Annotated in this window: 63 protein-coding genes, 1 pseudogene and 2 other annotated features (2 of these 66 running past the window's edge); of the genes and pseudogenes, 23 read left to right on the top strand and 41 right to left on the bottom strand. The window is 35.9% G+C overall.

All coding sequences use genetic code 11. The features are described from left to right. On the top strand, positions 1–601 hold the 3' portion of the coding sequence (locus MKO96_RS18925; RefSeq protein ID WP_087982862.1) for a phosphatase PAP2 family protein. It extends 47 nt beyond the left edge of the window; the window shows 601 of its 648 coding nt (coding positions 48–648); its start codon lies beyond the left edge, outside the window; the stop codon is at positions 599–601. A 55-nt stretch (positions 602–656) separates the two neighbouring features. Here the strand turns inward: MKO96_RS18925 and MKO96_RS18920 are convergent, their stop codons facing one another. The 12 genes and pseudogenes from MKO96_RS18920 to MKO96_RS18865 form a co-directional block, all read right to left on the bottom strand. After that, a complete protein-coding gene (locus MKO96_RS18920) occupies positions 657–1670 on the bottom strand; it encodes a PTS sugar transporter subunit IIC (RefSeq protein WP_000666176.1) in 1014 nt (337 codons plus the stop codon). A 22-nt stretch (positions 1671–1692) separates the two neighbouring features. Continuing rightward, a complete protein-coding gene (locus MKO96_RS18915) occupies positions 1693–2643 on the bottom strand; it encodes an L-lactate dehydrogenase (protein ID WP_048566625.1) in 951 nt (316 codons plus the stop codon). Between the two features lie 245 nt (positions 2644–2888). Next, entirely contained in the window at positions 2889–3137 is a 249-nt protein-coding gene (locus MKO96_RS18910; protein WP_001002991.1) for a spore coat protein, read from the bottom strand. A gap of 13 nt (positions 3138–3150) precedes the next feature. Next, positions 3151–3336: a hypothetical protein gene (locus MKO96_RS18905; RefSeq protein ID WP_001180555.1), complete on the bottom strand. Its 186-nt coding sequence runs from the start codon at positions 3334–3336 to the stop codon at positions 3151–3153. A gap of 143 nt (positions 3337–3479) precedes the next feature. Then, a pseudogene (locus tag MKO96_RS18900) lies at positions 3480–4194 on the bottom strand (CPBP family intramembrane glutamic endopeptidase). A gap of 420 nt (positions 4195–4614) precedes the next feature. Next, entirely contained in the window at positions 4615–4902 is a 288-nt protein-coding gene (locus tag MKO96_RS18895) for a DUF2178 domain-containing protein (RefSeq protein ID WP_016085685.1), read from the bottom strand. After that, complete coding sequence (locus MKO96_RS18890) at positions 4899–5126, bottom strand: helix-turn-helix transcriptional regulator (RefSeq protein WP_240588346.1); 228 nt, start codon at positions 5124–5126, stop codon at positions 4899–4901. Before MKO96_RS18890 ends, MKO96_RS18895 begins: the two co-directional genes overlap by 4 nt. A gap of 184 nt (positions 5127–5310) precedes the next feature. Further along, positions 5311–5868 carry a TetR/AcrR family transcriptional regulator gene (locus tag MKO96_RS18885; RefSeq protein WP_240588345.1) on the bottom strand — a complete coding sequence of 186 codons (558 nt, stop codon included), beginning with the start codon at positions 5866–5868 and terminating at the stop codon, positions 5311–5313. 3 nt (positions 5869–5871) lie between these two features. Further along, on the bottom strand, positions 5872–6594 hold the full coding sequence (locus tag MKO96_RS18880) for an MBL fold metallo-hydrolase (RefSeq protein WP_240588344.1): 723 nt from the start codon (positions 6592–6594) through the stop codon (positions 5872–5874). Between the two features lie 140 nt (positions 6595–6734). After that, positions 6735–8519, bottom strand: a complete 1785-nt coding sequence (locus MKO96_RS18875; protein ID WP_000416287.1) for an acyl-CoA dehydrogenase family protein — start codon at positions 8517–8519, stop codon at positions 6735–6737. Between the two features lie 168 nt (positions 8520–8687). Next, entirely contained in the window at positions 8688–9860 is a 1173-nt protein-coding gene (locus MKO96_RS18870; protein ID WP_001206340.1) for an acetyl-CoA C-acetyltransferase, read from the bottom strand. Positions 9861–9881: 21 nt separating this feature from the next. Continuing rightward, a complete protein-coding gene (locus MKO96_RS18865; protein ID WP_088060076.1) occupies positions 9882–12263 on the bottom strand; it encodes a 3-hydroxyacyl-CoA dehydrogenase/enoyl-CoA hydratase family protein in 2382 nt (793 codons plus the stop codon). Between the two features lie 237 nt (positions 12264–12500). Between MKO96_RS18865 and MKO96_RS18860 the strand changes: the two genes are divergently transcribed. Next, on the top strand, positions 12501–12647 hold the full coding sequence (locus MKO96_RS18860) for a YuzL family protein (protein WP_001096343.1): 147 nt from the start codon (positions 12501–12503) through the stop codon (positions 12645–12647). Positions 12648–12744: 97 nt separating this feature from the next. Then, complete coding sequence (locus tag MKO96_RS18855; RefSeq protein WP_240588343.1) at positions 12745–13584, top strand: D-alanyl-D-alanine carboxypeptidase family protein; 840 nt, start codon at positions 12745–12747, stop codon at positions 13582–13584. Positions 13585–13606: 22 nt separating this feature from the next. On the opposite strand, the gene MKO96_RS18850 is transcribed toward MKO96_RS18855, so the two are convergent. The 4 genes from MKO96_RS18850 to MKO96_RS18835 form a co-directional block, all read right to left on the bottom strand. Further along, a complete protein-coding gene (locus MKO96_RS18850) occupies positions 13607–14524 on the bottom strand; it encodes a proline dehydrogenase family protein (RefSeq protein WP_000436767.1) in 918 nt (305 codons plus the stop codon). Positions 14525–14834: 310 nt separating this feature from the next. Beyond that, positions 14835–15080 carry a YusU family protein gene (locus tag MKO96_RS18845; RefSeq protein WP_063222157.1) on the bottom strand — a complete coding sequence of 82 codons (246 nt, stop codon included), beginning with the start codon at positions 15078–15080 and terminating at the stop codon, positions 14835–14837. Positions 15081–15128: 48 nt separating this feature from the next. Continuing rightward, positions 15129–15431: an MTH1187 family thiamine-binding protein gene (locus MKO96_RS18840; RefSeq protein ID WP_001018862.1), complete on the bottom strand. Its 303-nt coding sequence runs from the start codon at positions 15429–15431 to the stop codon at positions 15129–15131. A 77-nt stretch (positions 15432–15508) separates the two neighbouring features. Further along, on the bottom strand, positions 15509–17509 hold the full coding sequence (locus MKO96_RS18835; RefSeq protein ID WP_240588342.1) for a methyl-accepting chemotaxis protein: 2001 nt from the start codon (positions 17507–17509) through the stop codon (positions 15509–15511). A gap of 188 nt (positions 17510–17697) precedes the next feature. Between MKO96_RS18835 and MKO96_RS18830 the strand changes: the two genes are divergently transcribed. Continuing rightward, positions 17698–18456: a TrmB family transcriptional regulator gene (locus MKO96_RS18830; protein ID WP_240588341.1), complete on the top strand. Its 759-nt coding sequence runs from the start codon at positions 17698–17700 to the stop codon at positions 18454–18456. A gap of 27 nt (positions 18457–18483) precedes the next feature. On the opposite strand, the gene MKO96_RS18825 is transcribed toward MKO96_RS18830, so the two are convergent. The 3 genes from MKO96_RS18825 to MKO96_RS18815 all read right to left on the bottom strand — a co-directional run bounded on the left by MKO96_RS18825 (position 18484) and on the right by MKO96_RS18815 (position 21504). Continuing rightward, on the bottom strand, positions 18484–18666 hold the full coding sequence (locus MKO96_RS18825; RefSeq protein ID WP_087982904.1) for a hypothetical protein: 183 nt from the start codon (positions 18664–18666) through the stop codon (positions 18484–18486). 78 nt (positions 18667–18744) lie between these two features. Next, entirely contained in the window at positions 18745–19929 is a 1185-nt protein-coding gene (locus MKO96_RS18820) for an MFS transporter (protein WP_240588340.1), read from the bottom strand. A 261-nt stretch (positions 19930–20190) separates the two neighbouring features. Further along, on the bottom strand, positions 20191–21504 hold the full coding sequence (locus MKO96_RS18815; protein ID WP_087982908.1) for an APC family permease: 1314 nt from the start codon (positions 21502–21504) through the stop codon (positions 20191–20193). 65 nt (positions 21505–21569) lie between these two features. Continuing rightward, positions 21570–21806, bottom strand: a binding site (T-box leader). A 166-nt stretch (positions 21807–21972) separates the two neighbouring features. Here MKO96_RS18815 and MKO96_RS18810 point away from each other — a divergent pair. After that, positions 21973–22200, top strand: coding sequence for a hypothetical protein (locus MKO96_RS18810; RefSeq protein WP_137053887.1), 228 nt, complete (start codon positions 21973–21975; stop codon positions 22198–22200). An 81-nt stretch (positions 22201–22281) separates the two neighbouring features. Here MKO96_RS18810 and MKO96_RS18805 read toward each other — a convergent pair whose 3' ends face one another. The 3 genes from MKO96_RS18805 to MKO96_RS18795 all read right to left on the bottom strand — a co-directional run bounded on the left by MKO96_RS18805 (position 22282) and on the right by MKO96_RS18795 (position 24310). Further along, entirely contained in the window at positions 22282–23085 is an 804-nt protein-coding gene (locus MKO96_RS18805; protein WP_240588339.1) for a hypothetical protein, read from the bottom strand. Positions 23086–23214: 129 nt separating this feature from the next. Next, a complete protein-coding gene (locus MKO96_RS18800; protein WP_087982918.1) occupies positions 23215–23997 on the bottom strand; it encodes a membrane protein insertase YidC in 783 nt (260 codons plus the stop codon). 28 nt (positions 23998–24025) lie between these two features. Then, entirely contained in the window at positions 24026–24310 is a 285-nt protein-coding gene (locus MKO96_RS18795) for a hypothetical protein (protein ID WP_087982921.1), read from the bottom strand. A 276-nt stretch (positions 24311–24586) separates the two neighbouring features. Here MKO96_RS18795 and MKO96_RS18790 point away from each other — a divergent pair, with 276 nt between their 5' ends. After that, complete coding sequence (locus MKO96_RS18790) at positions 24587–25480, top strand: YitT family protein (protein ID WP_076541754.1); 894 nt, start codon at positions 24587–24589, stop codon at positions 25478–25480. 262 nt (positions 25481–25742) lie between these two features. Here the strand turns inward: MKO96_RS18790 and MKO96_RS18785 are convergent, their stop codons facing one another. Then, complete coding sequence (locus tag MKO96_RS18785) at positions 25743–26264, bottom strand: GNAT family N-acetyltransferase (RefSeq protein WP_240588338.1); 522 nt, start codon at positions 26262–26264, stop codon at positions 25743–25745. 462 nt (positions 26265–26726) lie between these two features. Between MKO96_RS18785 and MKO96_RS18780 the strand changes: the two genes are divergently transcribed. Then, positions 26727–27113, top strand: a complete 387-nt coding sequence (locus MKO96_RS18780; RefSeq protein ID WP_001077775.1) for a DUF3938 domain-containing protein — start codon at positions 26727–26729, stop codon at positions 27111–27113. A gap of 258 nt (positions 27114–27371) precedes the next feature. On the opposite strand, the gene MKO96_RS18775 is transcribed toward MKO96_RS18780, so the two are convergent. From MKO96_RS18775 to MKO96_RS18760, 4 genes are all read right to left on the bottom strand, one after another. Next, positions 27372–27512 carry a DUF3985 family protein gene (locus MKO96_RS18775; RefSeq protein ID WP_000404783.1) on the bottom strand — a complete coding sequence of 47 codons (141 nt, stop codon included), beginning with the start codon at positions 27510–27512 and terminating at the stop codon, positions 27372–27374. 96 nt (positions 27513–27608) lie between these two features. After that, positions 27609–28661, bottom strand: a complete 1053-nt coding sequence (locus MKO96_RS18770) for a site-2 protease family protein (protein WP_240588388.1) — start codon at positions 28659–28661, stop codon at positions 27609–27611. A gap of 42 nt (positions 28662–28703) precedes the next feature. Continuing rightward, entirely contained in the window at positions 28704–29411 is a 708-nt protein-coding gene (locus MKO96_RS18765) for a DUF3169 family protein (protein ID WP_240588337.1), read from the bottom strand. Further along, positions 29401–29622, bottom strand: coding sequence for a helix-turn-helix transcriptional regulator (locus tag MKO96_RS18760; protein WP_016085663.1), 222 nt, complete (start codon positions 29620–29622; stop codon positions 29401–29403). Before MKO96_RS18760 ends, MKO96_RS18765 begins: the two co-directional genes overlap by 11 nt. A 164-nt stretch (positions 29623–29786) precedes the next feature. Here MKO96_RS18760 and MKO96_RS18755 point away from each other — a divergent pair, with 164 nt between their 5' ends. After that, positions 29787–30584 carry a hypothetical protein gene (locus MKO96_RS18755; RefSeq protein ID WP_240588336.1) on the top strand — a complete coding sequence of 266 codons (798 nt, stop codon included), beginning with the start codon at positions 29787–29789 and terminating at the stop codon, positions 30582–30584. 56 nt (positions 30585–30640) lie between these two features. Here MKO96_RS18755 and MKO96_RS18750 read toward each other — a convergent pair whose 3' ends face one another. Next, entirely contained in the window at positions 30641–31255 is a 615-nt protein-coding gene (locus MKO96_RS18750) for a DedA family protein (RefSeq protein ID WP_046955638.1), read from the bottom strand. 414 nt (positions 31256–31669) lie between these two features. Between MKO96_RS18750 and MKO96_RS18745 the strand changes: the two genes are divergently transcribed. From MKO96_RS18745 to MKO96_RS18720, 6 genes are all read left to right on the top strand, one after another. Then, a complete protein-coding gene (locus tag MKO96_RS18745) occupies positions 31670–32113 on the top strand; it encodes a DUF3978 family protein (RefSeq protein WP_087982931.1) in 444 nt (147 codons plus the stop codon). A 30-nt stretch (positions 32114–32143) separates the two neighbouring features. Next, positions 32144–32605, top strand: a complete 462-nt coding sequence (locus MKO96_RS18740) for a L,D-transpeptidase (protein WP_000735052.1) — start codon at positions 32144–32146, stop codon at positions 32603–32605. 364 nt (positions 32606–32969) lie between these two features. Further along, the gene (locus MKO96_RS18735; protein WP_000148838.1) at positions 32970–33635 is read left to right on the top strand and encodes a response regulator transcription factor; all 666 of its coding nucleotides are present in this window, start codon (positions 32970–32972) and stop codon (positions 33633–33635) included. Next, on the top strand, positions 33613–35055 hold the full coding sequence (locus MKO96_RS18730) for a sensor histidine kinase (protein ID WP_240588335.1): 1443 nt from the start codon (positions 33613–33615) through the stop codon (positions 35053–35055). The genes MKO96_RS18735 and MKO96_RS18730 overlap by 23 nt, the downstream gene beginning before the upstream one ends. Positions 35056–35195: 140 nt before the next feature. Further along, the gene (locus tag MKO96_RS18725; RefSeq protein WP_240588334.1) at positions 35196–36098 is read left to right on the top strand and encodes an EamA family transporter; all 903 of its coding nucleotides are present in this window, start codon (positions 35196–35198) and stop codon (positions 36096–36098) included. Positions 36099–36170: 72 nt separating this feature from the next. Then, on the top strand, positions 36171–36425 hold the full coding sequence (locus MKO96_RS18720) for a hypothetical protein (RefSeq protein ID WP_240588333.1): 255 nt from the start codon (positions 36171–36173) through the stop codon (positions 36423–36425). A 41-nt stretch (positions 36426–36466) separates the two neighbouring features. Here the strand turns inward: MKO96_RS18720 and metG are convergent, their stop codons facing one another. After that, positions 36467–38101: a methionine--tRNA ligase gene (gene metG, locus MKO96_RS18715; protein ID WP_240588332.1), complete on the bottom strand. Its 1635-nt coding sequence runs from the start codon at positions 38099–38101 to the stop codon at positions 36467–36469. Positions 38102–38152: 51 nt separating this feature from the next. Further along, positions 38153–38423: a binding site (T-box leader), on the bottom strand. A 114-nt stretch (positions 38424–38537) separates the two neighbouring features. Between metG and MKO96_RS18710 the strand changes: the two genes are divergently transcribed. The 4 genes from MKO96_RS18710 to MKO96_RS18695 all read left to right on the top strand — a co-directional run bounded on the left by MKO96_RS18710 (position 38538) and on the right by MKO96_RS18695 (position 43814). After that, on the top strand, positions 38538–39356 hold the full coding sequence (locus MKO96_RS18710; protein ID WP_240588331.1) for a class I SAM-dependent methyltransferase: 819 nt from the start codon (positions 38538–38540) through the stop codon (positions 39354–39356). Positions 39357–39767: 411 nt separating this feature from the next. Continuing rightward, positions 39768–41462 carry a methyl-accepting chemotaxis protein gene (locus MKO96_RS18705; protein ID WP_240588330.1) on the top strand — a complete coding sequence of 565 codons (1695 nt, stop codon included), beginning with the start codon at positions 39768–39770 and terminating at the stop codon, positions 41460–41462. Between the two features lie 225 nt (positions 41463–41687). Further along, positions 41688–43379: a methyl-accepting chemotaxis protein gene (locus tag MKO96_RS18700; protein ID WP_240588329.1), complete on the top strand. Its 1692-nt coding sequence runs from the start codon at positions 41688–41690 to the stop codon at positions 43377–43379. A gap of 117 nt (positions 43380–43496) precedes the next feature. Further along, on the top strand, positions 43497–43814 hold the full coding sequence (locus tag MKO96_RS18695; RefSeq protein WP_000082523.1) for a metal-sulfur cluster assembly factor: 318 nt from the start codon (positions 43497–43499) through the stop codon (positions 43812–43814). Positions 43815–43856: 42 nt separating this feature from the next. Here MKO96_RS18695 and nprB read toward each other — a convergent pair whose 3' ends face one another. The 7 genes from nprB to MKO96_RS18660 all read right to left on the bottom strand — a co-directional run bounded on the left by nprB (position 43857) and on the right by MKO96_RS18660 (position 49879). After that, positions 43857–45506, bottom strand: coding sequence for a neutral protease NprB (gene nprB / locus MKO96_RS18690; RefSeq protein ID WP_240588328.1), 1650 nt, complete (start codon positions 45504–45506; stop codon positions 43857–43859). A 159-nt stretch (positions 45507–45665) separates the two neighbouring features. Next, positions 45666–46361 carry a pirin family protein gene (locus tag MKO96_RS18685; RefSeq protein ID WP_240588327.1) on the bottom strand — a complete coding sequence of 232 codons (696 nt, stop codon included), beginning with the start codon at positions 46359–46361 and terminating at the stop codon, positions 45666–45668. A gap of 51 nt (positions 46362–46412) precedes the next feature. Then, positions 46413–46823 carry a MarR family winged helix-turn-helix transcriptional regulator gene (locus MKO96_RS18680; RefSeq protein WP_000845460.1) on the bottom strand — a complete coding sequence of 137 codons (411 nt, stop codon included), beginning with the start codon at positions 46821–46823 and terminating at the stop codon, positions 46413–46415. Between the two features lie 112 nt (positions 46824–46935). Beyond that, positions 46936–47370 (bottom strand): DUF3920 family protein, encoded by a 435-nt coding sequence (locus tag MKO96_RS18675; RefSeq protein WP_240588326.1) that lies wholly within the window; start codon positions 47368–47370, stop codon positions 46936–46938. Between the two features lie 137 nt (positions 47371–47507). Further along, positions 47508–48101, bottom strand: coding sequence for an undecaprenyl phosphate transporter UptA (gene uptA / locus MKO96_RS18670; protein WP_000900216.1), 594 nt, complete (start codon positions 48099–48101; stop codon positions 47508–47510). An 80-nt stretch (positions 48102–48181) separates the two neighbouring features. Continuing rightward, positions 48182–49381, bottom strand: a complete 1200-nt coding sequence (locus MKO96_RS18665; RefSeq protein WP_000380223.1) for a cation:proton antiporter — start codon at positions 49379–49381, stop codon at positions 48182–48184. After that, entirely contained in the window at positions 49382–49879 is a 498-nt protein-coding gene (locus MKO96_RS18660) for a cation:proton antiporter regulatory subunit (protein ID WP_087955043.1), read from the bottom strand. 409 nt (positions 49880–50288) lie between these two features. Here MKO96_RS18660 and MKO96_RS18655 point away from each other — a divergent pair, with 409 nt between their 5' ends. The 3 genes from MKO96_RS18655 to MKO96_RS18645 all read left to right on the top strand — a co-directional run bounded on the left by MKO96_RS18655 (position 50289) and on the right by MKO96_RS18645 (position 53252). Next, complete coding sequence (locus MKO96_RS18655; RefSeq protein ID WP_088060095.1) at positions 50289–51722, top strand: alanine/glycine:cation symporter family protein; 1434 nt, start codon at positions 50289–50291, stop codon at positions 51720–51722. Positions 51723–51937: 215 nt separating this feature from the next. After that, a complete protein-coding gene (locus tag MKO96_RS18650; RefSeq protein ID WP_001041897.1) occupies positions 51938–52378 on the top strand; it encodes a Dps family protein in 441 nt (146 codons plus the stop codon). Between the two features lie 676 nt (positions 52379–53054). Next, positions 53055–53252 carry a hypothetical protein gene (locus MKO96_RS18645; protein ID WP_063225591.1) on the top strand — a complete coding sequence of 66 codons (198 nt, stop codon included), beginning with the start codon at positions 53055–53057 and terminating at the stop codon, positions 53250–53252. Positions 53253–53269: 17 nt separating this feature from the next. On the opposite strand, the gene MKO96_RS18640 is transcribed toward MKO96_RS18645, so the two are convergent. Together MKO96_RS18640 and MKO96_RS18635 are read right to left on the bottom strand one after the other, a co-directional pair. Further along, complete coding sequence (locus MKO96_RS18640) at positions 53270–53551, bottom strand: hypothetical protein (RefSeq protein WP_240588325.1); 282 nt, start codon at positions 53549–53551, stop codon at positions 53270–53272. Between the two features lie 118 nt (positions 53552–53669). Next, positions 53670–54248, bottom strand: coding sequence for an LOG family protein (locus MKO96_RS18635; protein ID WP_098189385.1), 579 nt, complete (start codon positions 54246–54248; stop codon positions 53670–53672). A 73-nt stretch (positions 54249–54321) separates the two neighbouring features. On the opposite strand from MKO96_RS18635, the gene MKO96_RS18630 reads away from it, so the two are divergent. Continuing rightward, positions 54322–54645 carry a MazG nucleotide pyrophosphohydrolase domain-containing protein gene (locus MKO96_RS18630; RefSeq protein WP_000355764.1) on the top strand — a complete coding sequence of 108 codons (324 nt, stop codon included), beginning with the start codon at positions 54322–54324 and terminating at the stop codon, positions 54643–54645. 53 nt (positions 54646–54698) lie between these two features. Beyond that, positions 54699–55205 carry a ferritin gene (locus tag MKO96_RS18625; RefSeq protein ID WP_046955624.1) on the top strand — a complete coding sequence of 169 codons (507 nt, stop codon included), beginning with the start codon at positions 54699–54701 and terminating at the stop codon, positions 55203–55205. 25 nt (positions 55206–55230) lie between these two features. On the opposite strand, the gene MKO96_RS18620 is transcribed toward MKO96_RS18625, so the two are convergent. The 3 genes from MKO96_RS18620 to MKO96_RS18610 form a co-directional block, all read right to left on the bottom strand. Beyond that, on the bottom strand, positions 55231–55464 hold the full coding sequence (locus MKO96_RS18620; protein ID WP_240588324.1) for a hypothetical protein: 234 nt from the start codon (positions 55462–55464) through the stop codon (positions 55231–55233). A gap of 92 nt (positions 55465–55556) precedes the next feature. After that, a complete protein-coding gene (locus MKO96_RS18615; protein ID WP_000706845.1) occupies positions 55557–56738 on the bottom strand; it encodes a NupC/NupG family nucleoside CNT transporter in 1182 nt (393 codons plus the stop codon). A 671-nt stretch (positions 56739–57409) separates the two neighbouring features. Next, positions 57410–57671 carry the 3' end of a NupC/NupG family nucleoside CNT transporter gene (locus MKO96_RS18610; RefSeq protein ID WP_000673848.1) on the bottom strand. 920 nt of this gene lie beyond the right edge of the window, so only the last 262 of its 1182 coding nucleotides appear in the window; the start codon falls outside the window, past its right edge; it ends in the stop codon at positions 57410–57412.

The raw sequence follows: 57671 nt of genomic DNA, 5'->3' as shown, positions 1-57671 counted from the left end.
TCTACTCGTACTCGTAAGTCCCCTTTACGATGTATTAAATAAATCTACTGTACACGCAGTAGATGTCACAACTGTAGTAGATGATTGGATTCCATTTGTGAAAGCATTTATTATTCCTTATTTACTTTGGTTTCCATACTTATACGGCGCACTTATTTATTATTGCTTTGCTGATCGAAAACAATATTATGTTACTTTAAGTAGTGTAATTCTTGGAAAACTTGCTTGTTTTTCTATTTATTATTTTTGGCAGACAACTGTACCACGTCCAACAGTCGTTGGATCAGACGTATTTTCCGAACTAGTCCGCTATATTTATAGTATCGATCAACCGGTAAACTGTTTCCCTAGCATTCACGTTCTTACTACCTTTGTCATTATGCTAGCTGCCTTTAAACGTAGAGAACAACATGCTTTTGAATATTATATCCTTATGTTCTTCGGTACGCTTATTATTTTATCAACGCTATTTACGAAGCAACACGCATTTGTAGACGCTATTTCTGGAATGACGCTTGCAAGCATACTTTACTTCGGCGTGCAGCTTTTATTAGCAAAAGAAACGGTACGTGTTCCAGTAAAACAAAATCATAAAATGTAAAAAGCAGACTGTGGCTTCCAGTCTGCTTTTCTCTATATAAAAGGAGATGTTCAATTTAAGATTGCGGTACAGTCATATCACCAGAATGAATACGACCTGCTTTTTTAAGAGCAATGTAAAGTATATAAGAAACAGCTACTGGAATGATGATATAAGTGATGACCATCGCTGGGACAACTTCCCATCCTTCGCTAGAAATTAAATTAATTGGTGCGATAAGAGAGCTTAATCCAAGACCTGCAATTTCTTTTCCTGCTTCCAGTTGGAAAATTAATGCGGATACAGGACCAACTATAGCACTGGCGACGACAGTTGGGACGAGAATCATTGGATTTTTAGTAATATTTGGCAACTGCACTTTCGGAGTACAAAGCGCCTGAGCTAATATGCCACCTAAATTATTTTCTTTCGCTGAGATAACAGAGAATCCGATAAACTGAGCAACGCATCCGGCAAGAGCAGCACCACCTGCAACACCGTCTAAGCTAAGTGCGATCGCTAACGCAGCTGATGAAGCTGGAGAGATAAGTAATAGTCCCCAAACGACTGCAATGACGATAGAAGCGATAAATGGGCTACCAGCTGAGCTATCTTTAATGAATGCTCCAACTGTATTTAAAACAGGAGTAATATTATGAGATAACCAAATACCAACTAAACCAGAACCTAATATGGCCGCAAATGGAACGAGCATCATATCTAACGCAGTTTTTCCACTTAAACGTTTACCAATATATACAGCTAAAGTTGCTGTTAATAATGCACCGATTGGCTCACCTGTTTTAATGATTAGACCTGCTTCAGTAATTGAAATGGATCCGGCACCAATCGCTCCAGCTACCATAGCCGAGAAGATTACAAGACCATTTGCACCGAGCATAAAAGCAATTCCGGCACCAATGGCTGGTGCCATAAGTGATTTTGCAACAACTCCGATTGTAATAAGCAATGGAATATCAACAATTCTTCCTATATTTTCGATTAGTAAACCAATTCCAAGGGATACGAAAATACCTTGTGCGATTCCAGCTGATGCTTTAAATACACGAGACATTATATATTCCTTCATTTGTTTCACCTTCTCCTATAAGTTAGTAACCAATTGTTTTCATATAATCACGTAAAATATCGTTTGATTTTGCGAATCGAGATTCTTCATCCTCTGTTAAGTTTAGTTCTACAACTTCTTTCATACCATCTCTAGTAATAATAGCTGGCACTCCTGTACAAATATCATATTCACCGTACTCCCCATCTAAAATGGCTGATACAGCAATCACACGGTGATCATCGTTAAAGATTGAACTCGCAATATAAGCTAGAGAGTTTCCGATTCCGTAATAAGTAGTACCTTTTCGTTTATAAATTTCCCATCCAGCTTTTGCAGTCTTCTCAACAATTTCATCTAAATCTATTTCACCAAATTGGTCTTTTTTCTCTTCTAAAATTTGTAGAATTGGCTTTCCACCAACAGTTACGTGAGACCAAGCAACCATTTGAGAATCACCATGTTCTCCTAATGAATACCCATGAATACTACGAGGATCTACATGTAACATTTCAGATAAAATTGTTCTTAAGCGAGAAGAATCTAGTGATGTACCAGTACCGATCACACGATTTCTAGGTAATCCAGATAGCTTCCACACTTGATATGTAATAATGTCAACTGGGTTCGATGCGAGTAAGAAAATGCCATCAAATCCACTTTCCATTACGCCGCCAACAATACTTTCCATAATCTTCGCACTCGCTCCTAAAGTATCTAAGCGACTTTGTCCAGGTTTTGGTGCTGGTCCTGCTGTAATAATAACGATGTCCATATCTTTGCAGTCTTCATAGCTTCCTGCATATACTTTCGTTCTTGTATTTGTAAAGTTAATGCAGTGTGATAAATCCATCGCTTCCCCAACTGCACGTTCATGATTTATATCAATTAATAATAGTTCTTCGCAAATGCCTTGATTTACAATTGAATATGCACAACTTGATCCAACTAATCCAGTACCGATAATTGCAATTTTTCTTGTATTTCTTTTCATAGCAATCTCTCCTAATTGATCATATAATCTATTTCTTTTGTTCTTTACACTCCTAATTATAGAGATTCCCACGATATAAACCATGGATACTTTGTGAAATATTGAGCAAACTTTTGTCCTTTTTGTGAATTGTCATATTCCATTTTCGTCATATTTGTTACAACTGAAAAAATATTTATTATATATTTATTGACATGCCCAAAACAAAAAAACGAGCGACTTCACTCGCTCGTTTTTTCATCCCATTATTCCGCACTTAATTGACCTTTTAATTGCTGTACAATCATTGGGTTAGCAGGTGCAGCTGGCTTATAATAACTCTTTTGCTTTGCGTACTCATACATATTACGTTGACGCATCTCATCTTGATTACGAATTTGGATTAACGTTTGATGTAACTGTTCATTATCAGACTGAGAAATATAATTTGCATAACTTGTTAAACTTGCATTCAATCCTGCTAAATAATCATTTACCATATCTTTTTCATTCATCTGTCGTTTCCTCCTATCCTAGGAAAGTCATTAATTGTTGTTTCGTATTTCGTGCATCTTGCGCATCTTTTTGTAGCATTTGTTTCAGTTGTGGGTCTGTACACGTCTGTGCATACTGCTCCAACTTGTTAATAATTGTTGCGTGTCCACCAATTAAATGACGTAAGTTTTCTACTTCAAGCTCTGTTAAGTTTTGCATATAACATACCCGCCTTTCTTTGTTCATTCATCATTAGTATTTGGTTCTTTTTGGATTGTATTCATCAACTTTTCCCACATATAAACAAAATAAAAGATGAATAGCTAGGCCATTCATCTTTTCTGCTAAATATTCATTCAATTTTATAAAGAAACAATCATACTTATACTCACAAGTAGGTTCCATACAATATGTAAAATGATGCTAGGTACAATAGATTGTGTTTTCTTATATAACATAGCAAATACAATCCCCATAATCATTGCCGTAACCGGAAAACCACCATGAAGAATCCCAAAGATAAAGGAAGAAATAATGATACCAACTAGAAAACTATATTTCTTTTCAAAAAATCGATACAAAATACCTCTATATAAAATTTCTTCTTTAATTGGTGTAATTATAGCAACACTTAACACATATATAATACTTTGTAGACTATTTTGAAGTCCTAAGCTCCCTAATTGATCTCGTTGCTGCTCTGCACTTTCAAAGCTAAACAACTCTAACATTACATACTGAGTTAATGCAATGATGATAAAACCTATTAATAAATACAAGTAGGTTTTCCCATTTTTTTAAAACAGATACACCCCATATGTTCTTAATAAAATGAAGCACTGGTTTATAAGCAAATAAAACAATAGTAACAACAGCTGCATCAAATAGAAGTAAATAATATCCCTCTAAATTAGCACGTAATACCTCTTCTCCAAAAATTCCAAGGGCTAAAGCAAGGAATAATCCCCCTAAGAGTAAGAACCCTAGAATGCTTGCAATCGTTATAACTAGATTTTTATATGTTATGTTATCTACTTCTCTTTCTGCATTATACGCGTCTAATACTGTTTTTCTCATACTATTCCTCCATTTGTTTTCATTACCTTAATAAAAACCATTTAATACAAATATATAGATAATATAAAAAATTTTCCAAAAAGAATAATATGCAATTTTACATATCATGAAAGCTTTGTATGATATAGTTTTTGGGATTAGATTACTATAGAATAATTATTAGATGAAATTTCAAAACTTTCTTATCTATCCACCATAACCCTCGCATCATATAAAACTTATTAATTAAAGGAGAAATGAATATGAAAACACATGACTTCCTTACAGAAATCCAGAAAGGCCCTGAACCTAACCCCTATCAAGATTCTATCGCATTCAGTTTCGTTTGCTTTTTCTTAGCCATATACACATTTTTCAAACCTGCAAAATGATATTATTTCACAAAAAAGAGCCTCTAAACCATTAGAGACTCTTTTTCATCTAATATCTTCTTTTCAAAACTACAATAGTTAAAGCATACGAACAAAGTACTCCAGCTAATAAAAATGCATTTGCTAACTTATACTGTTCGCCTGTCAATGAATATAGATTCCCGATTAAAAAGATAACTAAATATAGAAATAAAAATACAAACAATGAAATTTTAGCTGCATTCCCTGTAATATGCTCGCCTCTTTCATCTTCCCCCTCATTCTTCTGAAAACGTGTTGAATATAAAACACCTATTAGCCCTGCTACTGAGATTATGATCCCTATTACAATACTCATTCCGTTTCCCCCTCTATCTTATATTGAAAAACTTCATGAAACTCCTTACCTAAAATATGCGCAATTTCAAAAGCTAAAATTACAGATGGATTGTAACGATTCGCTTCAATTGAGGCGATCGTTTGTCTACTTACCCCAGCTTTGTTCGCTAAATCCGTTTGTGACCAGCGTTTTTCTGCTCTAAGTACAACGAGATTATTTTGTAAATTCCCACTCTGTTTCATAACCTCTCCTTGTTTTACATTATTTTCTATATTTTTATTGTAATTTTTTTTTAACATCATGTAAACTATTTTTAACATCAGTAAAGTAAAACTTTAATCCTCCCACCTACCGTTCTTTTGGAATCCTATGCACTAAAAAAACCTTAGAATCACTTCTAAGGTTTCATGTTGTCTCGCTTCTTATTCAATCTCTCATTACATGTAATCCTTTAATAAACGTTTCCAATAATACATGTAAACTTGTATCTAAATCTAGCGGCAAACCAAATCCACCCTGCTGTTCAATCGACGCAAATCCATGACAAATACTTCTAAATCCACGCGTCGCATGAAGTGCATTCTCTCCCTCTAAGCCGTATTGTTGTAAAACCTGCAGACAAAGCTTTACAATTCCGTCACCTGCTTTTCTTACTTCTTCATCTCGTAAAAAGGTTGCTTCATACAGTCCAGGATGTTTGCGTACGAATGCTACATATGCTTCTCCTAATGCATGAATTGCTTCATCCATACGTTTATCCTCGGTCACTTCTTCCAGTCTGTTATGCAGCTCTTTTATTCCGTACATACCAAGATTTTTCCGTACATCTTGTAAACCTTTCACATGATTATATAGCGACGGCGAACGTACCCCTAATGTTTGCGCTAATGAAGCTAACGTTACTTCTTGTATTCCATTTATATCTGCAATTTCTGCTGCTGTTTCTACAATTTTCTGTAATGTAAGTCCGATTCTCGGTGACATAAATTAACCCTCTTTTCTACTTTCTATATTCCGCTTAGCTTCCTTAATAGCAAGCTCTATAATAGCACCTGGATCCTTTATCATTTTCCCATGTCCTGCCGCAAGTAAGGAAGGCTCATATTCGCTTAGCTTTTCTGCACTTTGTAATGATATTTCTTTGCTCCACGTCGCCATTGCAGGAAACGGAAACCAAAATTTCATTTGTCCCGAAACAGCCATACCCCCTCTTGTTTGGAAGGCATCCCCGACAATAAGAGCTTTATTTCGTACATCAAGAAGCGACATGGATCCTGGCGTATGTCCCGGTGTCATAATCGCAAGAAGCGATCCAACTCGGTCGCCATCTTCCAATAAAACATCAGGTACCGTTTTTACCTTTTTAGGTACCCCGCCTTTTATTGGTATATTTGGTTCATCCTTTTGTAACGACGTATCTCCTTCTAACAGCTTTGCGTCCCGCTTAGAAATATAGACTGGAACATTAGGAAGTACTTCCTTTAATGCGTCTAATGCACCAATATGATCATCATGCGCATGTGTTAATACAATCTTAGTAATGGGTTTCCCTATTTTCTCAGCCGCCTGTAAAATTCCTTTTGCGCTATATGGCAAAGCCGCATCAATTAAAGTTAAACCATCTTCTTCCTCGACAAAGTAACAATTCACAGGAAACACTCTTGGCAAAAATGACAATTGATATACCGTTTTTTCATGTATCACTCTCATATTTCCAGCTCCCTTTTCACGAAAACTAATACCATTAGTTTCATTATACTAATGGTATTAGTTTTTTGCCACTAAAAATTTCATTTTTACATAAAAAAAAGAAAAGTAGCCGTTTATACGACTACTTTTCTTTACAGCTATTAAACTGTGTAACGCTCATCTTCTAAAATTTTCGCAGCGATTTCACGTTTCTTCGGAATTACATTAAGTGGTGTGTGGCGAGTTAATTTACGTAATGATGATAACATCATGCGCAGCATGTCGCCGTTTTCAACTGCGATAAGTGTTTCTTTCGCATCTGCTTCGATTTCGTTAAATGCTTCTTGGCAGAATACTTCAGTGTATAACACTTTTTGTTTATTCTTTTCAAGACCAGTTGTTTTAATTGCTTTCTCTGTACGAAGAACAGCTGACTCCATTGCGTATAGGTTACTTACGATGTCAGCGATATTCACAAGAATTTCTTGCTCTTTATCTAATGCTTTGCCGTATTTTTGAGCAGCTAATCCAGCTACCATTAAGCCGATTTTCTTCGCGTTAGTTACTAAATATTTTTGAAGTGCCAATGGCTCATCGCCTACTTCTTCTGGCATCATCATCATTAACTCTTCTTGTAATTTTTGTGCTTTTTGAAGAAGTGGTAATTCACCTTTCATCGCTTTACGTAAGAACGTACCTGGTACGATTAGGCGGTTAATTTCGTTCGTTCCTTCGAAAATACGGTTAATACGAGAATCGCGGTACATTCTTTCAATCTCGTACTCTGCCATAAATCCGTAACCACCGTGAATTTGAACACCTTCATCTACTGTATAATCTAGTACTTCAGAACCGAATACTTTATTTAAAGAGCACTCGATTGCATATTCAGCGATAGAAGCTGCTACTGCTTTACCATCCTTTACTTCCTCTTCAGATAATGTGCTCATGCGGCTTTCGAATAAACCTACTGTACGGTATACAGAGCTTTCAGCTGCATATGTTTTCGCTGCCATATTCGCAAGTTTCTCTTGAATTAATGGGAAGCGAGCGATTGGTTGTTTGAACTGTTGACGTTGGTTTGCATATTGTGCTGAAATTTCTACTGCACGTTTCGCAGATCCAACTGTGCCAACACCTAATTTATAACGACCGATATTTAAAATGTTGAACGCGATAATATGACCTTTACCGATTTCACCAAGTAAGTTTTCTTTCGGTACTAATGCATCTTCTAAAATTAACGTACGAGTTGAAGAACATTTAATACCCATTTTCTTTTCTTCTGGGCTTGTAGATACGCCAGCATATTCTTTCTCTACGATAAATGCTGAGAAGTGCTCTCCATCAATTTTTGCGTATACGATAAATACGTCAGCGAATGCAGAGTTTGTAATCCATTGCTTTTCACCATTTAATACGTAATGTGTACCTTCTGCATTTAAACGTGCCGTTGTTTTTGCACCTAATGCGTCAGATCCTGAACCTGGCTCTGTTAATGCGTATGCAGCTAATTTTTCACCAGTTGCAAGTAATGGTAAATACTTTTTCTTCTGCTCTTCGTTACCGAATAATACGATTGGTAATGATCCGATACCTACGTGAGCACCGTGAGTAATTGCAAAACCACCAGCGCGAGAGAATTTCTCTGCGATTAACGCTGAGCTTACTTTATCAAGACCAATTCCGCCGTACTCTTCTGGTACGTCAGCGCCTAATAAACCAAGTTCCCCAGCTTCTTTTAAAAGACGAACAGAACGATCAAACTCATGTTGCTCTAAATATTCAAGCTCTGGAAGAACTTCATTTACGATAAAGTCCTCTGTCGTTTTTGCAATCATTTTATGCTCAGATGAAAAATCCTCTGGCGTAAACACTTGATCAATCGTAATCTCATCAACTAAAAAGCTACCGCCTTTAACCGCATTTCCTACTGTTTTTTCCATGAAAATTTCCTCCTTCATATTTTCATGAGCAGCTTCTTTCTTTTTTGAAAGAAGCTGGCTCTCAATTTTATTTTTTATAAACCTTTGTTGATTCCATTCTTTGGTTTAGCGCCTCTTCGTCAGGGCTTCCAACGCCCTCCTGTTCCGAGCAAGCCACTTCCACTTTTTTTATAGTAATTCAAACACGCCTGCTGCTCCCATTCCGCCGCCGATACACATTGTTACGATACCGAATTGTTGGTTGCGGCGTTTCATTTCGTGAATAAGAGATAGTGTTAGTTTTGCTCCTGTACAGCCAAGTGGGTGTCCAAGTGCGATTGCACCGCCGTTTACGTTTACTTTTTCTTCATCTAAACCAAGCTCACGAATAACTTGGATCGATTGAGAAGCGAATGCTTCATTTAGTTCGAATAAGCCAATATCAGATAGCTCTAAACCAGCTAATTTTAACGCCTTTGGAATTGCAGCGATTGGACCGATTCCCATTACTTCTGGTGGTACGCCAGCTACTGCAAATGAACGGAATTTCGCAAGTGGTTTCATGCCATCACTCACTGCTTTTTCACGATCCATTAATAGTACAGATGCTGCACCGTCACTCATTTGTGAAGAGTTACCAGCTGTTACAGAACCGCGAACGTTAAATGCTGGACGTAATTTACCTAAAATGTCTAGCGACGTTTCTGCTCTTACACCTTCGTCTTGTGCGAAAATGATTGTTTCTTCTTGCAGTTTATTGTTTGATCCAACAGTACGTAACGTTACATCTACAGATACTGTCTCATCAGCAAAGTTCCCTGCAGCTAATGCTTTCGCAGCACGTTGATGACTTCTTACTGCAAATGCATCTTGTTCTTCACGAGAAATTCCATATTTCACAGCAACTTGCTCTGCTGTATGTCCCATACCCATATAATATTCTGGAGCTGCTTCTACAAGGCGACTATTTGGACGAACAACGTGTCCCATCATCGGAACTAAACTCATTGATTCCGCTCCGCCTGATAATACAGCTTCCGAGTGACCAAGCATAATGCGCTCTGCTCCGTAAGCAATACTTTGTAACCCTGAAGAACAGTAACGGTTAATTGTAATAGCTGGAACATCGTAAGAAAGTCCTGCTAGTCCGCCGATATTACGAGCCATATTTAACCCTTGCTCTGCTTCTGGCATCGCACAACCGAAAATTAAATCGTCGATTGGTCCTTCATAATTCGCACGCTTTAACGTTTCCTTTACTACTAACGCCCCTAGATCGTCAGGACGAACTGTTTTTAATGAACCCCTCTTTGCTTTTCCAATTGGTGTTCTTGCTCCCGCAACAATGACAGCTTCTCTCATGAACGATATCTCCCCTCGTTATTAGTTACGTAATGGCTTTCCTTTTACAAGCATGTGCTGCATTCTTGCTTGTGATTTCATCTCACTTACTAAGCTAATAAATGCTTCACGTTCTACATCTAATAAATACTGCTCATCAACTTCTGTTCCGTACGGTACTTTTCCGCCCGCAATGACATATGCAAGTTTCTTCGCAATGTGAAGATCATGTTCAGAAATGTAACCTGATAAATGCATTGCTTCTGCACCAAGTACAAGAGTTGCATATCCTGTTTCACCAACAACTGGTATCTTTTTACGGATTGGTGCTTTATAGCCAGCTTCATATAAAGCAAGTGCTTTTTGTTTCGCATCATATAGTAAGTGATCACCATTCACACTAATACCGTCTTTATCGCCTAAGAAGTTGTTCGATACAGCTTCTTGTGCTGATGTAGAAACTTTCGCCATCGCTACAGATTCGAATACTTTATTCGCAACTTTTTGCAGATCAAACTCTACACCGTTTGGCATTTTATTTAAGTGTTTAATATATAGCTCTTTATTACCGCCTCCGCCAGGGATTAAGCCAACACCAACTTCTACTAAGCCCATATACGTTTCGCTAGAAGCTTGAATGCTAGCTGCTGGTAAACAAACTTCTGTACCTCCGCCAAGCGTCATACCATATGGTGCTGCTACAACTGGCTTAGAAGAGTATTTAATTTTCGTCATTGCATCTTGGAAGTTTTTCACAACCAACTCAATTTCAAAGTAGTTGTCGTCTTGTGCTTCCATTAAGATCATTGCTAGGTTCGCACCAACGCAGAAGTTCTTCGATTGGTTACCGATAACAAGACCTTTATAATTCTTTTCTACTTCATCAACAGCGTAGTTAATCATTTGCGTAATATCCATACCGATTGCATTGCTCTTCGAATGGAATTCTAAGCAAAGGATACCGTCGCCTAAATCGATTAAGCTCGCTCCGCTATTTTTCTTTAATACGCCATTTTTCGCTTTTAATTGTTTAAGAGAAATTGCCTTTTTATTACGTTCGATTAGCTTATATTCGCCATTATCGTAATAGTAGCTATCTCCGTTATCATGTTTGTAGAAAGTAGTGAAACCTTTCTCTAACATTTCTTTCACCCAAGTCGGAACAACTACGCCGTTTTCTTCCATCTTTTGAACGGACTTTTCAACGCCGATTGCATCCCAAACTTCAAATGGTCCTTGCTCCCAGCCGAAGCCCCACTTCATCGCTTGGTCAATTGCAACGATATCGTCAGCAATTTCTTTATGAAGTTTTGCAGAATATAAAAGAGTTGGTGTGATGATGTTCCATAACAACTCTCCTGCGCGGTCTTTCGCGTATACAAGCGCTTTCAATTTATTCGATAAACCTTTTTCTTGTTTACTTAACTCGATAGATGCAGCTTTTAATTTTTTGCGAGCTTCGTATTCCATCGTTTCAGGATTTAGTTCTAAAATTTCTTTTCCTTGTTTTAAGAAGAAGCCTTGACCTGTTTTGCTTCCAAGCCATTTTTTATCAAGCATATCATGCATGAAAGCTGGTACTTTAAATACATCACGCTCTTCTTCTTGTACGTTTTCATATACGTTATTTGCAACGTGTACGAATGTATCTAAACCAACAACATCTAATGTACGGAACGTTGCGCTCTTCGGACGACCAATAAGTGGGCCTGTTACAGAATCAACTTCCCCAATGCTATAGCCTCGTTTTATCATCTCTTGAAGAGTTACTAATAAACCGTACGTACCGATGCGGTTTCCAATAAAGTTTGGTGTATCTTTTGCGATAACAACGCCTTTTCCAAGAACGTCTTCGCCAAATAGTTTCATGAAGCTTAATACTTGTGGATCTGTTTCTTTCGTCGGTATTACCTCTAGAAGTTTTAAATATCGTGGTGGGTTGAAAAAGTGTGTGCCTAAGAAGTGCTTCTGGAAGTCGTCTGAACGACCTTCTGCCATTTTTTCTACTGAAATGCCTGACGTATTCGAGCTTACAATAGAACCCGTTTTACGAACAGCATCTACTTTTTCAAATAGTTTCTTTTTAATATCTAAGTTTTCAACTACTACTTCAATAATCCAATCTACATCAGCTAGACGCTCAAGATCATCTTCTAAGTTACCTGCTTCAATCAGTGCTAAATTTCCTTTCACTGTCAGAGGAGCTGGTTTTTGCTTTAATAGTTTTTGCACAGCCGTATTACTAAAACGATTTCTCACACTTTTATGTTCTAATGTAAGTCCCTTCGCTTCCTCTTCTTTTGTTAGCGCAGGTGGTACAATATCAAGCAATAATGTCGGAATACCAATATTAGCTAAGTGTGCCGCAATCCCTGAACCCATTACGCCTGAACCTAGAACAGCAGCCTTTTTAATTTGGAACATCCAATTCTCCCCCTATTCTTGAATGAATGCTCATTCAATTTTTCGACATAAGTCGCAATCAATGAGTGAGCCTCTACTAATAAATATATGATACAGTTTGAATTTTCGCAATATATTTATTGATAAAATTTTCTGAAATAAATATTTTTCTTTTATTTGCCCATGCTATATATATGTATTTTCTTCACTCAAATACACTTTTCCTTTTTATAATCTGACGAAAATGGAGGAATATATATGGCAAAACTTAAGAAGAACCCTTCAAAGGCTGGAATTAGCGCAGCAAGCGTATCTGGAAATGCAGGTCCGCATAATCACGGTGTGGAAAAGGGCCGTCAAGGTAATAACCAACAATATAAGAAGCATAATATGGGCGAAAAATAACGGTATATTTTTGGGCAGAAAACGTGGCATAATGGGTAATGGCTGCTTTTTCTGCCCAATTTATTTGTACATATGGAAAACAAAAGAGGGAACGATGATGAAACGAACAATAGTTATGATTGTAATGATTGCTACACTATTTACAGGGATGATTTTCTTCTCTTACGCACAAAGACAACAAGCTGTAAGAGCTGATCAACCTAGCATTACTGGGCAATACGCCATTACAATTGATGCAGACACAGGTGAAATTTTGTATGGAAAGCGGGAAGACGAACGCTCTTATCCGGCTAGTATAGGGAAAATGATGACTACCTTACTCTTACTAGAGAATGTAAAAGAAAATGAAGAAATTACAGTTACAGAGAACGCAATTAAAACAGAAAGTCAAAGTAAGAAAATTAAACTTCGTGCTGGAGAAAAGTTAAAGCGGGATGAGGCATTAAAGCTTATGCTTATCATTAGTGCAGACCCAATAGCTGAATCCATCGCAGAACATATCGCAGGATCAAAAAATGAATTTGTAAAAATGATGAATGCTAGAGCGAAGGAACTTGGTACAAAACATGCGACTTTCAAAAACGCAAGTGGCGCTGATGCACTCGGAAATAAAGTATCACCATATGACATTGCTATGATTACGAAAGAAGCATTGAAGTACCCAGTTGTTTTAGAATATATGAATTCAACACGTACAACTCTACATACTTCAGAACGCTCTCCCAACATCGCAAACTATGGACGAGAAGAACTATATGACGATCCATATGCAATTGGAAGTAAAAGCGGTCTATCAGCACTCGGAAAATATACGGTCGTAACAGTGGATGAAAAAGACGGTAAACGCGTCATTAATGTTGTATTATCTTCTACTCGCACGCAGCTATATCCTGATACGAAGAAAATGGCACATTACGCATTTCAGCAATTAAAATAACCAAGGAGTATTTTCTCCTTGGTTATTTTTTAACCATACCTTTTAATACGAACGCAACGTTTGCTGGACGCTCTGCTAAACGACGCATGAAGTAGCCATACCAGTCGTTTCCATAAGGTACGTAAACACGCATCTTGTAACCTTCTTTTACTAGCTCAAGTTGACGCTCATTACGAATACCATATAACATCTGGAATTCAAATTGGTCTCTTGGAATATTGTGTTCTTCGGCAAGTTTTTTCGTATATTCAATAATCGCTTCGTCATGTGAAGCAATTGCAGTATAATTTCCATTTAATAAGTGCATTTTTATAATTTTTTTATAGTTATCATCTACATCTTTCTTATCCGGGAACGCTACCTCTTCAGGTTCTTTATAAGCTCCTTTTACAAGACGTAAATTCGGACTATAAGCATTTAATTCTTCCATATCTTTTTCTGTACGATATAAGTAAGCTTGAATAACTGTACCAATATTATCGTATTCAGATTTTAATTGTTTAAAGATCTCAATTGTTTTCCCGCAGCGCGTATAGTCTTCCATATCAATGGTAATAAACACACCATTTTCTTTTCCAGCTTCTAAAATACGGCGCATATTGTTCATTACGATTTCATCAGAGATATCTAATCCCATAGAAGTCATCTTTAAAGACAGCTGCGAATTAAGACCTTCTCTTCCAATTGCACGAATCGCTTCAATCGATTCGCTAGCCATTTCATTTGCTTCTGCTTCGTTATCAACGAATTCACCTAAATAATCGATCGTTACACAAAGACCTTGCTTATTTAATGCTTTAATTGCAGCTGTCGCTAATTCAATCGTCTCCCCTGCGACGAAGCGACCTGCACCAAAGCGCAAACCATACTTTTTAGCCAGTTTTGTTAGCGCTTTATTTTTAGATAAGAAAAGAAACGAATTTCGCATTAATTGTTCCATGTAATTCACCCCTATGACTTAATTTATCTGTTTTTTACCCCTCTTCGAAATTATATCACTGTTTAAAATTATTGGATACAAATAATTATTTAGATAATTTATAAAATACTATAAAAACATTTAAAACCCTATATTCTCGCTTCTTAATATGAAGGGAATATTTTTCGACATTTAGAAAAAACGGGTTTACTAAGCAAAAAATAGGCATGTCGAAAATATTCGACATGCTTATAAAACCCTTTATATTCCATGTAAATTATATAAGGATATTAATAAAGAAAACTTGAGGTAACATTCACCTCAAGTTTTCTCACTGCTCATTTCTCTTCTCTTCATTCATTTTTTTAATATCCGTAATTAGCTTCACCATCTCTTCTTTCGCATCTGGATATGTCTCATTCCAATGCTTTACTAAAGCTGGCATCGTCTTTGCAATATAAGAATAAAGTGCCCACTTCTGCACCTGTTCTTTTCTCTCTTCATTGCTCTCTCCCAGTAATAGTTCCGTGTATTTCTCTAACAACCCGTCAAATTGTTCATTAAATTTTTCACTCATCTTATTTACCTCCTATATGAAAAAAGCAGCGAAAATCGCTGCTTTTCCTTATAATTTTGATCGAACAGAGTTTAATTTTTTCTCCATTGTGCTTACTTTATCACGACGATCATCGATACGAATTGTTGTTGCAACGCGCTGTGCACCTTTCGTATATGGAACTTCATGCATTTGTTGAATTACTTCTAGAATGACAGGAAGATCTCCTTCAATTACTGTATTCATTGGTGTTAATTGATACTTCACGCGATCTGCATTTTTCTCTAGCACCTTTTGTACTTCTGCTACATATTCACTAACACTTGGATTACCAGTTCCTACTGGAATAATCGATACGTCAACAATTGCCATAGTAGTCTTCCTCCTATAATTGCTTCTTATATATCCATTGTCTATTTTACCGAAATACTCATCATTTTACTAATTTGTTATTCCTCTATTTTAAACTGCTCAACCAATCTTTCTAAGTCTCTCATATGCTCCGTCAAACTTTCCATCGTATGAGCTACCTTTTCTAGATGACTCACTTGAGATTCAGTTGCAGCATTTACCTCTTCCGAAACAGCTGCGCTTTCTTGACTTGTACCAGCAATTGTATGCATTACTGCTGTAATTTCTCCTTGCTCGTAACCGATATTATGTACCTCTGCTACAATTTGTTCCACTGAAGTACTAATCGTATTTACAACTGACATAATTGTGCGGAATTCCGTTTCTGCCTCTGTCGTAACTTTATTTTGTATATCTGCAATATCTTTTAATTTACTTACAACCTCTACAACTCGTTTTACCTCTACTTGTACATCGCCAATCATCGTTGCGATTTCTCCTGTCGCCTCTTTCGATTGTTCCGCTAACTTTCGAACTTCTTCGGCAACAACAGCAAAGCCTTTACCTTGTTCCCCTGCACGTGCCGCCTCAATCGAAGCATTTAAAGCAAGTAAATTCGTTTGATCCGAAATACCTTTTATAAGCTCAACTACATTTTGAATCGATCCAACTCTTTGCTCTAACTTTCCGGATGCTTCCTCTGTATGAACAACAATCGATGATGATTGGCCCCTCGTACGAACTAAATTACGCATCGTATTTAATCCTTGCTTAGATGCCTCTTCAGCTTTGCCAGCCACACCTTTTATTTCACCAACAGAGTGATTCATTTGTTCCACTGACTGCGCCATATTCTCAAGCTGTTCTGAAACTTCATCTACACTATTAGCAAGAGTGGACGCTCCTCCGCTCACATCATCCATTGCACCTGATACCTCTCTACTAGCTGCTACAGTTTCATTCGTTAAATAATGTAGATTATTCGTTGATTGTTGCACTGTTGATACACTATTTTTAATTTTGCTTACCATTTCATTCATTTGCTCAACCATATGATTAAAGTGGTTCGTCAGCTCTCCAACTTCATCCTTACTTGTCACTTTCATTTGCAACGTTAAATCACCTTCTGCTACTTTTTGAACGTGATTCGTTAATAGTTGCAATGGTCTTGCTAATCTTCTTGAGAACAAGTATGAAGCTACGATTCCAACTAATAAGCTAATACAAGCCATTATAATGACTGTATTCCTCGTACTATTTAATAGCCCATCAATCGTTTCTTTCGGATAAACAATCCCCATTTTCCATTTCATCTTATCAAACAGTTGACTATAGGCTACTACATCTTTCCCGCCTAACGTCGTCACCGCAAATTTTGTTTCATCTTTATTCAAACTTTTTACAAGTGATTCTTTTGAAACATCTTTTCCTACTTCCCCTGGATATACAATGGCAATATTTTTATCATTTACGATAAACATTTCTCCGCCATTATTATATTGAATATTATGAAGTAGCTTTTGAATTGTTCCTAATGATACATCCATTGCTACTACCCCTAATACAGAACCATCTTGCCCGACGATAGCTTTTGAAACTCCAATACTTAACTTGCCTGTCGCGATTTCATATTGTGGTTGTCCCCAAATAATCGATTTCGTATCGGCTTCTGATGCTTTATACCATTGACGACTTGTTGGATCATATCCTTCTGGTACTGTTCCTCCGTCAGCGAGATTTGCGCTCAACGTTTTTTTATCTTTCGTTCCAATGTATACATCCAAAATATCAGGATGATTATTTTTAAATCTTAAAAACTCTTTTAAAATAAAACTTTCCTCTTCTGGAGTCACTCCATCTTGTAACATGTTTTGAATATCATCATGGCTTCCATAATGACCCATATCTTCTTCAATTCGCTGCATAAATGCATTTAACTGCTCTGTCACAAGATCCATCGTATTTTGAGAATACTGGTCTAAGGAGCGCACTTCCTTCTCTTTCTGTAATTGATACATTGCTGTACCTAATATTACAAACATCATAGAAATAAGCACCGAAAATACTACCGCAATTTTTAAACGTAAACTTCTCAACATCGTCCCCCAAGCATCCCCTTCTCGTTGTATTGTAATCATATTAATCAATATATTAAGTATAATGGATAAAATTAAAAAATTGAAATTAATTCTCATCTCAATTTGAGTAGACAACCTACTACCACTTGTGCAAAAACAAATAGTTCATTATCCTTAAACTATATAATCTCATTCGTTCGGAGGGAACTATGTTACAAAAATTCGGTTTCTCACAATATGAAAGCCAAGCTTATGAAGTTGTCGTATCGAGCAACGAACCATTAGATGCTACAACGATTGTGAAGCACTCTGGTGTTCCAAAAGCAAAAATATATGAAGTGCTAGCACGCCTGATCGATAAAGGGATGGTAATGGATTCTGTTTCAGAAAAGAAAAAGCTGTATACAGCATTACCACTCAAGCTAGCAATTGAAAAATTAACGACAGAATTCCAATCAAATATTGAAGAATTGGAAACAAATATATCGAAAAAATCATTTACAGATGACCGTGTGTGGAGCTTAAAAATGCAATCTTCTATTCGAGTTCAAAGTAAAGAACTCATCGAAAGTGCAAAAGAATCGATTCGTATTTCAGCTTGGAATGATACTCTTTTAGAATACCTTCCTTTACTAGAAGAAAAAGAAAAACAAGGCGTCAAACTCGAGTCCCTTATAGTTGGAAAGGTAGAAACAGAGTTAGAAAACATGCATTTTCTAATCCCAACTGAAGAACCTAACGCATTAGAGCGCTACTTGCTACTCATCGTTGACGACCGCGAAATTTTATTTGCTGGTGTAGAGCAAGAGTCATGGCAAGCGATGAAAACAATGTCACAACCTTTCGTAAAATTCTTTACAGAATTTTTCTATCACGACGTTGCACTTGCAAAAATTACAGAAAAGCATCTGGATCTCTTCATGCAAGATGAGGAAATTAAGAGTTTGTTGCGGAAGTTGAGGTATTAATTGAATACAAAAAAGGAGTCTAGTTCTTCACCTAGACTCCTTTTTATTTTCCTCTTTTATCTCCGTCAACAGCTCAATAATTTTCTCATTTTGCTCCACTTGTTTCTCTGAATTTTGATAGATGAAACGAATCCATCTAAGTGCAAGAATAATAAGGAACAACGGAAGCATTGAAATTAGAAAGCCAAGAATCGAAAAATTCGTATACATATACATCACCTCGCTACATACAACTTTCTCCACATATCTACTAAAACCTGCAAAATTTTACAAATAAAAAAGAACCTATCAAACGATAGATTCTTCCTTCGCAAACTGAGCAGAACGTCCTCTCGTAATTGAGAAGATGGCACAAAACAGTGCTAATATTATAAAGCCACCGCCTACCCAAGCGTTATATATAACAGATGATTTCTCAATAACAACTCCGCCTACTGTTGAACCGAGTGCAATTCCTAAGTGAAGCGCAGAGTTATTTAAACTTTGCTGAATACCAGCCGATTCTGGTGCAATTTCAATTAAATAATTTTGTTGTGCTGGTGAAATAGCCCAGCTCAGCATACTCCAAAGTCCCATCATAATAATGAACAGCGGGAATGAGAATGTCATCATTGGCAATATGAAGATCGCACACGCAAATACGATAATAATTGAAATAATACTTTTCTTCGATCCCCATTTATCAGCAAGCAAGCCCCCAAGGCCGCCTCCAAGTACCGCTGCAATTCCGAAAATGAAGTAAAATACACTAATCCAATCCGCTTCAACATGCATCACATCTTTTAAAAATGGTGTTAAATATGCATATAGTGTTAAATGCCCCGTTAAAAATAAAAATGATGTTAACTGTGCACTTACAATTTTCTTATCTTTTAACGTAGCAATTTGTTCTCTTATTGATAGTACTGATGTCGGTGGTACTTTCGTTAAGAATAATGAAATACAAGCAATTGCTATAACTGTTAATACCGAAATTAATACAAATGGTGCACGCCATCCATATGCATTTCCAAGTACAAGACCAAGTGGTACCCCAAGTACAAGTGATCCACTAATCCCCATGAAAATGATTCCAATTGCACGCGCACGAAAATGCGGTTCTACAACGCTAGAAGCAAGTGTTACTGATAGTGCAATAATAAGCGAACCACTCGCTGCACAAACAACCCTTGAAAACATTAACATCCCGTAATTTACACTAAATACTGAAATAATATTTCCGATTAAGAAAATTGATAATGCCCCAATGTATAATCTTTTTCTTTCAAACTTACCGGTTAAAGCTAATAAAACAGGACCTGATAAAGCAAATACTACTGAAAATATTGTTATAAGCTGACCAGCTGCACTAATAGATACTCCTAAATCATTGGCAACTAGATCGAGCGTTCCTCCTATAATTAGCTCAACCGTTCCGACTACGAAAGCCGCGATAGCTAAAATATACACACGAAAATTCAAATCTTTCCCCACGCTTTCTATTTTGGTTACTACGACTATAGTAACCAAAATAGAAATTGAACACAAGTACAATTTTTTTACAATAAAGTGAAACTTTAATCAGTGGGGGTTTTCTTCATCCCCCACTGATTATTAGTTGAACCAATCGGACTTTTATGGGCAGTTGATCCCCCACCTAAATTCTTTGCTTTCGCTGCATTTTGAGGTGGGGGTCTTACTGCCCATTAAAGCGGGATAAAAAAACAGGCGCATCATACGCCTGCCTTCTAATTATTAAACACTAGTTTTGTTCTTCTTATTTAAATACCAATATACCGGTAGTCCAGTAAAGACAATTCCAATTGATAAGAAACAACTTACTGGATCATTAATAATCGCACTTCCAAGTACAAACAATGATCCTAAAATCGCGACGATTGGTACGATTGGGAATAACGGTACACTGTATGCACGCTCTTTATTCTTGTTACGTTTTCTTAAAATGAAGACACCAATAAACGTCATTACATAGAAAATATAAATAATGAATACGGAAATCTCAGATAGCTTATTCGGATCACTAATAATCATTAAAATAATTCCTAAAATGATTTCAACAGTAATCGCATTTGCTGGTGTTTTAAATCTTGGACTTTCCTTTGCGATAAACTTAGCAAACGGAAGGTGTCCACGCTCTGCCATCGACATCGGAATACGTGGAAACGTTAAAATCTTTCCATTTAAACAACCGAAAATAGAAACGATAATACCAATACTAATAATTTTTCCGCCATATTCTCCAAGTAACATGCCCGCAGCTGTCGCTGTTGCATTTTCTCCAAGGTCTACGATTTTCGCTGCTGGTAACACATTTAATAATGCCAAGTTAATTAGTACGTAAGCAGCCGTTACAATTAAAATCCCAACTGTCATTGCTTTCGGTAATAACTTTGTTGGATTCTTCATTTCTCCGCCAATTGAAGCGAGTAGAATCCAGCCGTCATAAGCAAATAACGTTGCTAAAATTGCCATACCGATACTTTGATTTTCTGATATCGGCACAACTACATTAAAGATATCGCTATTCCCTTTCCAAAAACCTAGCACAACAATTAATACGATCGGAATCATCTTCCCAATTGTCGTAACCGTTTGGACGATACCTCCATATTTTGTTCCCATACTATTTACAACGCCAAGGAACACAACTGTTCCAATAGCAATTGGTAAATTCCATACTTTATCTAAATAGAAAAAATTAATCATTAAAGAACTAAAGTACAATCCTAATGTTCCAATAATAGCTGGTCCATAAACAATTGTTTGCATCCAGCCTGATAAATATCCCCAGAAGCTTCCGTAAATCTCCTCTAAATACGTATACAACCCACCATTTTTCGGGATTTGCGCTCCAATTTCAGCTACTGTTAAACCACTTGCTAGCGTCAATAGTCCACCAATTACCCAAGCAAGAATCGCCATATTAGAACTCCCTGAGTAATCTAATACGCTCCCTGGTTTCATAAACACACCAGATCCAATAATCGTTCCTACTACGATAGAAAGTGCTACTGTTAAACCAATTTTGTTCTTCTCATCATGATGCATGCTGCGTATCCTCCTTCCAATTCTAGTGTGATGCAAAAATGAAATAAAAAAACACTCCTCCCTAAAAAAGGGACGAGTGTTGTATTCGTGGTTCCACCCTTGTTTCAATTCGCAAAGTAACACACTTCACCAATTTCTCAAGTCTAAATAACGGTTTTTGCCGGCAAGCAATTACTAGGTATCCGTTCACTGCTGCAGTTCAGAGGTGGTAATCCATTTTTCCGTATTAGGAAGCTCACAGCCAAAGGCTTCCCTCTCTGAGAATCGTAAAAAATTGATCATGTCCTCATCATCACTTCTTGATGTCGAATTTTGTAGTTATTGTTCATTATATTGAATTGTTAGAAAAAATCAATATATTTTTTTATATAACATATGAAATATTTCTCTTCTTATATTATAACAGAAGTTACGATACTTCTCTAATTCCCTAACAATGGTATAGTCTATATAGGAGGTGCACGAATAATGATTGCTGTTTTTTGTATTATCGCTACGTTTCTCTCTGTTCTATTCGCTATCATGTACAGGCACAAGTATCCTGGTTATAGCATTTTAGCGGTAGCTATTATACCAGCTACTTCCTTCTATGTATTAGGTAAATACCAATATACAGAAGTGTTTATCGGTTTTGCAATCTTCTACTGCGTCTTTGGATACATACTAACAATGAAAAAAATTTTATTGAATCATTAAAAGGGACCGATTTCTGCTAACAGAAATCGGTCCTCGCACGTACCTTCCGGTTGCCCACACGAAAGATACGACTTCACTCAATTATTTCATAAAAAATTTATGCTGCGGAAGATCCACATTCAACGCCTCTAATTGTTTCTTTTCATTCTCTAAAATCGCTTTTGCTTTTTCTTTCGTTGCCTCATCTAATCCCGCAAACATGTCTTTATGCTTCTCTTTCTCTGGAAGTTTCACACCTAGCTTTGTTAATTCTTCTTTTGCTTGCTCATGAGTTAATTTCCCGGATTTTTCTTGTTCAAAAATAGACTTTGCTTTTTCTTTTGTTGCTTCATCTAAGTCAGCAAGCATGTCTTTACGCTTACCTTTCTCAGGGAATTTCACACCTAGCTTTGTTAATTCTTCTTTTGCTTGTTCACGTGTTAGTTTGCCGGATTTCTCTTGTTCTAAGGTTGATTTCGCTTTTTCTTTTGTTGCTTCGTCTAAGTTAGCAAACATATCTCCATGTTTACCCTTTTCCGAGAACTTCACGCCTAGTTTTGTTAATTCTCCTTGCGCTTGTTCACGTGTTAATTTACCGGATTTCTCTTGTTCTAAGATTGATTTCGCTTTTTCTTTTGTTGCTTCATCTAAGTCAGCAAGCATATCTTTACGTTTTTCTTTCTCTGGAAGGTTTACACCTAGCTCCTTCAACTGTTTCTTTGTATCGTCCATAATCGTTTTTACTTTTTGTTTTGTAGCGTCATCCAAATCTTTTTTCGCCGTTTTTGTAGACTGCTCAGCTGCTGGAGTATTCGTTGCCGCGAATGCCGGAATACCGACTCCTCCAATGATTCCGAATGATAAAGCACCTGCAATCGCTAAATACCCAACTGTTTTCTTCTTCATAGGAAATTTCCTCCTTCATATTTCTAAAGCATGTACACTTTCGTATACAATGCCTATAGTAATGTTGGTTTCTTAACATTTCCTTAACGACTTAACAAAAAAACGCCGCTCATCACGAGCGGCGTTGTTCTAAGCTTTTTGTAATTGTAATTCTTCACGTTCCATTATTCTTCTTAATACAATTGTTTGTGTCATTGTAAATAAATTACCCGTTATCCAGTACAACACAAGTCCTGATGGAGCCGCAAATCCCATAAATAGAATCATTGCCGGCATCATAATTTGCTGCACTTTCAGCATCTGTACTTGTTCTCCAGGTGTAATATTAGATTGGAAAACTTTCATTTGAATAAATGTCGTTAGCGCTGCGATAATCGGTAGTATATGATAAGGATCTGCATGTCCTAAGTTCACCCATAAAAATGAAGATGTGCGAATCTCTTCTGTTCGGCTAATCGCATAATACAAAGCAGAGAAAATCGGCATTTGTATAAAGATTGGCCAGCAACCAGCTAGTGGATTCCAACCGCCTGATTTCATTAGTTCTGACATTTCTTTTTGATACTGCTTTTGTTTTTCAAGATCTTTACCCACATCACCGTATTTTTGTTTCAGCTTCTGCAGTTCAGGTTGCATTTTCTTCATTTTCGCTTGACTACGATATTGCGAAACGGCTAATGGGATCATTGCTGAACGAATAACGAGCGTCATAATAATGATAGCAATCCCGAAGCTAGCTCCCGGTATATGATGAGCAACAAATTGAATCATATACGAGATTGGATATACGAAATAATGGTTCCAAATTCCCGTACTATGTGCATCGATTGTGCCTGCATTACTGCAGCCAGATAAAACAAAAACAAGTAATACTGATAAACTAATGAGCGCAGCTCGGTATGATTTTAACATGTTCATTCCTCCAATGTTTCGTAATTATTTAGCGAAACATTGGTGTATACGGACCGACCTCGTCATTCTCTTCACTTGATTCTTGTCTGCGTACAGAACGAATCATTCCATATTTATAAAAAATTGAAAATAGCGTTACATTCCCTGCACTATCTTCACATGTATCAACTAATTTGAAAGCTCTCTGTCTACCGCTCGATGCTTGCTGACGTACAAAGCGAGAAACGTTAGCAAGGAAGAAAACTTCTAATAAACAAAGCGCTGTCGTTACAAACGATATATATAGAATTGCATCCTGCAATAAAAATTCCATCGCTTCACATCCTTAATAAGGTCATTTTAGCACATTCAACAAACATTCTCTATTTCCTTTTATCGTCAAAAAAGTATTTTGCATATTTTCTCAATAAAACTATGCTAGAAAACCAATGTATTCGCTTTCTTTAGTATATTCACACGTATCTTTGAATAGGTTTAATTTGTTAGAAATTTATAAAATTTTTGCATTATAATAAAACTATTGCCAGTTTTTGAAAAAACCTTTATTCTCTTCTTGTAATCAAAAATGAATATGGAGATGAAACATACTATGGGTCAACTAGGAGACGCCGATTACGTTCCCGACACCGCCTTTTTATCCTTCCCAGCAGCTAAAACATTTCACTTAGAATTCATCATACAGTTGGTTGTTATTTTCATAGCCTCTATTTTGTATGCAATTTCTATGAATATGTTCTTTATCCCGCATAACATGATTAGCGGTGGATTCGCTGGTGTAGGGATGATTATCGGTTATTTAATGCACTACAATATCGGTGCACTTATCTTTTTACTAAACATTCCTCTTCTTATTTTAAGTCACTTTTACTTAGGCAAGAAGACAACCTTTTTAACAGCGTATTTTGTAGCTGTATCATCGTTAGCGATGAACATTATCCCTGTACACCAAGTTTCAGACGATATTTTACTATCTTCTGTATTCGGTGGTGTAATCTGCGGAGCAGCTTCCGGGATCATATTCCGATTCGCTTCTTCAACAGGTGGCTTTGATGTTGTTGGATTGATTGTAGCGAAACATCGAGATATTTCGATTGGAGCAATCATCTTTGGATTCAACTTAATCTTACTTGTTGCAGCAGGATTTATTTTCGGATGGGATATTACGCTTTATACGTTAATTAGCCGGTTTGTAGTCAGTAAAGTAATTGATGCTGTGCATACGAAACATATTAAATTAACGATAATGACAGTTACAGAAAAAGGCGAGGAAATAAAAAGCGCACTATTACATCACGGCATACGCGGAGTGACAATGGTAGATGCTGTCGGCGGCTATACAAACCATAAGAAAAAAATGATTTACACTGTCGTGACTCGCTATGAGTTAGGCGAAATGAAACGTATTATCCGTCAAGTGGATAACAGAGCATTTATGAACATTACTGAAACAGTTGAAATTGTCGGCCGTTTCAAACGCATATAAAGTGAAACTTTAATCAGTGGGGGTTTTCTTCATCCCCCACTGATTATTAGTTGAACCAATCGGACTTTTATGGGCAGTTGATCCCCCACCTAACTTCTTTGCTTTCGCTGAATTTTGAGGTGGGGGTCTTACTGCCCATTAAAGCGGGATAAAAAAGGTTAATACATGAAAGGGCATAACATATTAGTCATATATAATATGTTATGCCCTTTGTTATTCAACTAACGCACCCTTTAGCATAATAAAATCACGAAGTTTATTACTACAAATCGGAGGATAGCATTCCGTATACAATACTATCTGTCCATTCATTTTTACTCCAAAAATCTTGTATGAAATGGGCTTCCTTTCTCATGCCTATTCGTTCACATAATTTTTGTGAAGCTGTATTACGTGCATCAAGATTAGCTTGTATACGATGTACATGAAATTCATTAAATAATTTAAATACCAAACTACTTACTGCTTCTGTTGCCAAACCTCTCCCAGCTACTTCATTTGAAAAACTATAACCAATCTCAACAGTGTCTTTCATATTTGTGTACCATACGGATAAATCACCAACTACTTTAGTCTTGTATATAACTGCCAAACTTAATATTGATTTTTCAGTAAGCACATTGTTTGCTAGCTTCTTATTAAATCTTTTCTGCTTGTCTTCATAAGTCCACTTATTATGTAATAGGAACTTACATGTATCATCATTATTATAAATAGCAAATACATCCTGTAAATCAGTACTCTTAAAAGGTCTAATTATTAATCTTTCTGTTGTGATCTCCAAGTTAGCTCTCCTCCCTTTCATTCATGCTACAAATCATTTTTTATAGTATGTAAGCCTCCTTCTTAGATCTCACCTTGATTACATATTTCATCATAATAAATTAAAATCCTTCTTCCACTAAACTGCATTGTTAGTGGTATTTCCTTGCGATTTTTATTTTTTACACTTATTACAAAATCAGATAATTCTATTATTGTGACCCTAAATGTGTTATAATGAAAGCAGACTCACAAAAAAAAGAGTATATAGACTTGGAAGTTTCTCTTATTTTTACAAGCAAAAAGAAACGAGCAGTCAGGTATATTTCAAACACCATACACGTAACGGTTTAAAAAACCGATCATCTTAGTTATTCTTCCATGATCTTTTTATAAAAAGATACGTACAACTAAAATTCACTTCAATATACTATACCTACCTTTTTGACTTCCAAATCATCTTATTACATAAGGAGATGAACATATGAATCAATATATAAGATATACAATAGCTGTCCTGTTTGCTATTATCGGCGGAACAATCTGCTTCTGGACAAACACTCAGCTTGGAGAGAATATCATTTTTAATGGAATCGAAACGCTTGTAAGCGCTTCAATTTTAGGTGGATACATTTACTTCCTCTTTAATCCAGAAGAAAATGCACAAAAAACAATGTTATTAACAATGATCGGAATCGTTGGCGGATGTATTTCCTACTCAATGACTAACTATACATTACCACTTCAATTAAGCTCAGCTTTCTTCCACGGTCTATGGACTTGGTTCATTGCATTCTGCCTAGCAGACGTATTCAACCTTTTACAAGACAATGAAGAAGAAAACGGTCGCCAAATTGAAAGTAACTCGTAAGCTGGAAGATACTCTTCCAGCTTTTTTGTTTTGTTACTCTTTCCTGTTCATACCCCATCACTAAAATAAAAAGAAGCTACCCTCACGGCAACTTCTTTTCCACATACCCCACTTAGTATTCACTAAAATATATCAATAATTTTTCAAATATATCGATCGTTTCTCCACTTATATCAACGATTTTTTCATTATACCGACGCTTTGACACAGGATATCAATTTAACGACATCTTTCGATAACCAAAACGTAGAACATACCCTATCCCCCAAGCAATTTACTGCCGAACTCTACGATTAAAAAGATAACTAATAGGATCGCGAGTATCTTTAATGCTACATATGCTACTTTAAAAACAGCATAAATGAGCAAGACTATTAAAATAATCGTTAAAATTTCCATCTAGAATTCCTCCAAGCTTTGCTCTTCTTCTCTTATTTTACTCGCCCCAGCCTGTTTATGGAACGGCATAAGACGACATAAAAAAAAGAGGATATCTCACCCATCGTAAGATACCCTCTCTTTCAGCTGCTCAAACCATTCTCTCTCTAATTGTAAATATCCTATTTCACTATTCTCAGCGCTCTTCAATTCTTTATCCGCTTTCCTCATATAAACGTTGGTAGTTTCTATATCGCCCTCTAAATATTTAATAATTCCTTGTGTACGGTAATATCCGTTTAGATCAATCTTAGTAATGGCTTTTGCATGTTCCTTCGCTTCATGCAGAGAAAGGCTATCCATCTCATAAAGAGCTTTATATAAAAGATACCAACTGTGAAAACTGCTAACGAAATATTTATTTTCTTTCGTTACAGGGAGCTGGGCAACTTGTTCTATATATGGTATCGCTCTTTCCATTCCCTTTTGATCCGACCGGGCAAGGAAGACAAGCATAAGTCCGCTCATGATCTCTCTTATACTTTTATGTTCTTTTATTTTATCTTCGGTAAGTTCTACTAATCTCTTATCCCAATCTTTCGGCCTCTTATAACTAAATAACTCACTCGATACTTGAATGTTATATACATGCTGCTTCGCCTTTTCATCATCTTTAATTAAAATAAGAAATTGCATACCATCGCTCATAAGCGTTCCTTTTATCGGTACGATTGTAACCGCAAAAATTATAAAATGGAAAACAGAAAAATATAACAGATATTGATAATAACTCACCATGTATATGTAACCAAAAGTAATACCAAATAGTAAACTTGTAATTGGTCCACCTAAAGTCATCCATGCCCATTTTTTCGAAAGGTTCGGTGTTACTATAGAAGGCGGTATTAACATTGCCACGCCTCCGAAGTACGCCCATAATTTATTTTCTCGAATACGTACTTTCCCCTTCTCTTTTTGAACAGTAATAGGCCCTACTGTCATAAATTTAAATGTCAAACCACCTATTATGCCGAATATAACATGTCCTAACTCATGAATGATCACCACTAACAGAAAAATAGCCAACAATGCCCATATATCCAACATTACTTCTAATTTCTCAGTTCGGATTACTCCGTATAAAATGGACAAAACTAACGCCACCGTCATAGAACCAGCTGGCCTTCTTAAAATATCCACCTTTTTCTCCCCTTAATAAATCATTTTTCTCTGCATTTCGTACATGAATTTTCCAAGATGCAATATCCAAATAAATGAGATTAAGCCAATTAATACAAAATCGATATCACTAGCCGCTGTATATATAACGGCAGCCCACCATACATATGCCAATATTGTGTTCGTAAATTCATACGCTTTATATCCAGCCTCATGCACAATGTGCTTTAATCCTTCATCTGCGTTTTTCGTCCACATTTTCATAGATTCCATATATGTTACACCTTGTTCAGGATATAGCTTGTTATAACGATTTTTCGTTATATGCCCGATAATCACTACAATAGTTAAACAGACAATAGAAGCTACTAAATTCCACACTGCAAATGAAACATTTGTATCCTGCAACAGTGCACGTCTACATGCAATAACTGCATATACAAACCATGCCTGCATAACTATATCACCTACACGTAAATATATACTTATAATGCCTAATTTTCTACCTTGTACGCTCTCTTCTTCATCGCGTGCCTCCGCTAACATACGTGTATTCTTCCAAGTGTAGTACATCATTAAGATCCCAAAAATAGTACATACACCTATAAATGTATTAGATGATAATTTTCTCGGTTCATCCGAGAGTAAATCTAAAGCTATATAAGATGTTAAAAAGCCACCCATCATACTTAATGCTATTTTCCCCACAAAATCAAATTGTTTTTTTCGTTTACTCCTCATCGTCCTCTTCCCCCTCCACTAACATAAATATTTCCTCCACCGGTACATTGAAAATGTGTGCGATTTTTAACGACAATACAATAGATGGTGCATAATCCCCGCGCTCAATTAAACTAATCGTTTGCCGTGATGATCCTATCGCTTTCCCTAAATCCCCTTGTGATAAACGATGCTTTGCTCGCAATTCCCTCACTCGATTTTGAAGCTTCATGTCTTCCCTCTTTTTCATTTATTTAATTAAAATTGTAAATAATATCCTTATTTTTGTCAATTATAATTGTCATTACGACTATAATAATTGACAAAAATAAAGATGTATTATGATGAAAATAACTTATATAATGAATGTGAAATATTAAACAAAGGAGGTTCCATATGAAGAAAACATCTACCTTTTCTTACATTCTTACTAAGCTTACAGCAGCTTTATTATTATTATTATTATTACTTATTAGCACGCTTCTCTTAACAACTAGTCAACAAACATTATATAGTTTCTTAGCTGGATTACGAGAACTACTATATGTTCCCTTCGTTCCTATTCTTGCGGCATATGCAATTTTTTGTTCTATTTGCATCGATAAATTGAAATTAAAAACATATACAAGACTGAAGACATTATGCCTTTATATTTTTTGCGGCTATTTATTTTCTCTTCCATTCCTAATATTTAAAGAAGCTAGTCTAATACAGTTTTTGTTTCTCGGATCAATTGGAGCAGTGTGTTCTCTTTTTTTCTACTTATGTGCAGTTATAGTAACAAAACTTAAGTGGATACAATATGTCGTGCCAGGCATTATGCTTATTATATTTATCACAATCAACTTTATCGATCTAGAAAAGGTTGGAACATCAAAAGAACAATGGGTCGAAACAAAAACAGATAACTCTTTCGAAGCATCTTTTCAACATTTTAGTGGTGAACATAAAGTCCCAATTGAACTAAAACGAGGTGACATATTAGAATTCACTATTGAATCACGAACTGATAATTCGAATGGCTATATAGGGGACATAAAAATGGCTAGTGAATTTCAAGAGGAAGAAAATTATTTAGCTCCAGCTGGCCCTAATACGTACCATTTCGCAGCAATTAAGACCGGCACTTATTACATTATAGTTAGCGGAAATCAATTAAAAGGAAAGTTGAAAATCAATTGGAACGTAAAATAAAAAAGGCAGTGCTTTTGCACTGCCTTCCTAAATTTTGACATAGAATGGATTCCATATTAACTTGCGTTTTGTAACAATACTCGTTTTAACTGTTTGCGGAAACGAATGCCTAACGTAACTGCCACAATCACAATCACTCCAAAAATAATTTTACCGATATGACCTTCTAGCACTCCAAAGATGTCATGTAAGTTTCCACCTAACCAATAACCACCGATTAAGAAGAATGATACCCAAAATAGAGCACCTGAGTAAATTGTAATTGCAAAGCGACGGAATGGTAAGTTAATAATTCCTGCAAAGTATCCTGTAAAATGACGTACACCAGGAATAAAGAAACCGATAAAAATCAGGAAGTATCCATACTTATCAAACCACATTCTTGTTAAGTCAATTTTTCTTTGTGTTAAAAATACATATTTCCCATACTTTTGAATAAAGGGCATACCTAATTTATTTCCTAAAAAGTATTGAATTGTCATTCCTACACTTGTCCCAATAAAGGATAGGATAATTAAAATCGGTAAACTTAAATCGCCCTTCTGTGCTAAAAACCCCGCATATGCTAACGTCGGCTCTCCCGGAAACGGAAGTGCAATATATTCTAACAGCAAACCAACAAGTACAACATAGTACCCGTACTGCTGAAATAATTCATGAACCCATTCCATGTCATCTCTCCTTTCAATCACGTACAACTTCTTACTATTATTGTATAAAAAAATTGTCGAAATAACTATCACAATAGCTTACATTTTTATTACATTTTTGTAAGGCTCACACTAAGGTTTTCTGTTCTTTATTTGATGCTATCCATTATCATTTTAAAATGAACTAACAACTATATATCGTACGAATTAAAGGAATTAATATACATTTTTTATCCAGTTTTTAACACCTGAAAATCACCACATTTTGTTCTCAATAAAAAACCACTACAAACTCATACGAACTTCATATTAGCTTCATATATGTATTGTAAGATTATATCGGAATTTGTTGAAAAATTTAACTAATATATGACTAAGCATTAAATTGAATAAATATAAGTCGTTTTTCGAAATTGAAAAAAGGGTGAATAAGAAATGGAAGCTTATAAAATGCACGATTTTATTAATACAAATATTGAATCTCATCAAAATGAAACCGTTTTTAATTTACACATATGTGAAACAAGTGAATTTGACGTAAGTTTAACAAAATCTACTACACTATCTTTTATCGTTTCAAAAAAGAACATTAAGATTGTCACGAAAAAATGGACTAATTCAAATCAAGAAAGTATGATTGGCAAAAGTTATATCATTCCAACGAAAGCTTTCCACTACTTCTTACCAATTATTTCCGAAACTGAAGATGAGCTAAATATTCAAGTTCAAAGTTTTGGACTACATGGTGAACTTTTACTAAATGAAAGATTACTTATTGATAAAAACAACAAACAAAATCCAAAGATTACTACCTTCTTTGAAACATTAGATGAAAATGTAAATAAAGTATTACGAGGATTGCAAATTCATTGTATGTAAGACTATTACAATAGTAAAAAGGAGAATATAATGAAAAAACTATTATTAAGCGCACTATTATCATTAGGATTTTTAACTATTCCATTCACAAATGCTGAGGCAGCTACAACGAACGATCAACTGATTGTAAACACGCAGTTAAATAAAATGGATTATTATCAAAATGGAAAATTTATAAAGAGTTTTACTGTCGCTACTGGAAAAGCAGCTACTCCTACACCTAAAGGTACTTTTCAAATCGTAAATAAAATTAAAAATCGTCCTTATTATACAGGCAAAATTAAAGGCGGCGATCCACGTAATCCACTTGGTGACCGTTGGCTCGGACTAAACATGGCAGGAACTTACGGAACAACTTATGCGATTCATGGTACGAACAATAATCAGGCAATCGGCAAATGGACAACGCTAGGTTGTATTCGTATGTATAACAATGATATACACTGGTTATTTGAGCGTATTCCTCAGCAGGCTACTGTCACTGTAAAATAACCTAACAACACGATTTACGTGTAGCCAAGAATTTTATGTCTTGGCTTATTTTATTTCTTCATTTACAGTAGCAAAACAACTGTATTTACATATATAATAGGGATAGATTGTATTAAGTAACATCTAAACATTGATAAACATGGATATTAAAATTATACAGTTATAATGTTTTATAAATTTTACAATACATACTATAATAGAATTACTGTAATTCTTAAATATTCAGTTTCACTAAACAACTCCCCTTGCTACTTTCATGATTATTTTATGGCGGGGGCTTATTATATGTATAAACAATCTGAGTCATCGGAAAAATGATGAATTCGAATATTGCAGTAAAAAGCGTTATTTAGGAGGTGTTACTATGACGCATATACTGGTGATTGAAGACAACCCAGATATACAAGAACTAATCCGTGAATTTCTAATGGCACAAAACTTTACTGTTGATGTCGTTGGCGCTGGAACAGAAGGTATTCTTCTTTTCCAAAAAAATTCATACGATCTTGTCCTCCTTGATGTGATGTTACCAGATATAGATGGCTATAGTATTTGTAAAATTATGCGAGGACAGTCTGATGTACCGATTATTATGTTAACAGGCTTACATAATGAAGAAAGTGAAATTAAAGGATTTGAATTAGGTATTGATGACTATATTACAAAACCGTTCCATTACACCGTATTTATTAAACGTGTAGAAGCTGTATTAAGAAGGGCAGCAACGAAGGAAGCAGAAACTGCAACTATACTACAATTCCGTGAATTGATGTTAAATTCTACAGCATATGCCGCTTATGTTCATGGTAATCAAATTGAATTAACAACAAAGGAATTTGAAATTATTTATACTTTACTGCAAAATCGGGGAAAAGTATTATCAAGAAGTGATTTGCTGAATAAGGTATGGGGCTATGAACATTATGGTGATGTAAGAGTTATAGATACACATATTAAGAACTTAAGAAAAAAATTAGGAATTCCTTATATTAAAACGGTGAAAGGCATTGGCTACAAAATCGAATCGTAGTACAGACAACATCACCAAAAATATTTTCATCAAAACCTTATTATTTTGTATTCTTTTATCACTTTGTCTTTATCAAATTATTTATTTTCTAGCTTCAAACTACGATAAAGAACGTTTTGCAAAAGAAAATGGAGCGCTGTCTACAGAACAAGCGGATTCAGACAAACAAAACGACCAAAGTAAAACGAATCAAAGTAAGGCTGTTTCAGAGAGTAAGATTTCCAATTTCCAATCTTCTATTATAGATTATAAAGCACTCTCTACAGCCATAAATCACCTTTTGCAGCCTAGCCAAACTGTAAAAGCAAAAGAACATACCCAAAGTATTGCGGGGAAAAATAGCACTTCTGCTCCACTTACAGAAACGGAAAAGCAAGTCGCTACTAATGATGCCTTACATAAACAAAATGCAGCAAGTAAAACAAATGATGCACAGGATGATCCTAAATTAACAGATGCACTGCAGCAGTTAGCTCCTCATATTGGCGCGACAATGCTTGCATTATCTTTGCTCGGATCTTTAATTTATTCAAAACTAATTGCTAAACCTTTTCAATATATGAGTGATGCTTTAAAAGATATTATAAATCTTGATTTCTCAGATAAAAAGCTACTTAACAAAAATGCAGATCAAACCGATTTTAATTTACAAGTAGCTGCTTCACAAGTACCAAATATTGTGAAGAATTTACATGCAAGCAATCAAGATTTAAGAAATGAACTCAAAAAGGAACAACAGTTAGAACAATCTCGTAAAGAATTTATGTCTATGGTTTCCCATGAATTAAAGACACCAATCGCAGCCGTTATGGGACAACTAGATGGCATGATTCACGGAATTGGAGCTTATAAAGATAGAGATAAATATTTAAAACGTTCCTATGAAATGATGCAAGACATTAACATATTAACGGAAAAAATGTCGGAATTATCCAAAATACAAAACCCTCAATTTAAACCTGATTTAAAAGTTATCTCATTAACTAATATTATTGAGGATGTTATGAAGAAAGTAGATTACTTTGTATCTGTAAAACAATTAAATGTTCAATCGAACATTAAACAAGATGTACAGGTTTTAGCTGATCCTAAATTTATTCAAACTGCTATTTTTAACATTATTTCAAATGCAATTCATTACACAATTGACCATCAGCATGTCTATATAAAGCTTTATGAAAAACCAAACGGTTACGCATTAGAAGTATTAAATACAGGTTCACAAATAGATGAAGATAAACTTGCCCATTTATTTGAACCATTCTATCGCGCAAACCCTGACAAACATGGCTTAGTACAAGGTAGTGGTCTTGGGTTATACATTGTAAAACAAATACTAGATAAGCACCAGTTTCCTTATGGGATACAAAACACACCCCAAGGTGTAAAATGTTCTATTGTATTCCCGAAAGCAATGTAAAAAACTTACTACAATTTCATACCCCAAATTCATACTTCGTATGAATGGCGGAATTTTGTAGAGTATATTACTCTGTTTCGTTCGCCCGTTATCCTTATTTGGATAGCGGGCGTTTTTTATTATTTAAAAGGAGGATTTTCATGGAGAAATTTAAGTATTCATTACTTGTTTTATTCGGAGCTTGTAGCTACGGCGTACTTTCAACTATTTTCAAACTCGGATTCATTGATGGATTTTCAGCACATCAACTATTAGGGGGACAATATGTCTTCGGATGGATCGGGCTTCTTCTGCTCGTTCTTTTCGTTTCACGTCATAAAGTAACAAAAAAGCAATTCTTTTCCTTGCTAACAGTTGGCACAACAATGAGTATGACTGGTATCTTCTACGCTATTTCTGTAGAAGAACTACCAGCATCTATCGCTGTTGTCCTACTCTTCCAGTTCACATGGATTGGTGTCGTTATAGAAGCAATCGCTAATCGAACATTACCAAGCCGTGAGAAAGTTATATCTATCATTATTTTATTTACTGGAACATTGTTTGCAGGCGGTGTCTTTGAAGGTCTCGGACAAAACTTTTCCACGAAAGGTATTATCTTTGGTTTATTAGCCGCTGTCTCTTTTTCATTCTATGTTTTTGCAAGTGGGCGTGTTGCTACAGAAGTTCCGCCTTATACGAAAAGCTTTCTTATGACAACAAGCGCTACTCTTATCGTATGCCTATTCTTCCCGCCAACCTTTTTAACGGATGGTGCCCTGCAAGCCGGTCTTTGGAAATACGCATTCTTCCTCGGATTGTTCGGTGTTGTCGTACCTGTCATTTGTTTTTCAATTGGTGTACCGAAAGTAGGAACAGGACTTAGTACAATACTAGGGGCAGCTGAATTACCAACGGCCATTATCGCTTCTATTACACTTGTACATGAAGTCGTAACCTTCATGCAGTGGATTGGGATACTCTTTATACTACTTGGAATTTTTACTCCTCAGCTGCTTATGGCTAGGAAAGAAAAGAAACATAGTAGCGTACATAGTGCATGAAAATAGAAACTTTCATATAAATGTAAATACAGTTACAATGTGGTATAATTCCAAATCTATTTGGAGGTATAAATGACTATTTTAAGCGCAGCCTTTTTTGCCATTATGTGTATATTCTTCCTAATAAGATATATGAAAGAAAAGAAATTTTACGATGTGCTTATCATTCCCATTTGTATATATGCTGGGGCAGTCAAAACCCCTTTAGTAGAGTACTTAAACTTTAATACTACATTCAAAGTAATATATGATATTGCAGCTATTATTCTCGTAATCCTTGCCGTGCTTTTCTTCTTAAAGGATAAGAAAGAGAATCCTACTGCATAACAAAAGACCTTTCATTTACTTGAAAGGTCTTTTTCTCTATCTCACTTTACCGCTCCATATAGTTTCTCTACCTCACACTCAATTTGTTTTACATCAATTCGTTCAAATAGTGGCTGCACACTATCAATTCTATTCGGCAACGTATTTTGAGGCTCCCAATTTTGGTTCACAATCGATAATGTATTTCTAACTCTTTCACTTGAGAATGGTAAAAACGGTTCAAGGAGATTTGCAAAATTAGCGATAAGATACACACAGTTATAAATCGTTTCTTCGCATGAAACTGGATCATCTTCCCTTTGTTTCCAAGGCTGCCTCTCATCAAAGTATTTATTTGCAAAACGTACTGCATCAAATATTGTTTCTAGAGCCACTTTAAATTTAGTTTGCTCAATTGATTCTCCTACATTTATATATAATCCTTCTATTTTCTTTTTCAGCTCTTCATTAATAATTCCATTCGGTACAATGCCATCATAATACTTTTCAATAAACTTTAATGTCCGGTTCACAAAGTTTCCGTATGCACCTAACAATTCACTATTATGACTATAAATGAATTCACGCCATGAAAAATCAGTATCACGATTTTCTGGTGCATTGACTGTTAAAAAGTAACGAATGGAATCTGGATTGTAGCGTTCTAATATATCAGGCACCCATACTGCCCAGTTTTTACTTGTAGATAATTTTCTTTTTTCCACTGTTAAATATTCATTCGAAACGATATAACGAGGAATTGCTCCCTCTCCTATTCCAAGTAATACCGCTGGCCAAATGATGGAATGAAACGGAATATTATCCTTTCCGTGTACATAATATGTTTTCGCTTCTCTATCCCAAAACTCTTGATCATCTTTCCCTTTTTCTTCGGCCCAATGTTTACTCGCTGAATAATATCCTGTCACTGCTTCAATCCATACGTAAATTTTTTTATCTTCATACCCTTCTACTGGAATTGGTACCCCAATTGGTAAATCACGTGAGACAGCCCTATCTAGTAATCCTTCCTTAACATATCTCTCTGTTAGTTGAATCGCATTGTCACGCCATGTTCCTTCCTGTTTTGCGATTTCTACAGCCATTTTGATTTGCTCCTGAAATGTATGCAATGCGAAATAAAAATGCTCTGTTTCCTGCACGGACGGTGTACTACCACATAACTTACATTTCTTTTCTAACAAATCGAGTGGATCTAAAATAGCTGAACACGCATCGCATTGATCTCCTCTTGCTGCTTCATGGCAATGTGGACAAATGCCTTCTACATAACGATCAGGTAAAAACTGTGTACACGTTTCACAATACGCTTGTTCCACTGTTTTTTTATAAATATAGCCTTCTTCTAATAAACGTAAAAAGACATTTTGAACAGTTTCATGATGGTGCTCACTATCTGTACGTGTATAGCAATCATAAGTAAAACCAAGGCTACGAAAACATCGCTGGAACTCTTCATGATACTTATCAGCAATTTCCTTCGCCGTCACACCTTCTTGTTTTGCCCTAATTGCAATCGGTGTTCCATTACAGTCACTTCCCGAAACATACAACACATTCTCACCTTTTGCCCGGTAATAACGTGCTAAAATATCTCCAGGTAACAAACTCGCAATATGCCCAAGGTGTAACGAGCCATTTGCATACGGCCAAGCGCCTCCAATAAAAATACTCATCTTACATTCCTCCTTTTAAATATAAAAAAGCCCCACCCTTATCTTAAAAAAGATAAGGGCGGGGCTGTATAAACAGTCGCGGTACCACCTTATTTCGCCAATTACTCACATAATTAGCCTTAACAAGTACGGAGCTATATGCTCTTATACTGTGGTTTTGATAACGAGTACCAACTCTCGTCGCCGCCTACTATTATCATTTGATAAGTTCAGAACGAAGCTCAAAGGCCATTGTTCAAATGAATATTCTTGCTTCTTCTCAGCTACCGAAGCTCTCTGGAAAGAATGTGTTCATCCTACTTTTCCTTTTCAACGCTTTTACGTATAACAAGTATTGTACGACTTAATAACAGAAAAATCAAACTTTTATCCAGAAAGAAAAGGAAATCCCATCCCCCTGCCGAATAACTATACGTTCACAAAAGGAGTGATACGATTGAATCAAAAACAACTAAGCAAACGTAATGAAAAAAGCTGGAATGCAGCTGCTTATGAAGCTTGGACGAATCGCCACGGGGCACCAGCCGATTATGCAAAAAAACTTATGGAAGATCCCGTGCGCGAGGTAGATCACTATTTATCTTACATACAATCTTCAACAGGAAAATGTATTATTAACTTACTCGGGTCAAAAGGTAATAAAGCCGTTGCTCTCGCTCTTTTAGGAGCTGACGTAACAGTTGTTGATATTTCGGCAAGTAATGCAAAATATGCAAATGAACTTGCGGAAGCAGCAGGTGTCTCTATCCAGTATGTCGTTTCTGATGTATTAAATGTGCAGCTCTCCAAATCATTTGATATCGTATTACTGGAACTTGGTGTACTCCATTACTTTCTAGATTTAAAAGCGCTCTTTCAAAAAATTGCTACCTTGCTTAAAGGCGATGGAACGCTTATCCTTCGTGACTATCATCCTGTTTACACGAAATTATTAGGAGTAGACCACCCATCATTTCGGGCCAATGGAAATTATTTCGATGAAGAATTGATTGAAGATGATGTTGCTTATAGCATCCTTCTTACAGAAGCGCAGAAAGAAGCATTACCTAAAACAACCATCCGTCGCTGGACGCTAGGAGAAATTATTACAACACTTGCACAAGAACATTTTAAAGTTGAAAAACTAGTTGAAGAACACGGGTCTCATCAAAGGTGGGTCTTCCCTCCTACTGCACCGGAAGGAATTGAAGAACAAATACCAGGCCTATATACATTAATTGCGACAGCATGCAAAAAAGGATCCCTTCACGGATAGGATCCTTTTTGCATGCTCACGCATATAAGTTGAGGTTGGAGATTACCATAATTCTGTAGAATAGGACACAAGATATTTCAACATTTCGTCTCTGACTTACGTCGTCAAAAAGGGGTATGACCAACATAACGAAGAGTAATGTTACAGTTGATAGTGATAATCGTTATCAACTAATTAGAAGTATACATGATGTTATTTCAAATTACAATAGCATTTCTCATTTTTATTTATGAACTTTTTGATATACAAATGTATACATTTTAAGAACATTTACTCATATGAATCTGCCATCTTCCATTATCTGCTATAATTTTCATTGAACAGATTAATAACTTCATAATGATGTTTTTATTAATGTCGTTCTTAATATTTATAAATCATAATAAATAGTTTTTAAAGGCAGGGATAACGATGAAATATGTTAGTATTCGCAAAAAACTACTGTTCACACTCTTAAGCATTTCTTCTTTATTTAGTATTGCTCTTATTGTTATTCTTTCATTCGCTATGAACCAAGCAAGCGAAATTGAAACGTTAAAAAATGATGTATCAAAACGAGCAACGATTTTAAAAGAACGCGGTGATTGGTTCCAAGCACAAGTTGCTGGTTTACAAGAATATTTACTGTCACATGATCAAAAAGGATTGGATAAATTCAACCGAGAAGGAAAAAAACTAGCTGATACTAGAGAAAAAGTAACAAGTGATAAAAAACTTCCAGAAGGAATGAAAGAAGCCATTTTAATGGGAGGAAAATGGCGAAGCGTCATAGATAATGAAGTCCTCCCTCTTGCTAGCGAAGGAAAGTGGGACGAAGCATCCAAAATCGCTTTAGCTCAAACCGATTATGTAAACGACCTTTTAGGTAGATTTACCAAATATGCAAATGAAGAAAATGATAAACGTGACGCATTAATTGCTGACGTAGAGTCTTCTTCATCTCTTATTCAATATATTATTTTCTTCTCACTCATTACATGTACGTTAACATCTATTTTATTAGCATGGTGGTTCTCTGGTAAACTCGTTAAACCGATACGACAAATTGATGAGAAATTAAAAGAATTAGCTTCTCAAGATGGCGATTTAACTGCTAGATTGCACGTAACGAGTAAAGATGAAATTGGTGATATCGCCAATTCCTTTAATCAAATGCTCGCTAACTTACAACGTATCATAAAACAAGTGCAACAAACATCAACAAGTGTAAAAGAAGCGTCTGAAAATGTGTTTATCGAAACAACTACGTCTATGGAAAATACCGCAAAAACCGAAGAAACGATGAATGCTCTTGAGCATAATATTCGTTCACAAGTTTCCAGTATAGAAGAAAGTTCAACTGCAATGGATGATATGACAACGAGTGTTCAGCGTATTGCTGAATCTGCCTCTTCTGTTACTAGCCTAGCTGTTACAACTGCTGAAAAAGCAGATAGTGGGAATAAAGTCATTGAGAAATCTATTACACAAATGCATACCATTAACGAAGCTGTTAACGCTACATCACAAGTAGTAGAGCGACTCATTACACATACGAATCATATTGATACTGCACTTCAATCCATTTCTAATATCGCGGAACAAACAAATTTACTCGCTTTAAATGCTTCAATTGAAGCAGCTCGTGCTGGCGAACACGGAAAAGGATTCGCCGTTGTTGCCGATGAAGTACGAAAACTTGCTGAACAATCTCAACTAGCAGCAACTGACATTAACCATTTACTTCATCAAATTCAAGCTGACACAAAAATAGCAAATGAAATGATGACACAAGGTCAGTCAGAGGCTTCGGAAGGAATTACAGTCATTCGTACCGCTGGATCTTCATTCTCGGAAATTGTTAACCACATTAACAAAGTCTCTACACAAATGCAAGAAATGTCTGCAACTGCTGAAGAAATGGCCGCAAGTTCAGAAGAAATGAATGCTGCTTTAAATAACATCGCTTCTATTTCAAATGAAGTTGCCGCCGAAACATCACAAACAGCGACTTCGGCTGGTGACCAAGTAAACAAAATGAGTGTCGTTGCTAAAAAAGCTTCTGAAATGAAAACGACCGTACAAGAACTTGAAGTTCTCGTTTCCCATTTCAAAACAAACGTTTAAAGCGAAATTTTCATTTATACTTCTATGATATCCAAATTATTAAAAAGAGAGATTTACAGTCTCTCTTTTTTCACCTTAAAATATCTCTTTCTATCTCCCATTCCGTCTGCTATAATTCCTAAAGGAAAGAAGAAAGCTTTGTTCCAGATGGAGTAAAGCTTTCTTTCAATTTTTTAAATTTATTAATTCTAATACTAAGATTTCACAAAGGAGGCTTTTTATCATATGAATTTTATTAGCATTCGAAAAAAACTTATGTTCATGATGGGAACGATTTGTGCTTTATTTGGAATCGCCTTAGCTTTTATTTTATTTTTTGCTATTGACCAATCTCATAAAGCTGAAGCTTTACAAAAAGAAATTTCTCCCCTTGCAACAGAATTGAAAGAACGTGGAGACGCTTATCAGGTACAACTTTCTGCTTTAAGAGGTTATTTATTACAACATGATCAAGTCGAATTAGACAAGTTTAATGAGATGAGTAAACGTCTGGAGGATTCAAAAGATAAACTTCTTTCTAATCCAAATATTTCTCAATCCGTGAAAGATACAATGGAATCAGGATCGACTTGGAGAAAATTTATTGAAGAAAAAGTTTTCACTCTTGCAAAAGAACAAAAGTGGGAAGAGGCTCTACAAGTAGCTTATGCAGAAAATGGTGCCGTTTATAAAGTAATTGGTGACTTCACAAATTATAGTAATGAACAAGCCAAGTTACGTGACGAATCTATCAAAAAAATTGATCAATCTTCACTACAAATTGAATATGTTATCTTCTTATCACTTGTTATTTGTATTATCGTAGCTATCATTCTTGCATGGTGGTTCTCTGGTAAACTTGTAAAACCAATTCAACAAATTGATAATAAGCTAAAAGAATTATCATCTCAAGAAGGTGACTTAACAGCTCGCCTACAAGTAAATAGTAATGATGAAATTGGTGCAATCGCAACATCCTTTAATAAAATGTTAGAAAACCTACAACATATCATCAATCGTGTTCAAAAAACATCTGTAGAAGTACAAAATGCTTCTGAAAATATGCTAGAAAAGACAAATATATCACGCGAGGCAACAATAAAAGTTCAAAGCTCGATGTCTAGCTTAAATGCAAATATTCAATCGCAAGCCTCTAGTATGGAAGAAAGCTCAACTGCAATGGACGATATGACAGTAAGCGTTCAGCGTATTGCTGAATCTGCTGCATCTGTAACTGAACTTGCTGTAACTACATCTGAACAAGCTAACGATGGAAGTTCAGTTATTCAAAAATCCGTTTCACAAATGACAACGATTCACGACGCGGTAAATGCTACGTCAGAAGTGGTCGAACGTCTAATCACCCACACGAAATATATTGATACAGCTGTACAATCTATTTCTAATATCGCAGAACAAACAAACTTACTTGCTTTAAATGCATCTATTGAAGCAGCTCGTGCTGGCGAACAAGGAAAAGGTTTTGCTGTCGTAGCTGACGAAGTTCGAAAACTTGCTGAACAATCTAAAACAGCGGCAACAGATATTAACCAACTACTACATCAAATTCAACAAGACACCGAAACTGCGAGCTCTATGATGTCCCAAGGCCGTTCGGAAGCATTTGAAGGCATTCATGTCATTCGTGAAGCTGGCAACTCTTTCACAACGATTGTGGAACAAGTAAATAAAGTATCTACTCAAATGCAAGACATCTCAGCAACCGCTGAGGAAATGGCTGCAAGTGCTGAAGAAATGAACGCTTCACTGAATAACATCGCTTCTATTTCGACTGAAGTATCTAGTGAAACAGCGACAACAGCACAATCTGCTGAGAAAAAAGTCATTACGATGAATGAGATGACACAAACTGCTAAACAAATGAAACAAACAGTTGAAGAATTAGATCAACTCGTATCTCATTTCAAAACTGAATAGCTTTCAAAAAATATTCCTCTTTCAAGAGGAATATTTTTTTGAGCTCATTCCCTGCATATTATATATATATCCGTTATAATGAGAATCGATATCATTAATATGTAGGGGGTGCTACACATGTCACAACAAGCATTTGAAGAAAAGTTATATGCAAACTTAGAAGCTGTTATTGACCCTGAACTCGGTGTTGATATTGTTAATCTTGGATTAGTTTATGACGTTACAGCAGATGAAAATAATAATGCTGTCATTACGATGACGATGACTTCTATCGGTTGTCCAATGGCTGGGCAAATTGTATCAGACGTAAAAAAAGTATTATCAACGAACGTACCTGAAGTCAATGAAATAGAAGTAAATGTCGTTTGGAATCCGCCCTGGTCTAAAGAACGCATGTCACGTATGGCGAAAATCGCATTAGGTATTCGCGACTAAATAAAGAAAGACCTGACATCCTAGTCAGGTCTTTTTCTCTTATTATTTTACGCCTACTGCATCATAAGCTTTCGTTACAGCTTGTACAGCTTTAGAGTTTTTACCATATAAATCTTCAGCTGACTGCAGAGCAGCTTGACGCATCATCTTAAAGTCAGAGTTTGCAGTTAAATATTTCGTAAGAGCACGGTAATAAATTTTTTCTGTCGCTTCACGGCCTACTCCAGTTACTTTCACACCGTAATGCTCTCCACCATCAGATACTAAATATGCAGCTTTATTGTTAATACTACTGTTAATATGAACGCCGCCATTATCAGCTGTTCCAGTGTAGCGTTTATTGTAATGATCTGGGTAACCTTCACCTGGTTTTAATGGATTTGGAATAGATGCTGGATCTTTCAGAGAACGAAGTGCATCACCAGGTTTTCCAGGTGTATAAATGTCAGCACCTAAATCCCAGCTCTTCTTCTCAACCATGACACCCATAATATCAGATAACGATTCATTTAACGCACCTGACTCATTTTTATAAACAAGGTTTGCTGTATGTTCAGTTACAGCATGCGTTAATTCATGACCGATAACATCTAGTCCAGCAGATAATGGAATGAATGTTTTCCCATCACCATCACCATACATCATTTGCACACCATTCCAAGCTGCGTTATTCCAACTTTCTCCAACGTGAACAGTAGAAATAAGCTTCGCGCCTTTATCATCGAAAGAGTTACGATTAAATGTCTTTTTGTAGTAATCATATACTTTTCCTGCATTTACATGCGCATCAACCGCTGCTTTATCTTCGAAGAACTTAGATTTACTCTCAACTTCTTCTCCTGTGTATCCAAGCCATTGTGAGAATAAGTTAAACCAGTTCTCGTCCATATTTTCTGCATCAAATGTATGAACACCTTGTCCTCGTTTACCATCAAACAAGTTGAATTGTCCTGTTTTCGTATCTTGAGCAATTTCAAATGATTGTCTAGCACCTAATACTCCGTAACCAAATCCAGTAATGTTATCTACAGCATTATATTTCTCAATAACATTTCCATTTGTTGCATCAACAAAATAATGCCAATATCCTGGAGCTGGTTTTGAAATCGATGCCTTAACTAAATAGGCAAGATAGTAGTTTCCATCTTTTTCATACACAAATAAATCTTTTTTCACACCGTCATAATTCTTTACTTTACCAACTTCTTTTTCAATATCTGCCTTTGCAATCGTTTCTGCTTGTTCCGCACTAATGCTTGCAGACGCAGGAATATTTTTATCCTCTAAATTCGGAATAACTTGTCCGAAGAATGCTTTTACATTATTTTCTTTATCTAGTGTAACAGTTTGATCTGAACCATACACAGGAATGTTATTATGTTTCTCAACTAACTTCACGTGTGTTGTGCCAGATTCAGCATCTTTTTCTTCCCCAACGACATTGAAATGTTTATCAATATTTCCTGCTAATTTAAACATATCTTTCTTACTCTCTAAATACTGAAAGACTGTCTCTTTTTTATCTAGTCCTTCTGGTGCTTTCCATTCTTCACCTATGTATGCAGGCGTTTTAAATTCTTGATGATATTGAATTTTTTGTTCTTCCGCTTTGGTTGTCGTTGCTCCAAATGTTCCAAATCCCCCGGCGATAACAGTTAAGGCTAATGCTGATGAAATGACTTGCTTTTTCACTATAACATTCCCCATTCCCTAAAGATTTTTGACACTTTTATACAATTCTTATTTTCCGGGCTAATACCTTTTTCTAAATATTGAGAAAAATTTTTCTGACAATTCCACTCAAAAAAAGAGGACATCCTATTGGGTGTCCTCTTTTCCATAAACATTCGATTATTTTTTCAATTCGATTGCTAAATAGTGTGATCGTTCTTTCGCTTCAATATGAATATCCTCATCTATCGCTTCTGCTGCATCACGCATAACAAGCTTTTCACCATTTATTACACTACTTCCTTCAATTTGAACAAGATACAATTGACGGCCTTCTCGCACAGGAAAATGAATTTCTTTTCCGGCATCTAACGATAAAGAATATAAATTTGCATCTTGGTGAATACGAATTGGTGCCTCTCCGTCTACTGGAGATACCATATGGAACCATTCATTTTCACGCTTGCTCCAATCAAATGTAAACTCACCATAGTTTGGTTTATGCTCCGCACGATCTGGTAAAATCCAAATTTGTAATAAACGTAGTGTTTCATTTCCTAAATTATGCTCGCTATGAAATACACCTGTGCCAGCACTCATATATTGAACATGTCCTCGCTCAATTGTTCCGCGGTTCCCCATGCTATCCTCATGTGTTAAAGCACCATCTACAACGTACGAAATGATTTCCATATCGCGGTGCGGATGCATATCAAAACCAGTTTGCGGTGCTACTAGGTCATCATTAATTACACGCAATGCTCCAAAGTTCATGTTATTCGGGTTATAGTAATTCGCAAAGGAAAAATGAAAATGTGTATTTAACCAACCGTGATTTGCTCTTCCCATATTTTTATGATCAACTTTTCTAAACATATCCTTCACCTCATATTATCTCGAATTCAAGATTTATTTTAAAAATTTTTCTCACTGTAATTTTTTTAGTAATTGTAATAATTGATGTTGTTCTTCTACATTTAAATTTTGAAACTGCTCCGCTTGGAACGTTTCTTGAGGCGGGACGATTTCTTCATATAAAGCTTTTCCCTTTTCTGTTAACGAAATATATTTTGTAGTACCTTCTTGTTCACGATGAATCCACTCCAGCTGCTCCATTTTATTTAATAGCTGCGTGATATTTCCCTTCGTAACAAATAGTTTATTTCCGAGCTCTTGCTGCGTTAGACGATTATGTCCTCCAACTTGAGCTAGCACATCAAACTGAGCGGCAGATACATTCCATTCTTTCAAATGCTGATTCGTCTCACGAATACTTTTGTTATAAAAACGTGATAAACGAAACCATAATAGTAATCCGAGTCTATCTTCTGTCTTCATTCTATCACCTCGCTCATTTCATACCATTAGTTTAGAACTAAACTTTGTAAAAGTCAATCACTTACTTTTAGTAATTAACTAAGAAAGCACAGTGCCATTTCTCCACTATGCTTTACATTAACTTTCTATTTTTATATTCATCTAATTTCCTCTCCGCGAACTTCCTCGCATCTTTCTCAATCCATCTATCTTCGTACACTTCACTTCCAACATACAATACTTCTCTCTTATGCTGCATCGCATGACGAAACTCATGCAGTAGTGTTTTGAGCACTTGCTCATACTCTTCCCACATACAAACAAAAATTAATTGTTTTTCTTTATGGTAAAAACCACCTACTGGGAATAAGAATTCCTCTTCTTCTTCTCCTAATGATAGAAGCACATAATTCGCATCACACGTATCACAAAAAATAACTGGCGTTTTACATACTTCAATCAGTGAAAACAAATCATCTCTAAGCCTTTTGACATCCCAAGGAAGCTCCGAATCCAACACATACCAATTCTCAACTTGTTGATATACATTTTGAAACTGGAGTTCCATTTTTCTATAATCCCCTTCCCAAACTCCCTTTTCCTATATGTATGCCACAATATGTAAAATATTAAACCTACTCTTTCCTCTTTCAAAAAATGACAATAAAAAAAGAATCTATGTCAGCATAGATTCTTTTTACGTAATCACTTTTTTTTCATCACTTTTTTTAATACAAAGTAACCAATTGCACAAACAATAGCTGCAAGTGCAAAGTATTTCACATATGGCCCAGCTACTTTATTAATACTTTCCCACTCTGTTCCTAATTTAAAACCTAAATATACAAATACAATTGACCATGGAATAACAGCTAGTGTAGTTAGCGTAATAAACTTAGCATGTGACATTTTCGCAATACCCGCTGGTATCGAAATAGCATGACGTACAACAGGAATAAAACGTGCTGTAAAAATAACGCCAGTTCCGTAACGATTAAACCAATCTTCAGCATAATCAATATGTTTCTTTTGAATTAAAATATATTTTCCATATCGTTCAAGGACGGGTCTTCCTCCGTACCGACCGATCCAATAAATGAATAGTTGTGCAATTACACCACCAATTGTACCGAACGCGACAGCGCCCCAAAACGTAATGCTGCCTGTTGATACTAAATAACCTGCATAAGACAATACGATTTCACTCGGAATAACCTCTAACATCAACCCAAGCATAATTCCCCAATAACCAAGTCCTTCTAGAAAAACTAAAACGGAATGAATCAACTCTCCTAACATCATGTACCTCTCTTTACTGTTTTCATTGCAAAAAATAAAAGTACAAGCAGTAAATATCTTGTACTTTTATTTTTTTAAAATTAGTTAGTCTTCGTATCCCACTTAAAGATTTTATTTAAAAATTTATATACATTCTTTGACTCTTTCGTCAGAAGTGGACCTAAGATGGATAGTATAAGCACGTATAGTGCCGAGAATGGTTTCAAGACTGACATTAAACCACCAGCGATGCCGATATTGGCCATAATGATGGAGAATTCTCCTCTTGAAACAATTGTTAATCCAATATTTGTTGACGCTTTATGAGATAATCCAGCTTGTCGCCCTGCAATCATTCCTGCAACAAAGTTTCCGATGATTGTAAGAAGGACAGCACCTAACGTTAGCCATATCGCTCCGCCCAATGAGAACGGATCAATACTTAATCCAAAACTGAAGAAGAAAATAGCTCCGAAAAAGTCTCTAAATGGAACAACGAGATGTTCAATTCTGTCACTATGCTCTGTCTCAGAGAAAACTAATCCTAAAAGAAGTGCTCCAATTGCTTCAGCAACGTGAATTGTTTCCGAGAATCCTGCAATAAAGAATAACGAAGCAAATACTACAATAATGAATATTTCATCTGAACTAATATTGAGCAATTTATTTAATAAAGGCGTCGCCTTTCTAGCTACAATAAAGAATAGAAGCATGTATCCTAAAGCAATTCCAATTGAAGTAAGAGCACCTAGGAAGGAAGCATGATCTCCTAGAACTAAACCAGATACAACTGATAAATATACAGCAAGGAATATATCTTCAAACATAATAATTCCTAAAATTAATTCGGTTTCATTATTACCAGTTCTTCTTAAATCCACTAACACTTTAGCAACGATAGCACTAGAAGAAATCGTAATAATACCCGCAATAATTAAGATTTCTAGTAAAGGGAATCCCATTATAAACCCGTATAATAATCCAAGTGAAAAGTTAATTAAAATATAGATTGTTCCGCCAATCGCGATGGAACGTCCAGATTTTATTAGTTTTTTCATCGAAAACTCTAGTCCTAGGTAGAACAGAAGGAACAGAACGCCAATCCGTCCAAGGAAGGAAATTACACTCGCACTTTCAATAAATTTGAGATCGATAACACCTATTGTCGGTGCATGCGGTCCTACTAACATTCCAAGAACAATTAGAAAAGGAATTACTGAGAATTTAAACTTTCCAGCAATTACCGCCGCAATTGCTACTAAAACTAAAGCTGTACCAACTTCAAAAATTAACGTATCCATCTAGTCAGTCCCCCTATTCGAAAGTAACTCATTAATAATTTTTTTAATTTCTTCTCTCTCACCTGAAACTACAAGCATATCGCCTTCTTCAATTACCGTTTCTGGTCCTGGATTGAATAGCTTTTTCATATTCTTTTTCATAACTGCAATAATCGTTACGCTATATGTTTTTCTTATTTCAAGGTTGCCAATTGTTTTTCCGATTGCCGGAGCTGCATTCTCCACTTTAAACCACTCAATTGCTAAACCTTCAAAGACCATTTCAACATTTTCTAATGCTCTAGGTTTGTATACCATTCCACCTAATATTGCTGCAATTTGTCTCGCCTCTGAGTCACGTAATGAAATACTTGAGATACTTTCTTCATGATCTGAATCAAAATGATACATTTCTCTACGCCCATCATCATGAATGACAATCACCATCTTTTCGTTACCTTTCGTAACGATTTGAAACTTATAACCAATACCCGGAAGTTCACTTTCTCTAATATTCATATTTAGCTCCTCCATAACTTCTTTATTTTAATTTTCTGTTTTTCTGTCTTTTGTTCATCCAATCAATTTTAGAAATTCTAACCATTCAGGATACCTATGACTTGGAAATCTTTTATTGTAATAATAAGTGGCTCCTAAAAAGATACTTAAAGATGTAATGATAAAAAATATATTACTTCTCATTTTCAAACTCTTAAGACTTATATTCAATAAAGATTCTTCTTTCAAATTATCCCCTCTTTCTCGTTTTAAATTTAGTTTTTTAAAATGTAAATAATTCTAAAAATATTACGATGTAACATAATCATAACACAAAATATGTTTATGTAACATAATTTTTTAGAAAAATTGATTCTCGTATATTTTTTGCATATAATTTTCTTATTACGGAAAAAAGGAAGTGTATTATATGGTTGATATCTTTAGCAGATTCCTTGAGGTAACGAATAATATTTTATGGTCATATATTCTTATTGCAATGCTAATCGGCTTCGGTCTTTATTTCTCTTTCAAATTAAAATTCGTCCAAATTACTCATTTCGGTGAGATGGTCAGTTTAATTAGTAAAGGGTTTAATCGAAAAGAAAAAAAGAAAGATAGCATCTCTCCATTCCAAGCATTTTGCTTAAGTGCAGCGGCACGTATCGGTATCGGAAACTTAGCTGGTGTAGCATTAGCCATTTCAATGGGTGGACCCGGCGCAATATTTTGGATGTGGTTTATCGCTATCCTTGGAGCAGCTACTAGTTTCGTAGAATGTACGCTCGCGCAAATTTATAAAGTAAAAGATGGAAGCAGGTTCCGTGGTGGACCAGCATATTACATGGAAAAAGGATTAAACAAACGCTGGATGGGTGTTTGGTTTTCACTTCTTATTACAGTTGCGTACGGATTAATTTTCAATTCTGTACAAGCAAATACAGTAACAATAGCGTTTGAAAATGCTTTTGGACTAGAGCGAACGATCGTAGGAGCTCTATTAGCTTTATTAGTTGCAGTTATTATTTTTGGTGGTATCAAGAGCATTTCACGTATTACAGAAATGATTGTCCCTCCAATGGCGATCATTTATATCGGTGTGGCTATTTTTGTCGTAATTAACAACTTCAATATGTTACCAAGCATTTTTACAGAAATATTTAACAGCGCATTTGGTTTAGACCAAGCTATCGCTGGTGGTATTGGAGCAGCAATCAAATTCGGAATTCAGCGCGGTTTATTCGCGACAGAAGCAGGTATGGGTAGCTCCCCTAACGCAGCAGCAACATCAGATGTATCTCACCCTGTAAAACAAGGACTTGTTCAAGCATTAGGTGTTTTCGTAGATACATTCTTAGTATGTACATCAACAGCATTTATCGTATTATGTTCTGGACTTTACAAAGGATCGAATTTAGAAGGTATTGAATTAACACAACGAGCATTAAGTTCACAAATTGGACCGTGGGCAAGCACTTTCTTAGCGATTATTATTTTCCTATTCGCTTTCAGTTCTTTACTAGGAAACTACTATTATGGTGAAACAAACATCGCATTCATTAAAGAAAGCAAAACATGGTTACTGATTTATCGTGTTGCAGTTGTCGGAATGGTGTTCTTCGGATCTATCGCTGCCCTTCAAACAGTTTGGAGTTTAGCTGATTTCTTTATGGGACTAATGGTATTCACAAACTTAATTGCCATCTCATTCCTTAGCAAGTTTGCATACGCAGCTTTAGTAGACTATATAAAGCAAAAGAAACAAGGAAAAGATCCTGTCTTCGTTGCAAGTTCTATCCCTGGCTTACAGAATACAGAGTGCTGGGATGGACAGGATATAGAAGAGAAGCAAAAGGCTGTATAACAATTAAAAGCGAAAGCGGCTCGTTTAGAACAAGAGCTATATATCAAAATAAAAATCCCTATTACTCCACAGTAATAGGGATTTTTATTTATAACAGTTCATAATTTGTTCAAATTAATTCCAGCAAAAGGGTTGATTTATACGAATTACTAGATTATAATAATTATAAATTAGTAATTGATATCACATAACAACTCAAAAGGAGATTGATCATAATGAACAAACAAGTAATCGAAGTATTAAACAAACAAGTAGCAGACTGGAGCGTTTTATTCACAAAATTACACAACTTCCATTGGTACGTAAAAGGACCTCAATTCTTTACATTACACGAGAAATTCGAAGAACTTTACACAGAATCAGCTACTCACATCGACGAAATTGCAGAACGTATTTTAGCAATTGGCGGCAAACCAGTAGCAACAATGAAAGAATACTTAGAACTATCTTCTATTCAAGAAGCAGCATACGGAGAAACTGCAGAAGGAATGGTTGAAGCAATCATGAAAGACTACGAAATGATGCTAGTCGAACTGAAAAAAGGCATGGAAATCGCTCAAAACTCTGATGACGAAATGACATCTGACCTACTACTAGGCATCTACACAGAACTAGAAAAACACGCTTGGATGCTACGTGCGTTCTTGAATCAATAATATATTTAAAAGCGGAGGTGGCTTGCTCAGAATGTGAGGGGGATGGAGCTTTTGACGTAGAGGCGCTCTTTGCCTCGCAGGAAGAAGCGAAGCCATCGAACATTCTAGCCACCGGAGCTGGATATTATGTTAAAGCGGAAGCGGCTCGTTCAGAATCGCAGGACATTGGAGCTCTCGACCTTGAAGCGCTTTTTGCTTCGAGCGAGAGAGCGAAATGACCGGAGATTCTAGCCGCTGGAGCTGGATATCACTTAAAGCGGAAGCGGCTCGTTCAGAATCGCAGGACATTGGAGCTCTCGACCTTGAAGCGCTTTTTGCTTCGAGCGAGAGAGCGAAATGACCGGAGATTCTAGCCGCTGGAGCTGGATATCACTTAAAGCGGAAGCGGCTTGTTTAGAGTCGCTTTTTTCTATGGGGTTGTCGCACGTGCTGATACATGAAATTATACCAACGATTTTTCAAATATATTGACGATAACTCAAAATATATCAACGATTTTTTCATTATATCGACTTACCGACAAAACACGACAATATTAGCACCCCTTCCCCCTACTTTCATCAATATATTACAATCCCTTTTATGTTAAAATATAGGTAACACCCTTTAGTAAAATAGATCCAAAAAAGCTTTTCCATATTCATCATTTACTACTTAAATGGCGGGAGTGGTTCAGTTGAAAGACTACTTAATTAGAGCATTTTTTGCGTTAATAACAGTTGGGATTCTCTTACTTATAGCTAACATTTTCAATATACGTATCGAGGTGAAAGACTATGCTTTCCTCGTTGTTGTAGCAATCGGTGGCGGCTGGGGTGGCTGGTACCTGTATAAAAAACAAAGTAATCAAAATGATAAAGGCATTCCAAAGTAATATGGAATGCCTTCTTTTTATTGCCGTCTATAATAAATAATAAAATTCAAACCGCTAATACAACCAATCGCAATAAACATATTAGAACTATGCACATCTCCGGCTAGATTATACTTATCAACGATAAAGCCAATTATAAAGAGTGTTATCGCCGAAACACCAATACACAATATTGAAATAAACCAAAGCGAAAACTCATTAATTAGCTCTTTCTTCTGTGTTGAAACAATTAGCATAACAAGAATAGATGCTGCTAATATACTTTTAAAAACAGGACGTAAATACACAAACTCCTCCATCTATTTCTCCCCTCAAAAAAACATTACATCTAAACATTAACATATTTAACTAAATTAAAAACACATGCCTTTTCAAAGTAAAATGACATGTGTTTCCAAAAATATCTATAAAATTGTATTATGATAGCTGCTTCCACTTCGTTCCTAAAACAGGACGCTCGTAATTTTGTATCTTGTGAATGAGTGCATCTGCTGTCTCAGCAGCAACTATTAACTCTTTATTTGATGGGTTCATAAACCCTTCTTCCGCTGCACGTTCGACCATTTGCAAAATTGGCCCATAAAAGCCTTTTATGTTCAATAAACCAACCGGCTTATTATGTATACCAATTTGTGACCAACATACTACTTCAAATAGCTCTTCAAACGTTCCGTATCCGCCTGGTAATGCAATAAAAGCATCCGCAAGCTCTGCCATTTTCGCTTTACGTTCGTGCATCGTTTCTACTTCAATTAATTCTGTTAGCCCTGTATGAACAATTTCTCCTCGAAATAGACCGCGTGGCATAACACCTGTTACACGTCCGCCTAAGCGAAGAACTTCGTTTGCCACTTCTCCCATTAATCCTACGCAAGAACCACCGTATACAAGCTCATAATCGTTCTCAACAAACATTTTTCCTAACGCTATTGCCTGCTCTTTAAATTCTGGTCTCTCCCCTAAGTTGGAACCTGCAAACACACAAATCTTTCTCATTCCTACACCCCGAAACTATATATTGTTATGATACAATGAACATTGTACAACATATTGAAGGGATGAGGAAGAAATGGATATCGTCGCATTTCAAAGATGGGTGGAGGAATTTTACGAAAAACGAAGCTGGTCACAGTATAATTCCTTTATTCGCTTAAATTTCTTAACAGAGGAAGTTGGAGAAGTTTCACGCGTTGTTCGTGCAATCGAAATTGGCCGTGATCGTCCTGACGAAAAAGTGAAAACAGAAGAAGAACTAAAACAAGAGTTAAAAGAAGAACTTGGTGATGTACTATCTAATCTTATTATTCTTTCACAAAAATATGATTTAGATTTACAAGACATTATGGAGGCACACGTCACAAAGCTTTCGAAAAGGTTCGAAGTATCCAAATGAGAATATTATCAATTATGGTATAATGTTCTTGTCAAAATACTAAGGGGGATTTTATGTTATCTAAAAAATTGCACGACGCATTAAACGATCAAATGAACTTTGAATTTTACTCTGCCCACGCCTATATGGCAATGGCTGCTTACTGTACAGCTGAGAGCTATGATGGATTCGCTAACTTTTTCCTTGTACAAGCTGAAGAAGAACGTTTCCACGCAATGAAGCTTTACAACTACATTAATGACCGCGGTGAGCGCGCTATTATTACTGGATTTGATAATCCAAATAACAAATACGAATCTGTACTGAACGCTTTTGAAGTGGCACTTGAGCACGAGCGTGAAGTAACGAAGCGTATTTACAACTTATCTGATATCGCTTGGGATGAGCGTGAGCATGCAACAATTACATTCTTAAAATGGTTCGTCGATGAGCAAGTAGAAGAAGAATCTTCATTCGATAGCATCATCCAAAAATTAAAACGTATTACAAGCGATTCAAACGCACTATTTATGCTAGATGCTGAATTAGAGAAACGTACATTTACGCCTCCAGCTGAGTAGTATTCCAATCACCTTAATGAATGTATTAAGGTGATTTTTTTATTTCTTCTCTAACCTGAATAACCCCCGCCACATCCTTCTTATAAAGCTCTGAAACCTTTTCAACAAAGTCACTATGAGTAAACGTCCCATCTCCTACCCCTACTATACTTAAATACCCATGTATAAATTTCAAAAACGCTCTAGCATCTTCTCCAGTTAATTGATCAATGTTCTCTATAATCTCATCAAACTCCCTTAAACTATCTCGTTCTTTCACCCTAATCACCCCTCTCTATATTATTTATCATACCAAAATAAAAAAGTCGCTCATCCCTCTAGGCGAGAGATAAACGACTTCGTTTGTTTTTATTAAAGCATAACCCCAACGATAATCGCTGATAATATACTTACTAACGTTGCACCGTATACAAGTTTTAATCCGAATGAAGATACAACGTTTGCTTGTTTACCATCGATACTCTTCGTTGCACCTGCGATAATTCCGATTGATGAGAAGTTCGCAAATGATACAAGGAAGATAGATAAAATACCTACTGTACGAGCTGATAAATCACCAGCTACTTTTCCAAGATCAAGCATTGCAACGAATTCGTTCGTTACTAATTTCGTTGCCATAATTTGTCCTGCTGTTAGCATCTCTGATGTTGGAATACCCATTACGAATGCTAATGGTGAGAAGACATATCCTAAAATGCTTTGGAATGTGATTCCGAAAATTGAATCGAATACACCGTTAATTGCTGTAATTAATGCTACGAAACCGATTAACATCGCCGCTACTGTTACAGCGATAGAGAAACCAAGCATAATATATTCGCCTAACATTTCAAAGAATGTTTGTTTTTTATCTTCTTGTAATTCTAAAATATCGTCTTCTTCTTTCACTTCATATGGATTAATAATATGAACGATAATGAATCCACTAAATAAGTTTAATACAAGTGCTGTTACTACATATTTTGGATCAATCATTTTCATGTAAGAACCGACGATTGACATCGATACTGTTGACATAGAAGATGCACAAAGTGTGTATAAACGATTTTTCGGTAATTTGCTTAGTTGATCTTTTACTGTAATGAATACTTCACCTTGACCAACAATTGCAGCTGCTACTGCATTATATGATTCTAGTTTTCCTAAGCCGTTAATTTTACTTAATAGGAAACCGACTGCACGGATGATAATCGGTAAAACTTTAATATGTTGTAAGATCCCGATTAATACTGCTAAGAAAATAATTGGTAATAATACTGTTAAGAAGAATGGTGCTTGTCCATCGTTCGCTAAACCACCAAATACGAAATTAACCCCTGCTTCCGCAAATTTTAAAATAGCGCCAAACCCATCTGCAATCCCTTTTACTAATACAAATCCGATCTTTGTATTTAGTAAGAAATACGCAAGTACCAATTGAATGACAAGCATAAGTGCAATTGGTTTATATTTAATTTTCTTACGATCTGAACTGATAAGGAACCCTAGTACAAATACTACAAGTAAACCGACTAGAAACATTACGATCTTCATATGTGAATCCTCCACTTCTCCCACGAGTTATTGGTCGTATAACGTATAACGAATGACGTCTGACCATTGTTGTTAAAAAAATTTAAAACCCCTAAATACTATTCAACTGTTAACTAAAATCAGTAAGCGTTTACATAAATTGCAATTTATTAAAGGTAGCCTCTTCTCTCCTACCATACTTGAAAGTCTGAAATTGATACCACCTACAAATCAAATTGTAAGCGTTATCTAATCAGAATGCAATATAAATTTTAACGAATTTACCGGAAAAATTCTCCTTCCAGAGACGCGTGAAGGAGAATTCTTTCGGTTTAGCATAGCCAAAAACTTTTGATAAACTAGCTACATGAAGTTCTTTGATAACTTGATATAGAAGGTTGCAGGAAGAAAATAGCGTGCGAAAACCAAACCATTCGGTTCCTGCGTAAAATATCAACCGTATATAGGGAGCTTCCAAAAGTTGGACAGCTAGGGGTGGAATGTCCCGAAGTAACGCTCAGGGAGATGAAAGATTACTTTCGTCATGGAACTGAGAAGCTCCCACTTCAAGCTTTACTAAGTGGCGAGTAGTTCACAAGATTTTTATATGTTAATATATTCCTAATAAATTAGATTTTTCATGCAAATTTACCATAAAAAATAGCCCTAGCTACGAGCTAGGACCACCCTTTTTATAACATAACACCAACGATAATCGCTGATAGAATACTTACTAATGTCGCACCGTACACAAGACGTAGACCGAATGATGATACAACATTTGATTGGTTTTCATCGATACCTTTCGTTGCACCTGCGATAATTCCAATTGATGAGAAGTTCGCAAATGATACAAGGAATACAGAAAGAATACCAACTGTACGAGCTGATAAATCACCAGCTACTTTTCCAAGATCCAGCATCGCAACAAATTCGTTTGATACTAATTTTGTT

The organism is Bacillus sp. ES1-5, from assembly GCF_022487605.1.
Taxonomy (GTDB): Bacteria; Bacillota; Bacilli; order Bacillales; family Bacillaceae_G; genus Bacillus_A; species Bacillus_A wiedmannii.
The sequence above is the reverse complement of the archived record's forward strand: the minus strand, read 5'-3'. Positions and strand labels throughout refer to the sequence as shown.

Coding starts and splice junctions, on each gene's coding strand:
- MKO96_RS18920 (WP_000666176.1), bottom strand. CDS start 1,670: ATGAAGGAATATATAATGTCTCGTGTATTTAAAGCATCAGCTGGAATC.
- MKO96_RS18915 (WP_048566625.1), bottom strand. CDS start 2,643: ATGAAAAGAAATACAAGAAAAATTGCAATTATCGGTACTGGATTAGTT.
- MKO96_RS18910 (WP_001002991.1), bottom strand. CDS start 3,137: ATGAATGAAAAAGATATGGTAAATGATTATTTAGCAGGATTGAATGCA.
- MKO96_RS18905 (WP_001180555.1), bottom strand. CDS start 3,336: ATGCAAAACTTAACAGAGCTTGAAGTAGAAAACTTACGTCATTTAATT.
- MKO96_RS18895 (WP_016085685.1), bottom strand. CDS start 4,902: ATGAGTATTGTAATAGGGATCATAATCTCAGTAGCAGGGCTAATAGGT.
- MKO96_RS18890 (WP_240588346.1), bottom strand. CDS start 5,126: ATGAAACAGAGTGGGAATTTACAAAATAATCTCGTTGTACTTAGAGCA.
- MKO96_RS18885 (WP_240588345.1), bottom strand. CDS start 5,868: ATGTCACCGAGAATCGGACTTACATTACAGAAAATTGTAGAAACAGCA.
- MKO96_RS18880 (WP_240588344.1), bottom strand. CDS start 6,594: ATGAGAGTGATACATGAAAAAACGGTATATCAATTGTCATTTTTGCCA.
- MKO96_RS18875 (WP_000416287.1), bottom strand. CDS start 8,519: ATGGAAAAAACAGTAGGAAATGCGGTTAAAGGCGGTAGCTTTTTAGTT.
- MKO96_RS18870 (WP_001206340.1), bottom strand. CDS start 9,860: ATGAGAGAAGCTGTCATTGTTGCGGGAGCAAGAACACCAATTGGAAAA.
- MKO96_RS18865 (WP_088060076.1), bottom strand. CDS start 12,263: ATGTTCCAAATTAAAAAGGCTGCTGTTCTAGGTTCAGGCGTAATGGGT.
- MKO96_RS18860 (WP_001096343.1), top strand. CDS start 12,501: ATGGCAAAACTTAAGAAGAACCCTTCAAAGGCTGGAATTAGCGCAGCA.
- MKO96_RS18855 (WP_240588343.1), top strand. CDS start 12,745: ATGAAACGAACAATAGTTATGATTGTAATGATTGCTACACTATTTACA.
- MKO96_RS18850 (WP_000436767.1), bottom strand. CDS start 14,524: ATGGAACAATTAATGCGAAATTCGTTTCTTTTCTTATCTAAAAATAAA.
- MKO96_RS18845 (WP_063222157.1), bottom strand. CDS start 15,080: ATGAGTGAAAAATTTAATGAACAATTTGACGGGTTGTTAGAGAAATAC.
- MKO96_RS18840 (WP_001018862.1), bottom strand. CDS start 15,431: ATGGCAATTGTTGACGTATCGATTATTCCAGTAGGAACTGGTAATCCA.
- MKO96_RS18835 (WP_240588342.1), bottom strand. CDS start 17,509: ATGTTGAGAAGTTTACGTTTAAAAATTGCGGTAGTATTTTCGGTGCTT.
- MKO96_RS18830 (WP_240588341.1), top strand. CDS start 17,698: ATGTTACAAAAATTCGGTTTCTCACAATATGAAAGCCAAGCTTATGAA.
- MKO96_RS18825 (WP_087982904.1), bottom strand. CDS start 18,666: ATGTATACGAATTTTTCGATTCTTGGCTTTCTAATTTCAATGCTTCCG.
- MKO96_RS18815 (WP_087982908.1), bottom strand. CDS start 21,504: ATGCATCATGATGAGAAGAACAAAATTGGTTTAACAGTAGCACTTTCT.
- MKO96_RS18810 (WP_137053887.1), top strand. CDS start 21,973: ATGATTGCTGTTTTTTGTATTATCGCTACGTTTCTCTCTGTTCTATTC.
- MKO96_RS18805 (WP_240588339.1), bottom strand. CDS start 23,085: ATGAAGAAGAAAACAGTTGGGTATTTAGCGATTGCAGGTGCTTTATCA.
- MKO96_RS18800 (WP_087982918.1), bottom strand. CDS start 23,997: ATGTTAAAATCATACCGAGCTGCGCTCATTAGTTTATCAGTATTACTT.
- MKO96_RS18795 (WP_087982921.1), bottom strand. CDS start 24,310: ATGGAATTTTTATTGCAGGATGCAATTCTATATATATCGTTTGTAACG.
- MKO96_RS18790 (WP_076541754.1), top strand. CDS start 24,587: ATGGGTCAACTAGGAGACGCCGATTACGTTCCCGACACCGCCTTTTTA.
- MKO96_RS18780 (WP_001077775.1), top strand. CDS start 26,727: ATGAATCAATATATAAGATATACAATAGCTGTCCTGTTTGCTATTATC.
- MKO96_RS18775 (WP_000404783.1), bottom strand. CDS start 27,512: ATGGAAATTTTAACGATTATTTTAATAGTCTTGCTCATTTATGCTGTT.
- MKO96_RS18770 (WP_240588388.1), bottom strand. CDS start 28,661: ATGACGGTGGCGTTAGTTTTGTCCATTTTATACGGAGTAATCCGAACT.
- MKO96_RS18765 (WP_240588337.1), bottom strand. CDS start 29,411: ATGAGGAGTAAACGAAAAAAACAATTTGATTTTGTGGGGAAAATAGCA.
- MKO96_RS18760 (WP_016085663.1), bottom strand. CDS start 29,622: ATGAAGCTTCAAAATCGAGTGAGGGAATTGCGAGCAAAGCATCGTTTA.
- MKO96_RS18755 (WP_240588336.1), top strand. CDS start 29,787: ATGAAGAAAACATCTACCTTTTCTTACATTCTTACTAAGCTTACAGCA.
- MKO96_RS18750 (WP_046955638.1), bottom strand. CDS start 31,255: ATGGAATGGGTTCATGAATTATTTCAGCAGTACGGGTACTATGTTGTA.
- MKO96_RS18745 (WP_087982931.1), top strand. CDS start 31,670: ATGGAAGCTTATAAAATGCACGATTTTATTAATACAAATATTGAATCT.
- MKO96_RS18740 (WP_000735052.1), top strand. CDS start 32,144: ATGAAAAAACTATTATTAAGCGCACTATTATCATTAGGATTTTTAACT.
- MKO96_RS18735 (WP_000148838.1), top strand. CDS start 32,970: ATGACGCATATACTGGTGATTGAAGACAACCCAGATATACAAGAACTA.
- MKO96_RS18725 (WP_240588334.1), top strand. CDS start 35,196: ATGGAGAAATTTAAGTATTCATTACTTGTTTTATTCGGAGCTTGTAGC.
- MKO96_RS18720 (WP_240588333.1), top strand. CDS start 36,171: ATGACTATTTTAAGCGCAGCCTTTTTTGCCATTATGTGTATATTCTTC.
- metG (WP_240588332.1), bottom strand. CDS start 38,101: ATGAGTATTTTTATTGGAGGCGCTTGGCCGTATGCAAATGGCTCGTTA.
- MKO96_RS18705 (WP_240588330.1), top strand. CDS start 39,768: ATGAAATATGTTAGTATTCGCAAAAAACTACTGTTCACACTCTTAAGC.
- MKO96_RS18700 (WP_240588329.1), top strand. CDS start 41,688: ATGAATTTTATTAGCATTCGAAAAAAACTTATGTTCATGATGGGAACG.
- MKO96_RS18695 (WP_000082523.1), top strand. CDS start 43,497: ATGTCACAACAAGCATTTGAAGAAAAGTTATATGCAAACTTAGAAGCT.
- MKO96_RS18685 (WP_240588327.1), bottom strand. CDS start 46,361: ATGTTTAGAAAAGTTGATCATAAAAATATGGGAAGAGCAAATCACGGT.
- MKO96_RS18680 (WP_000845460.1), bottom strand. CDS start 46,823: ATGAAGACAGAAGATAGACTCGGATTACTATTATGGTTTCGTTTATCA.
- MKO96_RS18675 (WP_240588326.1), bottom strand. CDS start 47,370: ATGGAACTCCAGTTTCAAAATGTATATCAACAAGTTGAGAATTGGTAT.
- uptA (WP_000900216.1), bottom strand. CDS start 48,101: ATGTTAGGAGAGTTGATTCATTCCGTTTTAGTTTTTCTAGAAGGACTT.
- MKO96_RS18665 (WP_000380223.1), bottom strand. CDS start 49,381: ATGGATACGTTAATTTTTGAAGTTGGTACAGCTTTAGTTTTAGTAGCA.
- MKO96_RS18660 (WP_087955043.1), bottom strand. CDS start 49,879: ATGAATATTAGAGAAAGTGAACTTCCGGGTATTGGTTATAAGTTTCAA.
- MKO96_RS18655 (WP_088060095.1), top strand. CDS start 50,289: ATGGTTGATATCTTTAGCAGATTCCTTGAGGTAACGAATAATATTTTA.
- MKO96_RS18650 (WP_001041897.1), top strand. CDS start 51,938: ATGAACAAACAAGTAATCGAAGTATTAAACAAACAAGTAGCAGACTGG.
- MKO96_RS18640 (WP_240588325.1), bottom strand. CDS start 53,551: ATGGAGGAGTTTGTGTATTTACGTCCTGTTTTTAAAAGTATATTAGCA.
- MKO96_RS18635 (WP_098189385.1), bottom strand. CDS start 54,248: ATGAGAAAGATTTGTGTGTTTGCAGGTTCCAACTTAGGGGAGAGACCA.
- MKO96_RS18630 (WP_000355764.1), top strand. CDS start 54,322: ATGGATATCGTCGCATTTCAAAGATGGGTGGAGGAATTTTACGAAAAA.
- MKO96_RS18625 (WP_046955624.1), top strand. CDS start 54,699: ATGTTATCTAAAAAATTGCACGACGCATTAAACGATCAAATGAACTTT.
- MKO96_RS18615 (WP_000706845.1), bottom strand. CDS start 56,738: ATGAAGATCGTAATGTTTCTAGTCGGTTTACTTGTAGTATTTGTACTA.